At 36.8% G+C, this 42,277-nt stretch carries 39 protein-coding genes; 5 read left to right on the top strand and 34 right to left on the bottom strand.

Features of this window, described 5'->3' with window-relative positions; genetic code table 11:
* Positions 1 to 1,328 (bottom strand): aminotransferase family protein (locus COD11_RS03335; RefSeq protein WP_141549642.1); only part of this gene is annotated, 1,328 nt, incomplete at its 3' end.
* A 211-nt stretch (positions 1,329 to 1,539) separates the two neighbouring features.
* Here COD11_RS03335 and COD11_RS03340 point away from each other — a divergent pair.
* Entirely contained in the window at positions 1,540 to 2,958 is a 1,419-nt protein-coding gene (locus tag COD11_RS03340) for a sigma-54 interaction domain-containing protein (protein WP_098795339.1), read from the top strand.
* 19 nt (positions 2,959 to 2,977) lie between these two features.
* Here the strand turns inward: COD11_RS03340 and rpoN are convergent, their stop codons facing one another.
* The 5 genes from rpoN to COD11_RS03365 form a co-directional block, all read right to left on the bottom strand.
* On the bottom strand, positions 2,978 to 4,324 hold the full coding sequence (gene rpoN, locus COD11_RS03345; protein ID WP_255301524.1) for an RNA polymerase factor sigma-54: 1,347 nt from the start codon (positions 4,322 to 4,324) through the stop codon (positions 2,978 to 2,980).
* A 104-nt stretch (positions 4,325 to 4,428) separates the two neighbouring features.
* A complete protein-coding gene (locus COD11_RS03350; protein ID WP_255301525.1) occupies positions 4,429 to 5,778 on the bottom strand; it encodes an APC family permease in 1,350 nt (449 codons plus the stop codon).
* 109 nt (positions 5,779 to 5,887) lie between these two features.
* Positions 5,888 to 7,357 (bottom strand): aldehyde dehydrogenase family protein, encoded by a 1,470-nt coding sequence (locus tag COD11_RS03355; protein WP_098795340.1) that lies wholly within the window; start codon positions 7,355 to 7,357, stop codon positions 5,888 to 5,890.
* Between the two features lie 20 nt (positions 7,358 to 7,377).
* The gene (locus COD11_RS03360; protein ID WP_098795341.1) at positions 7,378 to 8,766 is read right to left on the bottom strand and encodes an aminotransferase family protein; all 1,389 of its coding nucleotides are present in this window, start codon (positions 8,764 to 8,766) and stop codon (positions 7,378 to 7,380) included.
* A gap of 20 nt (positions 8,767 to 8,786) precedes the next feature.
* Positions 8,787 to 10,025 carry a M20 family metallo-hydrolase gene (locus COD11_RS03365; RefSeq protein WP_098795342.1) on the bottom strand — a complete coding sequence of 413 codons (1,239 nt, stop codon included), beginning with the start codon at positions 10,023 to 10,025 and terminating at the stop codon, positions 8,787 to 8,789.
* A gap of 185 nt (positions 10,026 to 10,210) precedes the next feature.
* Between COD11_RS03365 and COD11_RS03370 the strand changes: the two genes are divergently transcribed.
* Complete coding sequence (locus COD11_RS03370) at positions 10,211 to 11,611, top strand: sigma-54 interaction domain-containing protein (protein ID WP_098795343.1); 1,401 nt, start codon at positions 10,211 to 10,213, stop codon at positions 11,609 to 11,611.
* 112 nt (positions 11,612 to 11,723) lie between these two features.
* The gene (aguA, locus tag COD11_RS03375) at positions 11,724 to 12,821 is read left to right on the top strand and encodes an agmatine deiminase (protein WP_098795344.1); all 1,098 of its coding nucleotides are present in this window, start codon (positions 11,724 to 11,726) and stop codon (positions 12,819 to 12,821) included.
* A gap of 79 nt (positions 12,822 to 12,900) precedes the next feature.
* Here the strand turns inward: aguA and COD11_RS03380 are convergent, their stop codons facing one another.
* From COD11_RS03380 to COD11_RS03390, 3 genes are read right to left on the bottom strand one after another with little or no spacing between them, the layout of a single operon-like run.
* Positions 12,901 to 13,557 (bottom strand): CoA transferase subunit B, encoded by a 657-nt coding sequence (locus COD11_RS03380; protein ID WP_098795345.1) that lies wholly within the window; start codon positions 13,555 to 13,557, stop codon positions 12,901 to 12,903.
* 25 nt (positions 13,558 to 13,582) lie between these two features.
* Positions 13,583 to 14,272 (bottom strand): CoA transferase subunit A, encoded by a 690-nt coding sequence (locus COD11_RS03385; RefSeq protein WP_098795346.1) that lies wholly within the window; start codon positions 14,270 to 14,272, stop codon positions 13,583 to 13,585.
* An 18-nt stretch (positions 14,273 to 14,290) separates the two neighbouring features.
* Entirely contained in the window at positions 14,291 to 15,478 is a 1,188-nt protein-coding gene (locus COD11_RS03390) for an acetyl-CoA C-acetyltransferase (RefSeq protein ID WP_098795347.1), read from the bottom strand.
* A 140-nt stretch (positions 15,479 to 15,618) separates the two neighbouring features.
* Between COD11_RS03390 and COD11_RS03395 the strand changes: the two genes are divergently transcribed.
* Entirely contained in the window at positions 15,619 to 16,506 is an 888-nt protein-coding gene (locus COD11_RS03395; RefSeq protein WP_098795348.1) for a LysR family transcriptional regulator, read from the top strand.
* Positions 16,507 to 16,607: 101 nt separating this feature from the next.
* On the opposite strand, the gene COD11_RS03400 is transcribed toward COD11_RS03395, so the two are convergent.
* From COD11_RS03400 to COD11_RS03470, 15 genes are all read right to left on the bottom strand, one after another.
* Positions 16,608 to 16,805, bottom strand: coding sequence for a cupin domain-containing protein (locus COD11_RS03400; protein ID WP_098795349.1), 198 nt, complete (start codon positions 16,803 to 16,805; stop codon positions 16,608 to 16,610).
* Positions 16,806 to 16,919: 114 nt separating this feature from the next.
* A complete protein-coding gene (locus COD11_RS03405) occupies positions 16,920 to 17,411 on the bottom strand; it encodes a DUF2798 domain-containing protein (RefSeq protein ID WP_098795350.1) in 492 nt (163 codons plus the stop codon).
* Between the two features lie 171 nt (positions 17,412 to 17,582).
* Positions 17,583 to 18,545 carry an ABC transporter ATP-binding protein gene (locus COD11_RS03410; RefSeq protein WP_098795351.1) on the bottom strand — a complete coding sequence of 321 codons (963 nt, stop codon included), beginning with the start codon at positions 18,543 to 18,545 and terminating at the stop codon, positions 17,583 to 17,585.
* Positions 18,545 to 19,531, bottom strand: coding sequence for an ABC transporter ATP-binding protein (locus COD11_RS03415; protein ID WP_098795352.1), 987 nt, complete (start codon positions 19,529 to 19,531; stop codon positions 18,545 to 18,547). The genes COD11_RS03410 and COD11_RS03415 overlap by 1 nt, the downstream gene beginning before the upstream one ends.
* A 5-nt stretch (positions 19,532 to 19,536) precedes the next feature.
* Complete coding sequence (locus tag COD11_RS03420) at positions 19,537 to 20,421, bottom strand: DUF1028 domain-containing protein (RefSeq protein WP_098795375.1); 885 nt, start codon at positions 20,419 to 20,421, stop codon at positions 19,537 to 19,539.
* Between the two features lie 30 nt (positions 20,422 to 20,451).
* Positions 20,452 to 21,363: an ABC transporter permease gene (locus COD11_RS03425; protein WP_098795353.1), complete on the bottom strand. Its 912-nt coding sequence runs from the start codon at positions 21,361 to 21,363 to the stop codon at positions 20,452 to 20,454.
* A 12-nt stretch (positions 21,364 to 21,375) separates the two neighbouring features.
* Positions 21,376 to 22,323 (bottom strand): ABC transporter permease, encoded by a 948-nt coding sequence (locus tag COD11_RS03430; RefSeq protein ID WP_098795354.1) that lies wholly within the window; start codon positions 22,321 to 22,323, stop codon positions 21,376 to 21,378.
* A gap of 82 nt (positions 22,324 to 22,405) precedes the next feature.
* Entirely contained in the window at positions 22,406 to 24,010 is a 1,605-nt protein-coding gene (locus COD11_RS03435; protein ID WP_231309191.1) for an ABC transporter substrate-binding protein, read from the bottom strand.
* Between the two features lie 82 nt (positions 24,011 to 24,092).
* Positions 24,093 to 25,124 (bottom strand): hypothetical protein, encoded by a 1,032-nt coding sequence (locus COD11_RS03440; RefSeq protein WP_098795355.1) that lies wholly within the window; start codon positions 25,122 to 25,124, stop codon positions 24,093 to 24,095.
* Between the two features lie 13 nt (positions 25,125 to 25,137).
* A complete protein-coding gene (locus tag COD11_RS03445) occupies positions 25,138 to 25,854 on the bottom strand; it encodes a response regulator transcription factor (protein WP_098795356.1) in 717 nt (238 codons plus the stop codon).
* A gap of 1 nt (position 25,855) precedes the next feature.
* Entirely contained in the window at positions 25,856 to 26,611 is a 756-nt protein-coding gene (locus tag COD11_RS03450) for a sensor histidine kinase (protein WP_098795357.1), read from the bottom strand.
* A gap of 284 nt (positions 26,612 to 26,895) precedes the next feature.
* Positions 26,896 to 28,008: a cupin domain-containing protein gene (locus COD11_RS03455; protein WP_098795358.1), complete on the bottom strand. Its 1,113-nt coding sequence runs from the start codon at positions 28,006 to 28,008 to the stop codon at positions 26,896 to 26,898.
* Between the two features lie 11 nt (positions 28,009 to 28,019).
* A complete protein-coding gene (locus tag COD11_RS03460) occupies positions 28,020 to 28,520 on the bottom strand; it encodes a DinB family protein (RefSeq protein ID WP_098795359.1) in 501 nt (166 codons plus the stop codon).
* Entirely contained in the window at positions 28,520 to 29,467 is a 948-nt protein-coding gene (locus tag COD11_RS03465; RefSeq protein ID WP_098795360.1) for a fumarylacetoacetate hydrolase family protein, read from the bottom strand. The genes COD11_RS03460 and COD11_RS03465 overlap by 1 nt, the downstream gene beginning before the upstream one ends.
* A 138-nt stretch (positions 29,468 to 29,605) precedes the next feature.
* Positions 29,606 to 30,391, bottom strand: a complete 786-nt coding sequence (locus COD11_RS03470) for an IclR family transcriptional regulator (RefSeq protein ID WP_098795361.1) — start codon at positions 30,389 to 30,391, stop codon at positions 29,606 to 29,608.
* Between the two features lie 151 nt (positions 30,392 to 30,542).
* Here COD11_RS03470 and COD11_RS03475 point away from each other — a divergent pair, with 151 nt between their 5' ends.
* Entirely contained in the window at positions 30,543 to 31,319 is a 777-nt protein-coding gene (locus COD11_RS03475; protein ID WP_098795362.1) for an IclR family transcriptional regulator, read from the top strand.
* 37 nt (positions 31,320 to 31,356) lie between these two features.
* Here COD11_RS03475 and COD11_RS03480 read toward each other — a convergent pair whose 3' ends face one another.
* The 10 genes from COD11_RS03480 to COD11_RS03525 all read right to left on the bottom strand — a co-directional run bounded on the left by COD11_RS03480 (position 31,357) and on the right by COD11_RS03525 (position 42,127).
* Positions 31,357 to 31,908 carry a hypothetical protein gene (locus COD11_RS03480; protein WP_098795363.1) on the bottom strand — a complete coding sequence of 184 codons (552 nt, stop codon included), beginning with the start codon at positions 31,906 to 31,908 and terminating at the stop codon, positions 31,357 to 31,359.
* A 31-nt stretch (positions 31,909 to 31,939) separates the two neighbouring features.
* Positions 31,940 to 33,169, bottom strand: a complete 1,230-nt coding sequence (locus COD11_RS03485; RefSeq protein WP_098795364.1) for an FAD-dependent monooxygenase — start codon at positions 33,167 to 33,169, stop codon at positions 31,940 to 31,942.
* A 211-nt stretch (positions 33,170 to 33,380) separates the two neighbouring features.
* On the bottom strand, positions 33,381 to 34,238 hold the full coding sequence (locus COD11_RS03490; RefSeq protein WP_098795365.1) for a fumarylacetoacetate hydrolase family protein: 858 nt from the start codon (positions 34,236 to 34,238) through the stop codon (positions 33,381 to 33,383).
* A 25-nt stretch (positions 34,239 to 34,263) separates the two neighbouring features.
* Positions 34,264 to 35,376 carry a cupin domain-containing protein gene (locus tag COD11_RS03495; protein ID WP_098795366.1) on the bottom strand — a complete coding sequence of 371 codons (1,113 nt, stop codon included), beginning with the start codon at positions 35,374 to 35,376 and terminating at the stop codon, positions 34,264 to 34,266.
* A 25-nt stretch (positions 35,377 to 35,401) separates the two neighbouring features.
* The gene (locus COD11_RS03500) at positions 35,402 to 37,099 is read right to left on the bottom strand and encodes an acyl-CoA dehydrogenase family protein (RefSeq protein ID WP_098795367.1); all 1,698 of its coding nucleotides are present in this window, start codon (positions 37,097 to 37,099) and stop codon (positions 35,402 to 35,404) included.
* Between the two features lie 3 nt (positions 37,100 to 37,102).
* Positions 37,103 to 37,522, bottom strand: a complete 420-nt coding sequence (locus tag COD11_RS03505) for an acyl-CoA thioesterase (RefSeq protein WP_098795368.1) — start codon at positions 37,520 to 37,522, stop codon at positions 37,103 to 37,105.
* A 20-nt stretch (positions 37,523 to 37,542) separates the two neighbouring features.
* The gene (locus COD11_RS03510) at positions 37,543 to 39,099 is read right to left on the bottom strand and encodes a class I adenylate-forming enzyme family protein (RefSeq protein ID WP_098795369.1); all 1,557 of its coding nucleotides are present in this window, start codon (positions 39,097 to 39,099) and stop codon (positions 37,543 to 37,545) included.
* A 166-nt stretch (positions 39,100 to 39,265) separates the two neighbouring features.
* Positions 39,266 to 40,441 carry an acetyl-CoA C-acetyltransferase gene (locus COD11_RS03515; protein ID WP_098795370.1) on the bottom strand — a complete coding sequence of 392 codons (1,176 nt, stop codon included), beginning with the start codon at positions 40,439 to 40,441 and terminating at the stop codon, positions 39,266 to 39,268.
* A 34-nt stretch (positions 40,442 to 40,475) separates the two neighbouring features.
* Positions 40,476 to 41,255, bottom strand: coding sequence for an enoyl-CoA hydratase-related protein (locus tag COD11_RS03520; protein ID WP_098795371.1), 780 nt, complete (start codon positions 41,253 to 41,255; stop codon positions 40,476 to 40,478).
* A gap of 17 nt (positions 41,256 to 41,272) precedes the next feature.
* The gene (locus COD11_RS03525; protein ID WP_098795372.1) at positions 41,273 to 42,127 is read right to left on the bottom strand and encodes a 3-hydroxyacyl-CoA dehydrogenase family protein; all 855 of its coding nucleotides are present in this window, start codon (positions 42,125 to 42,127) and stop codon (positions 41,273 to 41,275) included.
* Positions 42,128 to 42,277: the final 150 nt, after the last annotated feature.

The following is a 42,277-nucleotide window of genomic DNA, read 5'->3' on the forward strand; positions in this document are numbered from 1 at the left end:
AAATCTTTTGACACTACCCGTTTTACAGCATCCTTTGTCACTGACGTAAACGTTTCGTCTAGGATGGAAATGAGGGATGTAATATCCTCTTTTGTCATGATTAGTGGTGGGGCAAAAACAAGTGTATCTTGACCATCAAACACAACAGATCGAAGTATGAGTCCTCTTTTCGCTGCTTCATTAACAAGTTGAGGTGCTAATGGTGTCTCAAAGCGTTCGTTAGTTTGCTTATCTTTTACAATTTCAATAGCCCCCATTAAGCCTAGCGCTCGAACTTCACCAATCATGCTATGCTTTTCCTGTAACGATTGAAAGCCTTGTAGCATTTCTTGCCCCATTACTGCTGCATTTTCAACCAAATTTTCTCGCTCAATAATCTCGATATTTTTAAGTGCAACAGCACAAGCCATTGCGTGACCACTGTACGTATAGCCATGAAGCAATGTTCCTGTCGATAATTCTTTAAATTCCTTGTGTAATGTCTCGGAAATCATAACCCCACCTAATTGAGCATATCCGCTTGTTACCCCTTTTGCAAAACACATCATATCAGGTGTTACGCCATAATGATCGATACCAAAATATGTTCCAGTACGGCCAAATCCTGTAATAACTTCGTCAGTGATAAAAAGAATATCGTATTCATCACAAATTTCACGAACTTCTTGGAAGTATCCATCTGGAGCAATGTGAACTCCACCAGCTCCCTGAACTGGCTCAGCAATAAATGCTGCAACTGTTTCAGGTCCTTCTTGTTCAATTAAGCTTCGTAATGATTTTGTTGAAAAATGATCAACATAATGAAAATCGGGAGCAATTGATGTTGTAAAATCACGAAACGGTTTTAAACCTGTTGCACTTGTAGCCCCCATTGATACTCCATGGTATGACTTTGTTCGAGAAATTATTTTTTGTTTATTCGGCTTACCTTTTAACACCCAATAATGACGAGCAAGCTTATAAGCCGTATCATTTGATTCCGATCCACCTGATGTGAAGAATGTGGTTGATAAGTTTCCTGGTGCAATCTCAGCCAGTTTAGCTGCTAGACGAATGGCCGGCTCATTACTGAAAGTTGCAAAACAAGAGCTAAAAGCTAATTTTTTCATTTGCTCCTTCGCTACTTCACTAATTTCCTCACGGCCGTGCCCGATATTCACATTCCATAAAGAAGACATTCCATCTATTAGCTTGTTTCCCTTCATATCTGTTAGAAAAACTCCGTTACCTTCTGTAAAAATAAACGATGGACCTTCTTTTTGCTGCTGTCCGATCGGTGAAGTTGGATGTAAAAAATGTTTCTTATCTAATTCCGCTAATTCTTCCATTTTGTTTGTATCAATCACGACTAACAACTCCTTTAATAAAATCTATTATTTCTTTACTATATTGCAAGTTCCGTGCCAACTTCCTCCCTTGATTTAATAAGATAGTTTCAATCATTTTGATTCATTTTTAAATCAAATATGCTAAAATCGATTTACATTCAAATCAACTAAACATTTTAATTCATAAATGAATCAAAATCTTGGAGGATGTATGGAAAAGCACATACTCAATATGGTGTTAGATAAAATTATCGAAACTTCCAACAACAATATTACGATTACAGATCATCAGGGAGTTATTCTACGGTCTAATCCCAATCATTGGTCAATCTATGGAATTAAAGCTGATCAATACCTTGGAAAGTCTGTATATCAGCTTCAAAAAGAAGGCATTTTATCTCCTTCTATTCATGCGATGGTTTTAGAAAATAAGAAAACTTCTCAAATTTTACAACATACCAAAACGGGCAAAGTGGTTATGGCTACAGGTTTTCCCATTTTCAACGAGCAAGGTAACATAATGTGCGTCATTAGCTATAGCCAAGATCAAACAGAAATTATGAATCTACAGGAAGAGTATGAGAGATTACAAAGAAAGCTCGTTAGCTATCAAACCGAGGTCGAGGAGCTTCGTGAAAAAGATGCTGAACAATATGGAATTTTATTTCGCAGTCAATCTATTGAGCAAATTGTTAAAACCATTTATCGTGTATCAAAAACAGATGCAACTGTTCTTCTTTTAGGACCTTCAGGTGTAGGAAAAAGTACGTTTGCCAGGATGTTGCATGCTAACAGTGCTAGAAAAGATGAACCATTTATAGAAGTAAACTGCAGTACAATTCCTGAAACATTGTTCGAATCAGAAATGTTCGGCTATGAGTCCGGCTCTTTTACAGGTGCAAATAAACAAGGAAAACAAGGACTAATTGAGCAAGCAAAAGATGGCACACTTTTCTTAGATGAAATTGGAGAATTGCCTTTAAGTGTCCAAGCAAAGCTACTACGCGTTCTGCAGGAGAAAAAAGTGATGAGAGTTGGAGGAAAAGAGGAGAGACACATCAATTTCCGCTTAATTGCTGCGACAAACCAAGACATTGAGTCCATGGTTGAAAAAGGAGAATTCCGTTTAGACTTATTTTATCGAGTTAATATTATTCCGCTTCATATTCCTCCTTTACGTGAGAGAAAAGAAGATATACCGATTTTACTTCAACATTATGTTAAAAGTATTAATGAAAAATACCAACTATCAAAGAAACTACATTCAACAACGTACGACTTATTTACCCAATATGATTGGCCGGGAAATGTTCGTGAGTTGGAAAATATATTAGAACGGGTTATGCTTACAACTGATGAAGAAATCATTTACCCTGAACATTTACCAGCTACCATTAAAAAAGAACATCTATCCGAATCTGCAATACTACCATTTATTGACCACCATATCGATGAAGGGCATAACTTAAAAGAAGCTGTTGAACAGGTAGAAAAAAGATTGCTATATAAAGCGATGGAACGCTGTAAAACAACTTACGAAATGGCTGAATATCTTGGAATCAGTCAGCCTTCCATTGTTCGGAAACTAAAACAATACTCTATAAATATGAAAGAAGAACGAAGGAAATAGCTCCCTCCGTTCTTCTTAATTATCCAACTCCTTCAGCAAATCTTTTTCGCTTAGATGAAGAAGGAATATTTAGTTCATCTCGATATTTTGCAATCACTCTTCTCGAAAGCTCAATCGAATGTTCTTCTGCAAGGATGTGTACAATCTTTTGATCTGATAATGGCTTTAATTTATTTTCTTGATCAATCACTTGTTTCATCATTTTTTTAATATGTGAAGCAGTTGTACTACCAGCAGTAGAACTACTAGTATAGAGTGAATGAGTAAAGAAATGCTTTAATTCAAAAATTCCTTGTGGTGTTTCCATATATTTATTGGATGTGATCCGGCTTACCGTTGATTCGTGCACTTCCAATTCCTCTGCAATGTCTTTTAAGCTTAGAGGCTTTAGGGATTCTGAGCCTTTATAAAAAAAGTCTCTTTGTTTTTCTACAATTGCTTTAGCAACACGGTACAGTGTTAACTGTCTGTGATTAACACTTTTAATTAGCCATTGCAGCTCATGATATTTTTCTTTTATATATGAATTTATTTCTTTATCTTTTAACAAAGATTTATATTGTGCTTGAAATTGTATCTTTGGAATCAGCTCATCATTTACCGAAACCACCAATTCTCCATCCACCTCAATCACCGAAACATCAGCAGCAATATACTCTGGAACATCATGGCTAAAAGAGCTTCCTGGTCTTGGCTGTAATTGCTGGATAACATCATGAACTTTTTGGATCTCTTCCAAAGAGATTGATCGTTTGTTTGAGATAATCTTCCATCTTTTATTAGCAAAATCCTCCATGTATTCGGCAACAATCATTTCAGCAAGTTCATTTTTTTCTGGACTTCTTTTCAGTTGCAACAATAAACATTCCTGAAGATTACGGGCTCCCACACCAACAGGCTCTAAGCTTTGAAGTAGAGATAATATTTCTCTCCCTTCTGTTGACGTTATCTTTAAGTCTAAACAAAGCTCCTCCACATCTTCCGTTAAATAACCATTTTCATTTACATGATAAATAAAATATTGTACCTGCTTCTTTATATGCTCACTTAGATTCAGAAGCCTTAATTGACGAATGAGATGTTCTCGAAGGCTCTCTCCTTTCCTAGTTAGAAAATCAAGGGGAGATAGTTGTTTATCTTGCTCTTCATAACGAAACGTTGTGTTTCTTGTAAAATCGCGATCCACAATAATATCCTTCGGGTCATGATCTTCCATTTCAAGTAAGGGATTTTCCAATGACTTTTCTTGAATAAAATCTGTTAGTTCTGCCGTCGAGAATTGCAGCAGTGAAATTGCTTGTGCCAGCCCTTGAGTCATCGTTAAACTTGTTACTTGTTGTTGAAAAAGTCCTGCACTCATTTGCATGATACTCACCCGTTTTACTTTAAGATGAGTTCATTGTAACGATCCTCACATGAAAAAACAGGAATGTTGTAAGAAGATCTAACCATGTTTTTTATAATATCTAATTACATATCAAGTTCTTCAAACTTAATTTCAGGTGGCGGACTTTTAAATAAATTTGTTGTAAAGGCTAAATAAATGATGCCAAGTCCTGTCCATATTAATCCTATGATGATGGAGAAAAGATCTAAATTGATCCAAAGATAAATAATAAAAATTAAACCTAAACAAGGTGCAATGATATTACTTATTATGTTACTAGCTGTACGTGCTTGTTTTGTTTTTAAAAACGAGATAATGACACATAAATTAACAAACGAAAAAGCGGTAAAAGCTCCGAAGTTAATTAAAGAGGTTGCTGTTTCTAAATCTAAAAATAATGCAGACAACGCTAGAATACCTACTAGAATAATATTTAGTATAGGTGTGTTTTGTTTTGGAGAAACATATCCAAAGAAAGATTTAGGAATCACCTTGTCTCTTCCCATCGCAAATAATAAACGTGATGCACTTAATTGAGCCGCTAATCCTGATGCAAATACCGAAACTAATGCCCCACTAATGAAAAGTGATAAAAAGAAATTCCCTCCTATTATATAGGCGATTTCAGGTGAAGCACCTTCAATATCTTGAAATACCGAAACATCAGGAAAAAGTGATTGCATAAAGTAAGTAACTGTAAAGAAAAACACCCCGCCTATAGTAGCAACGATTAAGATCGCTTTCGGAATATTTTTTCTTGGATTAACCGTTTCTTCTGAGAGAGTTGTGATTGCATCAAATCCGATAAAAGATAGTGCTAGTAAAGCAGCCCCAGCAAGTAATGGTGACATTTCCATGTTTGCAGGAAATAGGGATTGTAGTGTAATAAATTGATGAGCTCCATCACTATTAATTGTTCTAATATTTAAATAAATAAAAATGGTCCCAACTAAAAATTGAAAAATAACAAGCAATATATTAATAGATGCTGTAATTTTCACTCCAAAAATATTAAAAATCGTAATAACAGCAATTAAACCGATCACCCAAACTGCTTCTGGAATATTTGGAAATCCAGATGACAAATAAATATTTGCTAACAATGCATTAATCATCGGCAATGCGAGATAGGCAATAAATGTCACCCAGCCCACAAGGACTCCAATGTATGGGTTCATAATTTTTCTGGTATAAGTATAAACAGAACCTGATATTGGGAACATTTTTACTAATTTACCATAACTTAGAGCCGTAAATAGAATGGCAGTAAAAACAACTAAATATGAAGCTGGGACATACCCTCCGGATGCATCCGAAGCAATTCCAAATGTATCAAAAACAGCAAATGGAGACATATAGGCAATCCCGATTGCGATCACATGTATTAATTTCAATTGTCTTCGAAGTTGACCACTATTTTCTTTTACATCCAATTTAAAAACACCCTTCCTACTATGTTTTCTTCTCTAGCAAGTTACCGATTCTCTATGTTAAAAGTACACAATTAATAGTTTCCCGCCTAAACGGCGGGAACATTCTTACTTATTCAAGATTAATCCAAACACTCTTAACTTCTGTATAATTAGAAAGAGCATATGAACCCATTTCTCTACCAAATCCAGATTCCTTATAACCTCCGAATGGAACTGCTGCGTTTGTTATATTATAACAATTCACCCATACAGTACCTGCTTTTAATCGATTTGCTACTTTATGAGCATATTTAACATTTTCAGTCCAAATTCCCGCTGCTAAACCGTATGAAGAAGCATTTGCTCTTTTTATTACTTCTTCTATATCATCATAAGGCATCGCGACAACAACTGGTCCAAAAATCTCCTCTTTCGCAATTGCCATATGATCCTCAACCTCAGTAAACACGGTAGGGGTAACATAATAACCAGAATCTAATGTTTGACCTCCTACTAATAAATGTGCTCCTTCTTCCAATCCCTTTTGAATATAAGAAGTGACGATTTCTTGCTGTCTTTTAGAAACTAATGGTCCCATTGTTGTTGATTCATCTAACCCATTTCCTAATGTAACCCCATTTGCATAATCTACTAATTTATCAGTTACCTCTTTGTACATATGCCTCGGAATAAAAACTCTTGATCCTGCACAACAAACCTGACCTTGATTGACCATAATACCCGAAAACACTCCTGGTATCGCTTTATCTAAATCAGCATCAGGTAAGATGATATTTGGGGATTTCCCACCAAGCTCTAACGTAACGCGCTTTAATGTGTCAGCAGCGATCTTCATGATTCTTTGACCAACAGGTGTAGAGCCTGTGAACGCAATTTTATTCACTTTGGGATGACGAACTAACGCCTCACCAGCAATTTTTCCGAAGCCATTAATAATGTTAATAACACCTTTAGGAAAACCAGCCTCCTCTATTAGCTTCCCAAGATAAATAGCCGAAAGCGGGGTTTGCTCAGCAGGTTTAAGAACAATGGTACAACCAGTTGCAAGAGCAGGAGCTATCTTCCATAGTGCCATCATGATCGGAAAATTCCAAGGAATAATTTGCCCTACAACTCCAACTGCTTCGTGTCTAGTATAGTTAAAAAATTCTCCGGAAACAGGAATCGTTTCACCGTAATTTTTATTTGTCCAACCAGCAAAGTACCTTAAATTTTCGATTGCATTTGGTAAATCAGCAGATAACATTTCATTGATTGACTTACCATTATCTAGCGTATCTAATTGAGCTAGTATTTCAATATCACGTTCCATTAGATCAGCTAGCTTATTCATTAATTTTGAACGTTCATAAGAACTAATCTTAGGCCATGCACCATTTTCAAATGCTTCGGCAGCAGCTTCTACAGCCAAGTCAACGTCATATGGCCCCGCTTCATAAACCTCAGCAAGAATTTCTTCTGTAGCAGGATTGATTGTCTCAAAGGTTCTCCCTTCCACTGAATCTTTCCATTCTCCATTAATAAATAATTGTTTAGGTCCTTGTAAAAAGGTAATAACTTCTGGATGAAGTTGAATCACTTCAAAACCTCCTAGTTAGATCATAATTTTTGTGAAAAAGATGCTAGAGCATCATCCAAAATAGAAATGGTCTTTTCAATCTCCAGTTTCGTAATAGTTAGTGGAGGCGCAACCGCGATAATATTCATCCCTGGCTCAAAATCAAAGCATCTTATCAATAGTCCTCGTTTATAACACTCATCAACAACTGAAACGGCTGCTTGTGTGGACTGCTCAAAAGGGATATTGTGATCTGGATTTTTCATTAAATCAAAACCAGCTAATAGTCCAACATTTCTTTGATTTGTGAAAATCTCATGTTTTTCATTTAAATAGTGAAAACCTTTTTCTAGTTCAATGCCCATTTGCTGTGCATTTTCAACCAATCTTTCATTCTCAATAATTTCGATATTCTTAAGTCCTACAGCACAAGCAGTTGGGTGGCCACTATACGTAAATCCATGTGGAAGAACATCATCGTAATCTTTAATCACATTTGCAACTCGATCATTCATTACAACACCACCAAGGTGTGCATATCCACTCGTAATTCCTTTGGCAATACTCATTAGATCAGGAACTACTTCCCAATTATTTACTCCAAATAACTCTCCTGTTCTACCAAAACCACAGATTACTTCATCTGCTATTAGTAAAATATTTAATTCATCACAAAGCTTCCTAACGGCTTTCAAATATCCTTCTGGAGGTAGATGAACGCCACCAGCACCTTGTATAGGCTCAAGGATTACAGCCGCAACATGTTCTGCACCTTCACTCTCAATCAAGCTTCTGATACATCCAGAAAACTCAGGGTGAGATTTGTCTCCAAGTTCACATTCTGTTAAATGAGCTTTAGCATTTAAAATATCAGGATCTAATGAGCCAGAAAAATTTCTAAACGCATCAATGCCCGTTGCCCTTTGTGCTGAAACTGTAACACCGTGATATCCTCGTCTTAATGAAATAATTTTTCTTTTATTTTTAAAACCTTTTTGTTCCCAATAAAAACGTGATAGTTTAAAAGCTGTATCGTTTGATTCAGATCCTCCGGACGTATAAAAAATTGTATTTAAATCACCAGGAGTGATGGAGGCTATTTTCTCTGCTAAACGGATAGCCGGCTCATTTCCATATCCATAAAAAGTTGAGCTATACGCCATTTTCATCATTTGCTCATGTGCTACATCTGCTAATTCTTTTCTTCCGTGACCTACATTGACATTCCATAACATTGAAACTCCATCAATATAGGAACGATTATGAACGTCTTTTACATAAACACCTTTTCCTTCAGAAAAAATAATTTTTGGTCCTACTGACGCATGAACCTTTGGCACAGCCACAGGGTGGATAATATGTTTTTTATCTAAATTACTTAGCTCATCAAAATTTGTTTTTGTTAGTAATTCCTCTTGTTTAAATGTCATGTTCATTCGCTCCCAACTTATTAATTTTCAGTTGATAGATTCAGAATAACTGATAAAAGAAGATTAGCTCCCTTTTCAATATCATCGTCCAATGTTTTCTCTAACACATTATGACTAATTCCATTTATACTCGGTAAAAAGATCATCCCAGTATCACCTAAATAACTCATATATTTAGCATCATGTCCTGGACCGCTGTACAATCTTTTAAATGAGAAGTTCAACTTTTCAGCAGTTTCAGAAATAACATCTGTTATAAGCGGTGAAAACGTAACAGCATTTGAATCCCAAGGAGTTTGAATGGTTAACTCCACTTGATGTAAAAAAGCTATTGTACTTAATTGTTCTTTTAATCTTTCGATTGCGTCATTTCTCGTCTCATCATCTCGGTGTCTGATGTCAACCGTAAATTCAACTTCACCAGGAATAACATTTGCAACATTGGGGCTAACATTCAACTTTCCTACCGTTGTTTTTAAGCCCTCAATCTCACGAGTAAGTTCATTAATACGTGTGATCATTTTAGATGAAATCACTAAAGGATCCTTCCGATTTTCCATAGGAGTTGGTCCTGCATGATTGCTTTCTCCAATCACTTTAACTGTTAACCAACTCATCCCTTGAATTCCCTCAACAATTCCGATCGTTTTATTCTCTCTTTCTAAAATAGGTCCTTGTTCAATATGAAGCTCAATGAAATTTCTCACTGATTTAATCCGATTTTCCTCATCGCCCATATATCCAATTTCCTTAAGAGCTTCTTCGAATGTTTTTCCATTTGTATCTTTTAAGTTATAAATAAAATCTTTTGTAAATACTCCGGCAACCCCACCTGATCCTAGCATCGGTGGCGAAAATCTTGCCCCTTCTTCATTTGTAAAATTAATAATTTCAATTGGATAATCCGTTTCGATTCCATGCTCATTTAGTACACGAATCACTTCTAATGAGCTCAAAACACCGAGTATTCCATCATAACGGCCACCACAAGGTTGTGTATCAAGATGTGACCCTATGGCTATTGCAGGTTCGTTGTTTTTTCTACCGTATCTTCGTCCATATATGTTTCCGAAATCATCCACTCTTACATCAAGATTTTCTGCCTTCAGCCACTCGCAAAATTGATTCCTCATCAATTTATCTTCATGTGTAAGAGCTAGTCGATTCAGGCCTCCATTATCTATCGCCCCAATTTTTGAACTAATATTAATTGTTTCTAGAAGTCTAGTTCTATTAATACTTAGTTTAGTTGTTTCCACTTCTTCCCCTCCTCTCTTTTATTAGGTGCAAGATCTATGCCAAATGAAAAATGATGTTAAATAGAGCTTAAATAGACAAATTTTCTGAATAATGATAATATTGACACGCAAATGAATCGATTCCGCTTCAAAGTTGAATCGATTTCGATTAATCGATTCGATATCGACTCAAAAGGAGATGGCGCATGAGTTTACATACTGAATTTTTCACAGCTGTTCTTAATCATCTTAATGATGGTATTTTTATAGCTGATCATAATGGAATTGCAAAATGGCTTAATAACACAAGCACAAAGCAGCTAGGATTAAGTCGGGAAAACATTATTGGAAAAACCGTCGAAGATTTAGAAGCTATGGGGGTATTTACTCCATCTGTCACAAAAATAGTTTTAAAAACAAGAAAAACAACAACAAAGGTACAAACCTCAAAAGGAAGACAATACCTCGCAACAGGCTATTTAATAAACATAGAAGGAACTGAACACGTAGTTGTTCATGTTAAAGATGTGACAGAAACCGTAAAAGCATCACTAAAACTAGAAAAAACAGAAGCATTAGTAAGACAGTACTGGGAGCAAATTCAGGAAATGAAATTATCTCAATACAAAGAAACAGACAACAAAAAGATCATAGGTAAAAGTAAAAAACATGTTGAGATGATTGAGTTAATTAACAGAGTGGCAAGCTTCGATGCAACGGTTTTGTTAACGGGAGAGTCTGGTGTTGGAAAAAGCTTTTCAGCAGAGGAGCTTCACTTAAAAAGTCAAAGATCTGATAAACCATTTGTAAAAATAAATTGTAGTGCAATACCAGAAACATTAGTTGAATCAGAATTATTCGGCTATACGAAAGGAGCTTTTACAGGAGCTAACGCCAAAGGAAAACAAGGATTAGTTGAAAAAGCGAACGGAGGTACACTGTTTTTAGATGAAATTGGGGAGTTACCTCTTCATCTTCAACCGAAATTATTGCAATTACTACAAAATAAAACATACATTCCGATTGGAAGTACGGAGGAAAAAAGAGCAGATATCAGAATCATAGCAGCAACAAACCAAAATCTACAATTAATGGTGAAACAAAAGAAGTTTAGAGAGGATTTGTTTTACCGCCTAAATGTTATCACAATTGAAATACCTTCTATTAAAGACCGAAAAGACGACATTCTTCCTCTTCTTTACCACTACCTAGAAAAATTCAACCACAAATATAACCGAAATGTCGCTTTTAACAAAGAAACATTAGAACAGTTACAGCATTATGAATGGCCTGGAAATATTAGAGAACTAGAAAATACAGTTGAGAGATTAGTCATTACAGCCTATAACAACCGTATCACGTTAGAAGACCTACCAGAAAATATTCACAAAAAAGCAATAGCGACCAGCGAAACGACCACTAAAAAAACCACAACATTACAGTTAAATCACCTAAGCCTAACAGAGTATATAGAAAACATTGAAAAGGAAATGATTCAACATGCATTAATTGAGCATGGTACTGCGAGAAAAGCTGCTACTGCACTAGGGATTACACAATCATCCATCACAAGAAGAATAAAAAAATATGAAATACATAACTTCTAGTTTGAGAATTGGCACACTTATTGCATAACTAATTATGAATTCAATTTATTAATAGCTAAAATTTTTTCATTAAAATACACTTTTATTTATTCAAAGATTAGGAGGATCATAGATGGTTGTACAGATTACTAGCACACCAAAAAAAGATGGATTTAGAATGCCGGGAGAATTTGAGCCTCATAAAGGAACTTGGATGCTCTGGCCTACACGAACTGATACGTGGAGAGCAGGTGCAAAACCAGCGCAACGAGTATTTGTTGAAGTAGCAAAAGCAATTTCAAGATTTGAACCCGTTACAATGTGCGTATCCTCTGATCAATTTGAAAACGCCCGTGCCAAGCTACCAGAAAACATTAGAGTCATAGAATTGTCCTCTAATGATGCTTGGATGAGAGACATGGGCCCTACATTTGTAAAAAATGATAAAGGTGAAGTCCGCGGGATTGACTGGGGATTCAACGCTTGGGGTGGTCTTGAAGAAGGACTATATTTTCCATGGCATTTAGATTTACATGTTAAGAAGAAAGTGCTTGAAATTGAACAGTTAAAAAGATATGACGCTTCCGAACTAATCCTTGAAGGTGGCGCCATTACAGTTGACGGTGAAGGTACATTAATTACAACAGAACAATGTCTATTAAACTCAAACCGTAACCCCTCACTTTCAAAGGAAGAAATCGAAAAGAAACTAGATGATTACTTAAATATAGAAAAAGTAATTTGGCTTAAAGATGGGTTAGTTGGTGATGAAACTGATGGACACGTAGATGAAATTGTCTTTTTTATCCGACCTGGTGAGGTGGCAATTGGATGGACTGACGACCAAAATCATTCACAGTATAAGGTCTTAAAAGAAGCCTATGACATATTAAGTGCTGCAACAGATGCAAAGGGAAGAAAGTTAAAAATTCATAAAATTCATCTTCCTGACCAAATCCTATTAACACCATCTGAAAGTGAAGAAATTGACTTTGCTCATAACAGCTTCCGTCGCTCAACTGATGTAACATTCATCTCCACTTATATTAATTGTTATTTATGCAATGGTGGTGTGATCCTACCTGTATTTGATGATCCTCAAGATTCGGTTGCCATCGAAGCTTTCAAAAAAATGTTTCCTGATCGAGAAATCGTTCCTGTAAACACTCGAGAAATATCTGTAGCTGGAGGCAATATTCACTGTATAACACAACAACAGCCATTACCTTAAATTTAAAATTCCTGATATGAAAACCCGGATAGAAAGCCTTAACAACAACTTCTACCCGGGTTTTTCTTTCTAGTAAAAATCAAAAAACATCACACAAAACCTTCTCAGAAATCTTTAACTCTGCTTCAGTCGAATCAACAATATCTTGAACACTATATCCTTTAGCCACTTCAACTAAATGTAACCCATCCTCTTTTACATCAATAACAGCCCTGTCTGTGATTATTCGGTCTACAACACCTTGCCCTGTTAACGGCAAGGTACATTGTTTTAATATTTTAGGTTGGCCGGCTTTGTTCACATGCTCCATAATAACGATAATCTTTTTAGCACCATGAACTAAATCCATTGCACCGCCCATGCCTTTAATCATTTTGCCTGGAATCATCCAGTTTGCTAGATCACCATTTTCAGATACTTCCATTCCACCTAAAATAGCAACATCAATATGGCCTCCACGAATCATCGCGAATGACTCTGCATTACTGAAGAAGCTAGCCCCTTTAATGGCTGTAACAGTTTCTTTTCCCGCATTGATTAAATCCGGATCTACCTCTTCTTCAGTTGGGTATGGTCCAATCCCTAATAATCCATTTTCAGATTGAAGGACAACATTTTTATTTTCAGAAAGATAGTTCGCAACCATTGTTGGCATTCCTATTCCTAAATTCACATAAAAACCGTCTTGAATTTCTTTTTCAGCTCTTTGTGCAATTTTCACACGTACATTTGTCATACTATTCCCCTCCTCTATTATTCTATTAAGATCGAACAGTTAAACGCTCAATTCGTTTTTCATGTTTTCCAACAATAAGTCCTTGAACATAAATACTTGGCGTATGGATAGCATCTGGATCAAGCTCACCTACTTCAACAATTTCTTCGACCTCTACAATGGTTACTTTTCCTGCAGCAGCCATAATTGGATTAAAGTTTTGGGCCGTTTTTCGGTAAATAACATTTCCTAATTTATCAGCTTTCCAAGCTTTTATTAAACTAAAGTCAGCAGTAAGAGCCTCTTCTAATAAATATTCTTTCCCATTAAATTCTCTCGTTTCTCTTCCTTCTGCAATCGGTGTTCCTACACCAGCTGGAGTATAGAATGCTGGGATTCCTGCTCCACCTGCACGAATTTTCTCTGCTAACGATCCTTGAGGGGTAAGTTGAACTTCTAATTCTCCGCTTAATACTTGTCTTTCAAACTCTTTATTTTCTCCAACATAAGAAGATACCATCTTTTTAATTTGTTTATTATTTAGTAGTAAACCTAGTCCCCAATCATCTACACCACAGTTATTTGAAATGACCGTTAAATCTTTTACATTTTTATCACGAAGAGCTTTAATAAGATTTTCAGGAATTCCAACTAATCCAAAACCACCGACCATTAATGTCATTCCATCCTTAATTTCTGCAACAGCTTCTTCAAAGCTTGTAAATATTTTCTTCATCTTCCATACCCCTCTCTCTTAATAGGCTTCAATAATCGTTGAAACGCCTTGACCGCCACCAATACATAATGTTGCTAATCCATATCTAGCATTGCGACGCTTCAATTCGTGAATAAGTGTAGTTAATACTCTTGTTCCACTTGCTCCAATTGGATGCCCTAATGCAATGGCTCCTCCATTTACATTTAATATATCTTTTGAAAATTGAAGATCTTTTCCTACTGCTAACGATTGTGCTGCAAAGGCTTCATTTGCTTCAATAAGATCTAAATCTTCAACACTTAATCTAGCTTTCTCCAATGCTTTCTTTGTTGCTGGAACGGGACCAATTCCCATAATACTTGGATCAACAGCAGCGCTCGCATTTGCTTTAATCGCTGCTAAAGGCTTTATACCAAGCTCTTCAGCCTTGCGCGCACTCATCATTAGAACTGCAGCAGCACCATCATTAATTCCTGAAGCATTACCAGCTGTTACTCTGCCATCCTTTTTAAATGCAGGCCTTAACTTCTCCAGCTTTTCAACAGTTGTCCCAGGCTTAACATATTCATCCTTATCAAATAGAAGGGGTTCCCCTTTGCGTTGCGGGATCGTAACCGGCACGATTTCATCTTTAAATTTTCCTTCATTCAAAGCCTTTTCTGCTTTTTCCTGACTCCATGCAGCAAATTCATCTTGTTCCTGACGTGTTAATTCGTATTGATCACAAATATTTTCTGCTGTCATTCCCATATGATAGTCGTTAAATGCACACCATAATCCATCATGAATCATACTATCGATCAGCTTTTGATCACCCATTTTGTATCCTTCTCTTGCTCCCATTGTAAGGTAAGGCGCTTGGCTCATATTTTCCATTCCACCTGCAATGACGATTTCGGCGTCTCCTGTCAAAATTGCCTGTGAGGCCAAGTGAACGGCCTTTAATCCCGAGCCACACACTTTATTAATCGTGAAACTGGAAACATGTTGTGGCAACCCTGCTCCTATCGCAGCTTGCCTAGCTGGATTTTGACCAAGTCCGGCTTGAAGCACATTCCCCATGATCACTTCATCTAACATATCTCCTTTAATTCCTGCTCTTTCCATCACCGCTTTAATAACAATGGAACCTAATTGAACAGCACTTATGTTTTTTAAGCTACCGCCAAACTGCCCAATCGGCGTTCTTAAAGCGCTTACAATCACAACCTCATCTTGACTCATCTTCAAGTTCCTCCCTTAATAAGAGTTTATTCTGAAGCTTTGTTCTATATTTACTTATTAATTTACAGCAATCTCACTTATGAGTAAAATGAATAATAGTTATAAAATTTATTACAAATCAGAATAAAAAGGTGATACGTTTGGAATTAAAAGATCTTCGTTATTTTACAGAAGTCGCAAACTACGGAAGCTTTACCAAAGCAGCGGTAAACACCTATATTTCACAACCTACCTTAAGTAAATCTATCAAAAAACTGGAATCAGAACTAAAGGTAGAATTATTTGAACGGTCAACTCGTAAGCTGATGCTAACTGATGCTGGGGAAATTGTTTATAAACAAGCTCTTAAAATTTTAGGAAGCACAGACGAGCTTTCTAGATTATTAGATGATTTAATGAATCTGCCAACTGGACAAATAAAAATAGGAATTCCTCCATTAATCGGAACTCTCTTCTTTCCTACTATTGCAAAGAAATTCAGAGAGCTCTATCCTGAGGTATCTTTAGAATTAATTGAACTCGGCGCAAAAAGAATTGAACACTTAGTCGATGAAGGACAAGTTGATGTGGGAATGATCGTCCTACCAACAGAAGATCGTAAGTTCAATATCACACCGTTTATTAATGAAGAATTTATGCTCTATACCAACCAATCTCACACATTGGCAAACTCAAATGAAGTTAAACTTCACCAATTAGCCGAAGAAAACTTTATTTTATTTAATAGAGAATTTGCATTACATGAGCTCATTATTAAACATTGCAAGGAAACTGGCTTTCATCCAAATATCGTTTATGAAAGCTCGCAATGGGACTTAATCACAGAACTCGTTGGAGCTGAATTAGGTATTACACTTCTACCAAAATCCATTTATGAAAAAATGGATCAGCAGGCTATTAAGATGATTCCCTTAGCCTCTCCACCAATGTGGGAGCTTGGGATTATTACGAAAATAGATCGGTATCAGTCGTATGCTGTGAGGGCGCTTTTGGAGTTTATCACTGAAGATTTATTAGCTGATTCATAGAAGGGTACCTTTGGGATTTTGGATCTCCCTCTTCCTGTGGCACTCACCAGATTACACATAATTCATTTCAATAAATGTGGCATATGTAAAGGCAGGTCGGCTTATCGATGGTGTTTACTTATTAAAATAGGACCTTTATCAAAAAAATACTTTTCATCCAAACGTGGAATCGATTGACCATCTTTGACCACTAGCTCCTCCCTGCCATCAAAGTCGTTAATGTTTTCATTCGTTAGAATTTGAATTTTTTCAATCTCATCAAGCTTGCGAAGATATTGATCTAACTGGTCATGGTTCATATGATACACCTCTAAAAACACTAATTTTATCACAATAATCATATCAGATCATTTGACCTTAAACATAAAAACAGGAGCTCTTTCATGCGCAACCTGTTTTATGAGCCATTTAATTTACACTGACTCCACTATGTTTCTTGTTTCACCTTTAACAAACTTCATAAACAAAAATCGAACAAGTGGCCCCATTACAATAAGCTGTAGTGGAAATGCTAAAGCAAAGTTTTTAGCTGCTGTAGACAGGTAACTTTGTAAAAAAGAATCTGTTGATAGCCCATTAGATAAGTAAGCAGCAATGACTCCATAAAGTGACATAAAAATGACCATACCTAGCACCATAAAGAATGAAATAGACAGGATCATATAAACTTTCTTAGACTTATCAAATGGTAATGATAGGGCAATCTTTTTCGCATAAGGACCAACTAAAAATAAATCAAGCAATAATGCTACAATAAATGCACTTAAAAGTTGAACAAGTCCTTCAATAAATGTAATTTCTCCAAGCATTCCAGTAAGAATCATATTATAAAACCCCATCACAATGACCATACCGGTACACATCATCAAACCAAAATAAATACCTTCTTTTTTTGTTGTTGGCAAATTACTCATCCTTCCTGTTGTTTGTGCTTTTGTAAGTATATCGATTATAAAATTTCCTCGTAAGTGAACATTTTGTGAATAATAAAATTTATTTTGAGCACAAAAGAAATAAAAAGGCTTCAACCCCTAGTTGGAATTGAAGCCTTTTTACTTAATATTTGAAGAATTTATTTAATAAAGATGACAAGCCACATACCTTCCCTTTGCCACTTCCTTCAGTAGTGGTCGTTCTTCCTTACAAACTTGCATACACTGTGCACATCTTGTATGAAAAGCACAGCCACTCGGCGGATTATCTGGACTAGGAACGTCACCCTTTAAAATAATTCTCTCTCTTGCTCCACCTACTTTAGGGACAGGAACTGCTGATAACAAAGCCTGGGTATAAGGATGCAGAGGTTCTTTATATAAGTTTTCTTTATCGGATAGCTCTACCATTCTGCCAAGATACATGACCCCAACTCTTGTACTAAAATGCTTTACAACACTTAGATCATGAGCAATAAATAAATAGGTCAACTTAAACTCCTCTTGAAGGTCACGCATTAAGTTTAATACCTGTGCCTGAACAGAAACATCTAATGCTGAAACAGGTTCATCTGCAATAATTAGATCCGGCTCTAGCATTAAGGCTCTTGCAATCCCTATCCGCTGACGCTGACCACCACTAAATTCATGTGGATATCGATTGGCAAACAATCGATTTAAGCCAACCTTCTCTAGCATTTCATCTGCCCTTTCTTCACGATCTTTATTTGTATACAATGAATGGATTTGGTATGGTTCCATCAAAATACTTTTGATTGTTTTTCGTGAATTTAAAGAAGAATAAGGATCTTGAAAGATCATTTGCATATCTTTTCTGTATGGTCTTAATTCTTTAAAAGACATGTTTGATATGTTATTACCTTTATAAAGAACCTCTCCCTCGGTAGGCTTAAACAATTGAAGAACAGTTCTACCTAATGTAGACTTGCCGCACCCACTTTCCCCTACAAGACCTAATGTTTCACCCTCAAATAATGAGAAGGTTACATCATCAACAGCCTTTACACTGCCAGCTTCTCTACTAAAAATTCCTTTTTTAATAGGAAAGTATTTTTTTAGATTTTTTACTGTTAATAACTCTTCCATTATCCTACGCCACCATCCTCACTGTAAAGCCAACAACTTGTATATTGATTGTCAGATATTTTTAGTCTTGGTGGAATCAACTGATAACAAGACTCTGTTGCATGTACACATCTTGGCGCAAATCGACAGCCTGCTGGCATTTCTTCAGGCAATGGGACAGAACCTGGAATTGCATGTAAACGGTCTTTTTCATCCGATAAACTAGGAATTGACTCTAATAGTCCTTTCGTATAAGGATGCTTTGGGTTATTAAAGATTTCAGCCACTGTTGCTTCCTCAACAACTCTACCAGCATACATAACAATGACTCTATCACACACTTCTGCTACAACCCCTAAATCATGCGTAATAAGCATGATTGCTGTACTAAATTCCTTTTGAAGTGTTTTCATTAAGTCGAGAATTTGCGCCTGTATAGTTACATCAAGGGCCGTTGTTGGTTCATCTGCGATAAGTAATTTTGGATTACAAGAAAGAGCCATCGCAATCATAACCCGCTGTCTCATCCCACCAGAAAGCTGATGCGGATACTCATTTAAGATTTGATTTGCTCTTGGAATCCCAACCTTTTCAAGCATTTCTGCCGCTCTAGCTTTTGCTTGTTTCTTATTTAAATCTGTATGGTTGCGAATCATTTCGACCATTTGATAGCCAATTGTTAGTACCGGGTTCAAAGAAGACATTGGGTCTTGAAAAATCATCGCGATTTCATTTCCTCTTATTCGTTGATAGTCTAAATCAGAAATCCCATTTATTCTTTTTCCATTAAATTCGATGCTGCTATTTTCACCCAATTGACTATATTCCTTTGGTAATAAACCCATCACTGAAAGAGAAGTAACACTTTTACCGCATCCTGATTCTCCAACAATCCCAACAGTTTCACCCAGCATTACATTGAAGCTGACTCCATTAATCGTTGACACATATTTGCGGTCCTTTTTAAAACGGACTTCTAAATCTTTTACCTCTAAGAGAGCTGTCATTTCTATCAGTCCTCTCGCTCCGCGAATTCATTAATAAACTCAACTACTTTTAAATCGACAAATCCTTTTTCCTGCACTCTTTCATCAAAGTTTTCAATAAGATGGAAGGAATAAAGGGCCTCAAATAGCTCCTCCTCGGTAGCATCATCTGATTTTAAATAGTCAAGTTTACACAATTTTACAGCAAGTTGTTTCTTAAGCTCACCTTCTACAGGTACAACATCCTCAGCTAACGTTCTTTCAAAATATAATTGATGTAACTGTAATTGTCTTTGCAGTTCTACAACAGGCTCCTGATGATCATCAACACGTAAATCTATATAACGATCAGTATAACCACCATATCCGCCATTTTCTTTTACAACTAATAGTGATGCTGATTGTTTACCACGACTGTCACCGCCTGCTTCTTCTCCAGCAAGCAAAGCTTTTACTAGCCTAGTTGCAAGTGTCCCTTCTGTTTTCTGAAATGTTTCACTCATTGCCTTTACTGTATTCTCATCAACTAATATGTTTCCTTGACATGCAAAGTTCTCTCCAGCAATCCCGCCTGCCCAATTAAAGCATTCTTCACCTGTGAATGTTGCACTTTTCCCATTAGCATCAACAAACCCTACCTGTCTAACGCTTAACTTTTCATCACCTTTTGTTACTACATGTAATGCTTCTTCTGCACTTAATCCACTTTCCATTAACTGAAGTCCTTTTATTCCATAATCCACATTTACCCACGATTGAGTGGCAACTGCCCCAACTCCAGCTTTGGCATAAGGAGCTAATGATCCAACAGAAAGAAACTTTGAAGCAACGGCTACGCCATGTTCTTTTGTAGCCGGATCATATCCTACAATAGAAAATGTATTTACAAAATCACGTGGAATTTTATTCATCTTTTTCATGTCATCATCATCCTTTTTTTCTTATTTTGATTTTGGATCAAGTGCATCACGTAATCCATCTCCGACTAAATTAAGTGAAAGAACAACTAAAAATATCGCGAATCCCGGTAGCAAGCTCACATGTGGGGCAACACGAATAAATTTTTGACCCTCACTTAGCATAACTCCCCATTCAGACATAGGCGGCTGTGCACCTAATCCTAAAAAGCTCATACCTGAAGCAGCGAGAATCATCCATCCTATATCTAAGCTAGCTGCAACAATTAATGGTGGCAGACAGTTCGGTAAGATATGATGAAAAATAATATGACCATGCCCTGCTCCTAACGCACGTTCTACTAACACAAATTCCATATTTCGATACATAAGGGCACTCCCTCTAACGATTCGCGCGTAATAAGGAATACCTACGATACTAACGGCAATCATCGTATTTAATAAACCAGGTCCTAAAGCTGCAATAATTGCAATAGCCAATAAAACATAAGGAAATGCCATTAAGATATCCATAAACCTCATAATGACCCCATCAAAAAAACGTTGAAAATATCCTGCAATTAAGCCTAGAATTGTTCCAAAGAACAAAGCAATCGCAACAGCAATAAATCCAATTGCGACCGATACTCTTCCTCCCCAAATTAATCGGCTTAACAAGTCCCTTCCTAAATCATCTGTTCCTAAAATATTTCCTGCCGTCCCTATCGGCTGGAGACGATTACCTAAGTTCACCTCATCAGGATCTTGAATAGGAAGAATCGGGGCTGCAAGTAGAAGTATTGCAATAACAGCTAATATTATTAACCCTGTTACCGCAGCCTTATCTCTTGATAGTTTTTTGATTGCAATCTGCCAAGGCCCCTTAGCCTTTTTTGACTTTTCCTCTTCTATCTTTTGATAAGGAGGAAGTTGTTCGTGATTAACTACTGGTTCCATCTTTCACACCACCTAACGATAAGAAATCCTTGGGTCTAATAATGCATATAAAATATCGACAATTAAGTTAATTAACACATAAGTTGATGCCACAAAAAGGATAATCCCCTGAACTAAAGGAAAGTCTCGTGCTAAAATTCCATTAATCATTAATGTCCCTATTCCCGGCCACGAGAAAACCATCTCGACCAATACAGCTCCAGCTAATAAATAGCCGATTTGCATACCTAAGACTGTTAACACTGGAATAAAAGCATTTTTCAAGGCATGAACATACACGACTTTTCTTTCTGTAATTCCTTTTGAACGGGCAGTTCGGATATAGTCCTGCTCAAACACCTCTAACATGCTTGAACGAGTCATCCTAGCTATGACTGCACCTGCCCCCGCTGATAACGCTAAAGATGGTAGGATAATATGCATGAAAAGATCAGCAAATCCTGTTGTACCCGGAGAGTACATGCCGGACATTGGAAGGATATTTAATTTGAGGCCAAAGATAATTTGTAAGATAAGTCCAAGCCAAAACACAGGTAAACAGAACCCGAATAAAACAAACAACATAAGACCTCTGTCAATCCACGAATATTTTCTGTAAGCAGATACAATACCTACACCAATTCCAATGACAGCTGCTAAAATGGCACTAAAAAATGTGAGAATCAACGTAGCATTGAAGCGATCCATGACAAGTGGTAGTACTTCCATCTTCATTTGCAATGATCTTCCCCAATCACCAGTTAACACATTTCCGATCCAAGAAAAGTATTGAACATATAAAGGCTGATCGAGACCTAATTGAGCATTTAGTGCTTTAATTGATTCCTCCGTTGCTTTTGGACCTAACATGATTTTCGCTGGATCCCCTGGTGATAGATGCATGATCGAAAATACTAAAATCGTCACACCAATCAGAACCGGCACTAAACTAACCAACCTTTTAATGATATATGAAGCCATGTTAACCACCTCTTTCAAAACACTTCTTTATTCATCCATTCAAAAACCAAAGAGGAGACAAGCTCCCCTTTAGACGTACTATCTACTCCACCTTTACTCCTGAAAAGCGGAACACACCTGTTGGGTGAAGAGCAAAGTCTTTTACTCTGTTGTTCGCAACAATGATTTGTTTTTCATGATCTAACACAACTAATGGAGCATCTTCCATAATCAGTTTTTGTGCTTCTTCATACATTGTTGTACGTTCACCTTTATCCTTCGTTACACGTGCTTTTGCCAACAATTCATCTACTTTATCATTTTTGTAGTAGGAATCGTTAAAGCCGGCTGTTGGCCATTGTTCACTACTTAAAAGAATGTATAAGAAGTTATCAGGATCTCCATTATCTCCAACCCATGACATTTGATGCATATCCATATCATTTTGATCAGGTGGAAGGAAAACCTTATCTAAATAAGCTCCCCACTCTAATGTTTGAATTTCAACATTAATGCCTACTTCTTTAAGGTCCGCTTGGATAGCAGCTGCCATCGCTTGAGGTTGTTGCATACCAGAACCAGATTCAGGAACCCAGTATGTTACGTCAAATCCATCTGCATAGCCAGCTTCAGCTAATAGTTCTTTTGCTTTCTCAGGATCGTATTCATAATTTTCTACATTCGGATTATGACCCCAGATTGTCGGTGGTAACGGTGTATTAGCTAATTCACCTGTTCCTTGAAGAATTCCATCCACAATCGCTTCTTTGTTAATTGCATAGTTAACAGCTTGACGAACTTTCACATTATTAAATGGTTCTTTTTGTGTATTAAACGCTGTCCACCAAGTATGCATGCCTGCTTGCTCGATAACTTGTAAGTTTTCATCACTCTTAAGACGCTCTAAATCATCCGGCGGAACGTTCACAATCATATCAATGTTTCCTGCTTCAAGCTCTGCCAAACGAGTTTGTGCTTCAGTTATCGGTTTAAAAATTAACTGATCTACATTTGGTTCACCTTTAAAATAATCCGTATTTTTCTCTAAAACTACTTCAATACCTGGATCCCAGCTTACAAATTTAAATGGACCTGTACCAACCGGATTTTTTGTGAAATCAGCACCATATTTCTCAACAGCTGTTGGACTTACAATACTAGCTGCATGCATAGCTAAGTTGCTTAAAAATGGAGCAAATGGTTCTTTTAATGTAAGTTTTACTGTAAATTCATCTACCACTTCAATTTTATCAACTGTTCCAAACGTAAATTCTGCATACGCATATTGCCCTGTATTATGGAACGGATGGTTTGGATCAATTTGTCTTTCAAAACTGAACTTAACAGCTTCAGCATTAAATGGTGTGCCATCATGGAATTTTACGTCTTGTTTTAGGTAAAACGTATATTCCAATCCATCATCTGACACATCCCATTTCTCAGCTAGATCTGGTTCAAGCTCAGTGCTTTCATCTTTAAATTGAACAAGTTGGTCATAAATTTCCATCGCAGTTCTACTAGAGTTATAGTCTGACATTTGATGGGCATCCAGTGTTGTTGGCTCTGCCTCTAATCCAACAACAATCGACTTACTTCCACCCTCATTTGTTGCTTCGCCTTCCTCGTTTGTTGTTTGTGAAGAACATGCACTAATCATAAGCACACATACTAACAACAAAGCGAGAATACTATTTCTTTTGTTTATCAATATTTTAACCCCCTTTAATATTGGTACAATTTCATTATAAAAAAAGTCAGAAAAATATTTTTTCAATATTTTTCTGACTTTTTTAAATATTGTTACTTATTTTAAAAATAATTGAAGTACAACCTTTTAACAGGATAAGAACAAAGATAAACAATGAAGAGTAGACATAAAACAATAGAAAACTTATTTGGTACTGAAATAATAAATAGACTACTAAGATAGTTGCAACTCCCAAAATAATAAAAGTTAATTTCTTAGCTTCTCCATACTTTTCTTTATACTCGTTATACTTTATTGCATTCGATATGAGTGAAAGCATATAAAATGTCAACATAATAGTTAGAAAAATAAATGAATCAGATTTTTCTTCAATTAAAAGGATAAGAAGCTCGTTTACATTCTCTGAGGGCAAATTTTGGGTGATTGCGACAATTGTCATTGTAGAAAAGGATAAAATAAGAGTCACATAAATAATTGCGCCAACAAATAAACGACTTATCCCATTCCCAACTATTGACTTTGAAAACTGTTCAAAGGTTGGTAATTGAATATATAATTTCGTAAAAATGACAAGTAAAGTTAACCAATAAACAAGACTTTGATTATCATAATAGATATGTAAAACCTCTGGATGATAATGAAGTAAATTATGATAGACCGTCTCTAGACCTTCTTGTAGATAAATATAATTTGTTAAGAAGATGGCTAAACTGAATAAAAAAGTTAAATTAATGATCATGAAAATAGACGGCATGTACGAAGAATACCTTGTTAAAATGACTAACAATGTAGTTAACAGAAGACTAGTGATAATGGCTATAAGAACATGAAAATGAAATACAGAAACTAGAATAGTAGAAGCAATAAAAATATGCAATAACAAAATTTCAATAAAATGGAAAGAGTGAATAACTCTTCTTAACCAAGACTCTCTTATTTCTTGCTTTTTTAAAAATGGAATAAATAACGTGCAAATAATAATAAATGCTGATACTAAACTTAAACCGACTAAAGCTCCATAGCTTATTACCATTTCTCCTGTTAGAAAAATAAGACTAACCGAGGCCCCACCACCAATTAAAAACGTAATGCTTTTTGGTTTATGATGTTCCATAAAGTTTCTCCTATTATCCAGCTGAATTTCGGAATTTTAAAGGTGTTGTACTCATTATTTTTTTAAATGAAGTACTAAAATAATGCTGGCTATTAAATCCACATTCCTCTGCAACACGTTGAATACTCCAATGACGTTGCTTCCTTAGTAAATTTTTTGCCTGTTCGATTCTAAAATGAAGTAAATAATCAGAAAATGCCATGCCAACCTCTTCGTTAAAAATACGACTTAAATAATTTGCATTAATATGCAGCCCCTTTGACAGCTCTGCAAGCTTTAAAGGCTGATGGTATTGTTCTTTTACAATCGTCATAACTTTTTGCACAATTTCTGAAGAAATTCCATACTCGGGATTTTCCTCGACAAGGCTGGTAAGGATTTTAACAAATTCACTTTCTATGACTGGTTTTACTAAATAATCAATTGCTTTTAAGGAAAGTGATTTTCTTGCATACTCGAATTCTTGAAAAGCTGAGATAACTACAACATTTAGGTCAGGCATTCTCTCCTTTATACTCTCAGCAATATCTAGACCATTTTTCCCTGATATTTTAATATCTACTAAAGCCAATTCTAGGGTTGCCCCATGTTTTTCAAGCTTTTCAATAATTTTCATGGCTTGTGTGCCATTATAAGCTTTTTCTATTTGCCAGTTTGGAAAATGACGCTGAATTAGTAATTCTAATTGTTCTATTTCTAAAGGCTCATCATCCAGTAATAAACATCTCACCCTAACCAACCCCTTCTTCTGTTTTCTCTATGTATGGCCATTCTACGGAAATATGTCCATAATTTTCATAAGTTATATGTATTTGTCCCTCATTTCCAAAAAGTAGGCTCAGTCGTTTCTCTATGTTGCTTAACCCAATTCCTGAAACAGGTGCTGATTCCTTTCTGAAACCTGGTCCATTATCTTTTACATGAAGTAAAATTGATTGAGCATTTGTTTTCTCAATTAAAATGGTTAACACCAATTCACCTTCTATCACTTCAAGTCCATGCTTAAATGCGTTTTCTACTAATGTTTGCAGGAGGTAAGGAATAATTAAAGCCCTTTCACTTGCAGAATCTATTTCCCAATTTATAGAAAGTCTATCTCCGAATCGGATTTTTTGAATTTCTAGATAATGTTCTGTGTAAGAAATCTCTTCCTGCAAAGGATACAAAGAATCTTTTTCCTGATATTTTGAACGTAGAAACAGGACCATATGCTCAAATGACTTTGAAAGTTTGTCATACTTTTGTAATCGAAGTAAACTGTAGAGGGAATTTAATGAATTGAATAAAAAATGAGGTTGAATTTGTTGATTTAATTGCATATAGCGACTAGTTTCTAACTCTTTTTCCAAGGTAATCTGCCTGTTCTCAACCTGTAGGAGACTAACTTGTTTTTCATATAAATTATAAAAAATCAATGCAAGAAACCCAAAAACAGGGCCAATTATACTAAAGAGAATAATAAGAAAGAAACTTTCATAAGTAATCATCACTTTCACCAATTATCTGAATTTTATTTATTATCATACTATATTTTCCTAGCATAATGCTAGTATTGGAAAATATGATAAATATTTCAATGAAGTTGGAAGAAAATATGCCATTGTAATTTTTATGTGTATAAAAAACACTTTCAATAAAGATGTATACCTTTGTCTTCGGACTTCCAATATAATGAAGTAGTAAATACTTTTCCTTTTCAAGCAGGCTATAATAAAAGGCTTACATTTTTAATGTAAGCCTCAATTCTCTTCTATATTCCAACAATATAAACCTACCCTAAAACCGGAGTAAACTCACCAGTTATCGTCTGATATCCATTATTTTTATCATACTCTTGTTTACGCTCCAACCCGAATTTCTCTAAGATTGGTAAATCGTTTGTTGAAAATAAATAACTATCACTTGAAGCAACGTGCTCGTGTAACGCCCAGTTTGGTACAACAAAGAAATCTCCTTTTGACCAATCAAATCGAACGCCGTTGATAATAGTATACCCTTCCCCTTCATGTACATGATAGATGGATGCATGAGTATGACGATGTGCTTTCCCTCTAAATCCAGCAGGGAGCTTTTGCATCCAGGCTGCAATGGTAGGACAAGCTGTGTCTCCATTTGAAGGATTAATGTATTCAACTGCATAGCCATCATACGGATCTGGCTCAAATCGGCTTAAGCCGTTGATTGCTGCCTCTGTTCCTTGCCATTTATAAGACCCAAGAGGAGCTTTTTTTGAATAGCGGTCCGAAATCGGACGAACCATTCCACCTTGGTAGCGTTGTGAACTATAGTTATCTGGAAGACTAGGCTGCTCGATACGATCTGGATATGGTTCAAAGAATGTTCCACCAAGATAATAAATTGTTGGAATATCAAGACAGTCCATCCAGATCATCGGTTTATCACCTTCATGTCCGTGACCGTGCCAAAGGCCGTTTGGTGTTGTTAAGAAGTCTCCTCTTTCCATAAAGATTCTTTCACCTTGAACAATGGAGTATGCCCCTTCTCCTTCCATGACAAAACGAAGTGCGTTTTGCACATGTCGATGAGATGGTGCTGTTTCACCAGGCTGTATTAATTGAACAGCTGCGTATAATGTTTGAGTCGTTGATGCCCAGCCCCAAGGCTTTCTATAATTTAGACCTGGATTTTGTAAGTAAATCGCTCTTCTTTCTCCCCCACGATCTGGAGTGAAAATTTGTGTAGCTTCCTGTAGCTTTTTCATTAACAATTCACTTTTCCATAAGTATGCCTGTGCATGTGGTTCAGGTGTATGCTTCATTAAATCCGGAATCGCATTCCATAAAGGACCAAGATGGTATTGCTCTATGTCTCGATTAAAATCCTGAACAATCGTACTGTTAAAAAATTCATTTTTTTCAGCCATGTCTTCTCCCCCTATTCTTGATTATACTTTGATAAATTACGTTGAATTTGATGATAGTGCTTTTCAACATGCTCCACGATCAAATGGTTTACGATAAACTCAACTGGTTTCCCATCAAAGCGTGGGTTACGGCTTGGAGCAATTATTTCTAAATCTTCACTTGAAAGAGCTTGAAGCGTTTCTTTAACAAAAGATGGTACTGAGGCAAGTTGGTCTAATACATCTTCAACCAGCAAACTGTTCACATTTTCTTCCGACACTGTTTTCAGTCTTGTTTCATCTGTTAAGCCTCGACCCCAAGTTTGCTCAGGATTTTCTTTTATCTGTTGAATCTCCTTCACCCAATAAGGAATGGCTTCGGTAACATGTGTGATAATTTGCATGATAGACCATTCTTCCTCAGATGGATTCCACCTAATTTCCTTCTCTGAAAGACCCTTTACTACGTAAATAATGTTCTGAATTGATTGTTGAACAGATTCAATGGCGCTCGTTTGTAATGTTTTGGTCATTATACCGGCACCTCCGCTGTTTGTTTCACTTTATTTTCAAGGACTCCGACCTGATCGACCTCAATACGTACAACGTCTCCATCCTTTAAAAACACTTGTGGATCCCGTGCGACCCCTACTCCTCCTGGTGTACCAGTTAGAATAATATCACCAGGCTCAAGCGTCATGATATTAGATAAAAATTCAACAAGATAAGGAACCGAGAAAACAAGATTCGCTGTATTTGAGTGTTGGCGTTCTTCTCCATTCACCGTTAAAACAATCTCTAAGCCAGATGGATTTGTTAATTCGTCTGCTGTTACTAACCAAGGCCCCATTGGAGCGCTTCCATCTACTGCCTTACCTTGAAGCCACTGTAATGTTCGACGTTGCAAATCACGATACGTTACATCATTTACAATGGTATATCCCGCCACATATTTCAGAGCATCATCTTGTGAAACATTACGTGCGCGTTGTCCAATAACAAAAGCAAATTCTGCTTCATAATCTAACTGCTCTGAAATTGGATGAAATGGAATATCATCCTGCGGTCCAACAACTGTATTAGCAAATTTAGCAAAAACAACAGGATGTGGAGGTAGTTCACGTTTCATTTCTAAAATATGTTCACGGTAGTTATGACCAACGCAAATCATTTTGCCAGGTGCAGGTACTGGTGCTTCAATTTTCACATCAGAAACGGAATAAACAAGCTTACGTCCCTTTACTTCAACTTTATTTATCGCATAGGCAGCGGCCTTTTTTGCCTCCTCAATGCTTTCAGGCCCACCTTGTAGAAATTCCGTCATTTCACCTGGAACAAACGCTTCAGCAATTTTTTCAGCACGTACCTTACCTTCTGACTCAAGTAAGGAACAATAGGCTGCATTTAAATCAATCACGTTTTCATTCTCTATTGCTCCAATTCGAGTTATCCCATCTTTCGTAAACGATACTAGTTTCAAGTTCATTCCCTCCAATTCGAAAAATTGTTATGATCTTGCTCATATTATATCGAGATGAAGATTGAGCTCACATTCTATCGTTCCTCTATATGGAACAAATAAGAAAAAATCAAAAAAATAAAGCTGAGCATGTACTACTCAGCTTTTGTAACGATTTTTTAATTTTCGCACCCTTACTAATTCCGTCATTTTCTCTCCTGACCGAATAACTTCTTCAATTAATCTATGACTTTTCAACTTACTTTTCATCCGATTTGCCGGCCCGACAATATTAATGGCTGCCAACACATTTCCCTTCTCATTAAAGATTGGTGCCGCAATCGCCATCACGTCTTCCTGTAGTTCTCGGTCACATATAACATATTTTTCTGCTTTAATTAGATCCATCTTTTCAGATAATCTCTTATGGGAGGTTATTGTGTGGTTTGCATAGGATTCCAACGTTTCCGGTAAAAGTTGGTGTCTTTCATCCTGCTCCTGAAAGGCTAGAATAGCTTGACCAATACTTGTTGCATGGATAGGATGTCTTTTTCCAATATGTGTAAACAGTGAAGTTGGGTTATCACACTCAACCTTTTGAAGATAAATCATATGTTGATCCTCAAGAATTCCAAGATGTGAGGTTTCACCTGTTCTTTCTGTTAACATATTTAAAACAGGAACTGATTCATTTAAAATTGGTAGCTGTGAACTCACAAGATTCGTTAATGTTAAAACAGAGGTTCCTAAGCTGTAACGATTTGTACGGGGATTTTTATAAACAAAGCCTTCACTTGCCATAGATGCAAGCAGCCTGTGAACGGTGCTCTTGCTTAACCCTAAATGTTTCGCAACATCTGTTACACCTTGTTCAGGATGATCCATTGTAAAGCCTTTCAAAATACTCAAAGCATTTGCTAGAGATGAGTCTCTTTTCTCCTTCAATACACTCACTCCACTCTTTTAGACTCTTACATTTTTACTCTTATCAAACAATTCACTAAAGGCATAACATCTCCTTTGTTAAATAGAGGAAACACACTTCTTTTAGTATAATAGAAGAAGAATTTCTTAAAAAGAGGTGAAATGAAGCTCAATGAATAATGATCCCCCTGCAAAAGCGATCTTATCTTCTGTTAAGAATGCTATGAGAATATTACGTTTGTTCAAAATGGGACAGGAAGAATTAAGTGTCACAGAGATTACCAGACTCATTGATTTGCCTAAAAGCACCACACATCGATTAATTTCGGGGCTAGTTGATGAAGGGTTTTTATCTAAAAATCCGAAAACAAATCACTATCGCTTAGGACTATCTCTTCTAACATTAGGTGGTGTTGTGTTTAGTCATAGAGATCTCTTTCTCGAAGCACAACCTATTGTAGACAACCTTGTAGATGAGTTAGGAGAAACCGCTCATATATGCCTTCTCGAGGATCATGAAGTTGTTTATTTGTTTCGAAAAGAATGTGATCAGCCTGAAAGACTCCTAACCTATATGGGCAGGAAAAATCCTATCCATTGTACAAGTGAAGGGTTAGCTATTATGGCGTTTCAAAAACAAAAGAGGATCAACAGCTTTTTAAAGAATACTTTTTACTCTTACACTGAGTTCACACTAACAGATCCAAAAGAATTAAGAGATGAAATGAGTACAATTCGAAAAAAAGGCTATGCCATTACACCCGACCATTTTTACAAAGGCTTTGTCGGGATCGCTGCCCCTATCTATGATTATACAGAAAACGTAGTTGCTTCTGTATCAATTATTAGTTCAACATCACGAATAACAGAGGATAGGTACCCACTTTTCATTGATAAAATAAAAGCAGCAGGCAGTCAGATTTCTGAAATGTTGGGATACTTTAAATAAACCATCCAGCAACAGAACACTGGATGGTTTTTCAATACTATATTAGATAAAACGTATTTCCCTCAGGTCCTATCGGTAAGTGACCAGCCTCAATTAAATCAACTATTGATATAAAAATATTTTTCCCCTCGGCTAGCTCCGCTGTGCATGACATCACACTCACGTACATGGCTAAACCAACTAGGTATTCTACGGTTTTCTTTTCTTCAAATTGCTGAAACAGATGCGAGTAAGCACCATGAAAGATGCGTTCCGGCACGCGATCACCTAAATCCAAAAGGTACTTTTCATGACCAGCCTCCTTGATTTTGCGGCTTAACTCTTCTGGAATTTCTTTTAAAGATTCCCACATTTCACTTCCCTCAAAAGTAAGACGGCTAATCGTTTCAGGTACTTCTTCTTTTGATAACCACTTTATTTCATATGAATTCACATTAAGATTATCCATAAATTCAATGACTTTTTCCTCTGCCTCTAGGTTTTGCTGTCCAGCCTTCTTCCCCCAATGAATAGCTTGTATTCTATTCACCATTGCGTCAATAGATTTTGTCTGCCAATCAACTTCTGCAACATTAATATTCTCAGACATGTATCTTCCGCTCCCTTCGATTGGTTTTATGTTAATATTTTGTTGTTAATTCAGGTGGTCCAAATTTAGGACCATAAGGACCTTCATCTAACCAACGTCCTAATCTAGGAACAATAGATACAAGTGATGCAGCTAGTTCACGCTTCATATTCATATCAGGAGCATTTCCTTGTAAATGATGTAGGGCTGTGCTAGAGCCGTCACGGTTCCACAGCGCTGCAATTCTTCGTTCATTTGCCACCGCTTCAATGGCTTCTGTTCGCTCTTCTTCTGAATTAGCTTTTAGGGCTTTTTCGATTCCACGAACAGCTAACAGTGCATCAGGAACTCCAGAGTTTAGACCGCGAGCACCAAATGGAGCGAATAAATGAGCTGCTTCCCCCGCAAGAAGAACTCTGTGTTTTTCATCTGTAAACGAGTTAGCAACAACCTGATGAAAACGATATGTTGATACCCATGTAATTCTTTCTGCGTATTTTGAATCCATTACTTTCGGTAGCCATTTTTTCACTCCTTCAAGATCAGAAAACTCTTCTGGATTATCGTTTTCTAACAGTTGAAGGTCCACACGCCATCCGCCTTTAAAAGGAACAAACATCACATTTCGTCCTCCCATTGCAGGGTGTTGATAATGGAATGTTCTCTCAAGAGGAAGAGGATTTTCCGCGTCTTCTTTAACATCGACTACAAGGAAAGTATCATTTGTTCTTGGACCTTCAAACTTTAAGCCTGCCTGCTCTCTGACAACAGAACGAGCCCCGTCACTACCAATAATGTATTTAGCTTCCCATTCTTCACCTGATTTTGTTGTTAAAATTACACGTTCTTCCCCAATTTCCAATGTATCTACAGGTGAATCCCAACAAAATTCAACACCAGCATCCAAGCATTCTTCATAAATATGTTTTTCAATTTCATCTTGATGAAGTGCAGTAAAATGCGGAAGTTTATGAGGATCTTTGTTATTTGTTACTCCATAATTACGCACATACACTTCTTTACCTTTGTACAAGGTTCTTTTTACCGGCCATATAATCCCGTTTCTTACTAGTGTAAAACCAAGTCCTTTTGATGTTTCTTCTAAAAGCTTTAACGTGGCACTATGCAAATAAATGGCACGACTCCCAGGTCGGGCACGTCCATATGGCTCTGCTTCCATAACAACTGAAGAAATACCTTTTTTTTGCAAAGCAAGACCTGCTACAAGTCCAACCGGACCAGCACCTACAACGATCACATCACATTTCTTTCTATTTGACATCTCCTTCTCCCCTTTAATTAAAATGTTTTCTTCTTGTCTTGATTATAAGAAATTGAAGTGAATATTCTTATCCTTTTGTTCTTCTATACGGAACAAGAAAATAGTTTTTTTCTAAAACTCTATTAAATAATTCTTCTAACCAAATTCACTTTATTATCGCCCATAAAAAAAGACTCATAGCAGAAAATCTATCTACCATGAGCCCTCAAAACTAGCATTCTATTTTCTCAACTGCGTGACAAACATTTACTTCAAATCCACCAATTTGTTCTATTTCGATCTTTACCTTATCTCCATGCTCAATTGGACCAACGCCTTCTGGAGTACCTGTTGCGATAATATCTCCAGCATTTAGTGTCATATTGTTACAAGCCACCTCAAAGCACTTATAGCAATCATAAATTAAATGCTTTGTACTGCCATCCTGACGTATTTCATCATTTACCCACAAAGTCATGTTTAAATCATTAGGATCTTCAATTTCATCAGCAGTGACAATCCACGGACCAATTGGTGTAAACGTATCAAACGACTTTCTCCATGTTCTCTCTTCATTTCCTCTAATTGATATATCTAGCAGAGCAAAATAACCAAAAATATAGTTTTTCGCATCTTCTGCTTTTACATTTTTCGCTCTTTTACCAACAATATAGCCAAGCTCTGCTTCATGATCTGTTCGACGGTCTTTAAAAGGAAGAATAATCGGGTCGGTCGGTCCTGATAGTGATTCAGGAGATTTTAGAAATAATGCCAAATCTTCAATTGTTCTCGGGGCATTATTAAACATTTTATTCATTTCAATTTGATGGTTTTTATAGTTAACTGGTGCAGCCCAAATTTTCTTTGTAGAAGGTACAGGTGATTGAAGTTTTACACTAGATAAAGGATATGATGTACTCGTTGCTAAAGCATCTTCTATTCTTCCTTTCAACACATCAAAGTTTTCAATAAGATGTTGAAAAGATTCACCTGGATTAGACGGCTTCCATTCCACTGCATTTGATACGTCAATGATTTGATTTCCTTGAACAATTCCAAGTAAATTCTCATTAAAAATTGCGATTTTCATCCAAGGCTACCTCCTTATCTTAACGCTAGTTTTCCGGTACAAACACTTTTTCTACAATTTGATGACCAGCGTTATCTTCGTATACTTCACTGTACTCAAGATCTAATTTTTCCATAACAGGTTTATCATTAAACGAAAACAGAAACACATCACTCTCTCCAGTGTTCACATGTTCATGCAAACTCCAAGGCGGTAAGATAAAAAAGTCACCTTTTTCCCACTCAAACTTCTCCCCATTAATGACCGTATATCCTGAGCCCTCAAGAACGTGGAAGATGGCACTATGCACATGTCGATGTGCTTTTGTTTGTTGACCAGATTTTAGCTTTTGCATCATCGTTCCAATTCGCGAATCTGCAGAGCCTCCTGTTGTTGGGTTAATATACTCAATCGCATAGCCATCATAAGGATCGTTATCTGCTTCTGTCATTTCATCTAATAAATACTTCACTCGATCAAACTTATATCCAAAGATTGGTGAAGGATAACCAGGCTCCTTTGATTCATTAAGCTTCTTAAAAGCTCCCATTGAAAATTGCTTTGTTGAATAATTTTCAGGCGCTTCCATCGGATAGGTTTCTTCTTCATATGGTTCAAAAAACGAGGCAGCCATTGTTTTCACTAGTCCAACATCTAGTCCATCAAGCCAAAACATCGGCTCCGTTCCTTCGTGTTTATGTTCATGCCACGTCCATGCTGGAGTTAAAATCATATCTCCGCGCTCCATATATGTTTTCTCACCATTAACGGCTGTATATGCTCCGTCTCCTTCAATAACAAAGCGAATTGCTGACTGTGAATGGTGGTGTGATGGTGCACTTTCACCTGGTAAAAGCAATTGAATACCAGCGTAAAGAGTATGAGTACCGTAACCCACAAGACCTCGTTTTAATAAACTTGGATTTTGTAAATAAACAACGCGTCGCTCAGCATCTTTACCTGGTTCAAGTAATTCGCCGGCTTTTAACACATATTCTCGGATTGTTTTCCATTTCCACAAATATGGTTCAACATCATGAACGGGCTCCTTTGTAACCATATGTCCAAGGTCATACCAAAGTGGTCCTAAATGTTGCTTCTTCATGCCATCGTAATACTGATCCATTTCTTCTTTAACAAACACATCGTTTTTTGCCATCTTCACTCACTCTCCCTATTTAGGATCACGATCTATATTTTTCTTCTTTTATAATGATGTCAGCAATCCTGCGTTTTATCTTTACAAAGTCCTTCTGACTACTCCTCACGAGTCGGCATGCAAGTTGGGATAACGATTCTTCATCACCTAAATGCGGCAGAAGGTTTAATGCTCTTATCGCTACTTGCTGTGATTGTTCATGTGTGTACAATATCGTGTAATCGAGCTTTTGTTGGTTTCTATCGAAGCCAGATAATTTAATCACCTTTTCTGTTCTTAATATCGCACTCTCAATTGCATAGATACTTGAAACAAGGTCAGCAAGGAATGCTGCAACTTCTTGTTCTTCGTTTAACTTAACCAAATCATATTTTTGTATGGAAAAAATCATAGCATGATACAAATTTTTTAATAGATGAAGAGTTTGCCTTTCTTCTATAAGAATTCCATCTTGTGCTCTTGTTTTCTCAAATGGTTTTTCATACGTTTTTAGTAATGTTAAGGCTATATTTAATCGATTAATTTCGTTTGTCCCTTCAAAAATACGAGTGATTCTGGAATCACGATATAATGTTTCAATTTCGTATTCGGCCATGTATCCGTAGCCTCCATGCATTTGAAGGGCTTCATCTACAACAAAATCTAGTGTTTCTGTAGACATCACCTTATTGATAGAGCATTCAACTGCCAAATTGCTGATTGCTGATGCAACATCGTCTTGATCGGCTATTTGGTTAAATGACTTTTCTAACAATCCTGCTGTTCGATAAATAGAACTTTCATTTACATATGTTTTGATCGCCATATCGGCAATTTTATCTTTAATTAAATGAAAGCTAGAGAGTGGCTGGCCAAATTGTTTTCGCTGATTGGCATAACCGACCGCTAGCTCAATCGCATGCTTGGCTGTTCCAAGTGATGTGGCAGCTATTTTATGTCGTCCTAGATTTAAGACATTAAGTGCGATGATATGTCCTCTTCCAATTTCACCAATGATATTTTCCTTAGGAACCTTCACATTGTCTAAAAGTATCGAACAAGTAGAAGATCCCTTTAGCCCCATCTTCTTTTCCTCTGGACCAATCGATACTCCATCGAAGTTTTTTTCTATAATAAAGGCAGTAAACCTATCTCCCTCCACTTTTGCAAACACGATAAAAAGACCAGCAAAACCAGCGTTTGAAATCCACTGCTTTTCACCATTCAAAATATAAAAACGACTACATTCGGAAGGAACTGCTGTTGTTTTTATATTCATAGCATCTGTTCCAGCTCCAGGCTCTGTTAATGCATAAGCTGTAATAAGATCACCCGTTAAAATTTCTGGTAAGTACTTTTCTTTTTGCTTCTCTGTTCCAAAATAGGCAATCGGAAGAGCACCAATCCCAGTTTGCCCGCCAAATGTTATCGCAAAAGAACGAGCAAGTGCCATCTTTTCTGAAAGTATCGTTGCGGAGACTTTACCAAGACCTAGACCTCCAACAGCCTCTGGGATATCTGCACTGATTAATCCGAGCTCACCAGCCTCTTTCATCAGTCGTACCGTTTCATCAAATTGCTGATTTTCTATTTTATCTAGTGATGGTCTTACATCTTTCACAACAAACTTCTCAACTAAGTTTTTAATCATTTCATGTTCCTGATTAAAATCCTCCGGGATAAATACTTCATCAAGTTCAACATCATTCGTTAGATAATGCTGTTTCTTTTTTTCCCTGAGCATGTTTTAAACCTCCACATGCTGATTAGGCTGTAACATTTTTGCTCGAACTTCTTCGGGAATTGGCTGTGCTTTTGGCTCTTCTTTAAAAGAAGTCCAAGCACGAACTTCATATCCTTTTGCTATTTCTTTTTCTCCTCTTAAAAACACATGACTAATTTTAAACACTTTATTTTGAATTTCCTGAACTATGCTTTGAACTCTAACAGAATCTTCAAATAAAAGTGGTTGCTTGAATTGACAATTTGCCTCAAGTATCGGACAGCCTATTTGCTGTTCTTGAAATAACTTGGAAGATGGATAGCCAATAGCTGATAAATATTCATGTGTTGCTTCATCCATCCATTTATAAAAATTGGGATAAAATACGATACCTGCAGCATCTGTATCTCCCCATCTCACCTTAAAATCATAGTTGTTTTTCATATAAAGGCCCCTCTTTCACTTTAGACAGGGCGACTTATTTCCCCTGCCAATTGATCTCGCAGCTTTAGCTTTTGAATTTTCCCACTAGCTGTTACTGGAAAGTTCTTTGTGAAAATTACTTTCCCAGGCAATTTATAGATAGCAAGCTGTTCCTTTAGATAGTCTTTCAGTTCCTCTTCCGTGCTTGTTCTTCCATCTTTTAACCGAATGACAGCACAAACAATTTCACCTAGTGTTTCGTCTGGAAGTCCAACTACAGCTGCTTCAGCAATTTTCGGATGCTTCATTAAAACACCTTCAATTTCTTGAGGGTAAATATTAAAGCCTCCTCGAATAATCATTTCTTTTTTTCTACCAACAAACGTTAAGTAACCTTGTTCATTTAATTTTCCTAAATCACCTGTATAAAACCATCCTTCATCATCCAATACATGAGCCGTTTGCTCAGGCAGCTTGTAATAGCCCTTCATCATCCCAAAACTTTTAATAGAAATCTCACCAATATCACCAGGTGGGACTTCTTCTCTTTGATCATCTACAATTTTTAATTGCACACCAGGAATTGGCTTGCCGACTGTTTCACAAATATTTTTTTCATCATCATCGTATGGCGTCATTGTCACTGATACTGTTTCTGTAATTCCGTAGGACTGGCAAAGGTTAATTCCCATTCGCTCTCTAATTTCCTTCATTTTTGCTGGTGAAATTGCAGATGCTCCTACGATTCCTGCTCTTAAGGAAGACAGATCATACTGATCAAAATTTTCCGTTTCCAACACTTTAATAAACATCGTTGGAACACCTTGTTTGATCGTCACCTTTTCTTGTTGTATCAACTCTAACATTTGCTGTGGATGGAATTTTTCTTGCAGCACCATCCGCGCTCCTGAGGATATTGCACAATAGAGATTAATCGCCATACCAAAAATATGAAAAAACGGAGCAGCAATCACAAATACATCTTGATCTGTACAATATAGTTGTCTTTTAATTGTGTTTGCTGATTGCACAACACTTCGATGTGTGATCATGACTCCTTTTGGTATTCCTGTCGTTCCAGAGGTATATAGAATACAATTAATATCGTTAGTTGTATCAATTTCTGCTTCTTCTACTTCATTTTCATGATTTACAAGTAATTCATCATACGATGGAAGACCATCCAGCTTGCATTTGACCGTGATCGCTTCAGGTACAACATAAAGAACTTCTTTGAATCCAATGTTTTCTTCAAATTCTTTCGTAGCGAAAAGAATTTTAGGTTCAGAGTTATTTAGAATAAAATTCACTTCATGTTTTTTATACTTTGGGTTAAAAGGAACAAGAACACCCCCAAGTTTAGCGACAGCAAAGAAGATAATAGCCGTTTCATAAAAATTAGGTAATGCTACAGCAATTCGATCACCTTTCTTTATCCCCTTAGCCCTTAACCCTGCTGCAATACGATTCACATCTTTAAAAAACTCAGAGTATGAAACACGTTTCGATAAGTCGTATATGGCTTCTTTTTCTCCATACTTGGTAGCTGTCCTTTTCAGTAAACCATACAAGGTCATTTGATCTTCTTTATGATTCATACCTAGCATCCCTCTCCCTTGTTTCTATTCTTAACAAGTGATAGATATTGAAATTAGTATATTTATAAGGGTATATTTCCTAAAATCGATCTGATTTCATATTAATAACATTCGATACAACGCTTTCATTTCCTTGAAAATTCTAAATATTTATTCCGGAAAACAATTATAATGCTTCCCAAACAGCTGCAATTCCTTGACCGCCTCCGATACATACTGCGGAAGCCCCGTATTTTTTGTTTCTTCTTCTTAATTCATAAATAAGGGACGTTGAAATTCTTGTTCCACTTGCAGCTAATGGGTGTCCAATTGCAACAGCTCCACCATTTACATTGCCGATTTCTAAGTCAAATCCTAACACCTTTTGGCAAGCAAGATATTGTGCCGAAAAGGCCTCGTTAATTTCAATTAAATCTAGATCTTCTATTGTCATATTTGCTTTTTTCAATGCACCTTGAATAGCTGGAACCGGTCCAATTCCCATATACTTAGGCTCAACACCGACTACTTCCCAAGATACTAAACGTGCAATTGGTTTTAAGCCACGCTCAGCCGCATAGTCACCCGATGCAACAACTATTGCAGCAGCTCCATCCACCATTCCACTTGCATTCCCAGGTGTAACCACACCATTTTCAACAAATCGTGCCTTTAATTTAGCAAGCTGTTCCAAACTTGTGTGTCGAACATGTTCATCCTCTGAAATCACTTTATCGCCTTTTCGTCCCTTGACTGTCACCGGAACAATTTCTTCCTGTAAATAGCCCTTTTCTCTTGCTGCCAATGCACGTTCATGACTTGAGAGTGCATGTTGATCTACTTCTTCTCTTGTTACATTGTATTTTGCCGCAAGATTTTCGGCTGTTTCTCCCATTGTGCAATCTCCATAAGTATCATAAAGACCATCCCATACCCAATCCTCAACAACTGGTGCACCAAGCTGACTACCCCATCTCATTCCACGAATAACGTGAGGCACCTGACTCATGCTTTCTGTTCCACCAGCTAATACTACATTTGCTTCATTTGTTAAAATATAGCGTGCTGCCGTTAAAACTGATTCCAGACCAGTGCCACATAAGCGATTAATGGTTAGAGCAGGAACATCAATCGGTGTCCCTGCCTTTAACCCAACATGTCTTGCTAGAAGATGAGCGTCTTTACTTGATTGCTGAACATTTCCAAATACAACCTGATCAACATCCTCACCAGTAATTTTCGCTCTATGCAGGGCTTCTTTCGCTGCAATTGCGCCTAAGTCAGTTGCGGTAATCTCACGAAATGATCCGGAAATCTCGGCAAATGGTGTTCTTGCTCCTTCTAAAATCACAATATCTTTCATGGTATTTCACCTCATTTTTTAGTGATGGTGCTTCTTATCTCCCTGTATAAACAGGTTTTCTTTTCTCCACAAAAGCTTGAAGTCCCTCGACTCTGTCTTGAGTTGAAAAAGCATTCCCAAAGCAAGTACTTTCAATGATAAGTCCTGATTCTAAGTCCGTATTTCCACCAACGTTTACTGCTGTTTTTACCATTTGAAGTGCAACTGGTGGTTTTTGAGCCAATTTCTTTGCCCATTCCTTTGCTGCACCAAGAACCTCTTCAGCAGGAACTACTTTGTTAACAATCCTTAATTCTAGTGCTCTATTCGCATCAAACATATCACCGAAGTAAAGAAGTTCCTTAGCTATTCCTTGACCAACAATTTTTTGTAATCGCTGTGTTCCCCCACCACCAGGGATGATTCCTAAACCTACCTCTGGAAAAGCAAATTTTGCTCGATCTGAGCTAATTCGCAGATCACATGCTAGAGCAAGCTCTAAGCCTCCACCAAGTGCTAAACCATTAAGTGCCGCAATAACAGGCTTTGTCGTTTGTTCAATTTTAGAAAAGACGGTTCTAGATACTTTGTTCATCTTATTAACACCAACAAGATCAAGACTGGCCATTTCATTGATGTCAGCTCCTGCCACGAATGCTTTCTCACCGCTACCAGTAAGAATGATGGCACGGACTTCATCGTCTGCATCTAATACATCAAATAAGGTTGAAAGTTCTTGAAAAACAACGGTGTTCAACGGGTTAACCGGTGGTCTATTAATCGTTACCACCGCTACATTTTCTTCAATTTCACATAATAAAAATTCATAAGTCATTATTAAGTCCCCCTTCATTATTCGTAATCGTAAAATCCTGCACCTGTTTTCTTACCGTGACGTCCTGCTCTCACTAGCTGCTTTAATAATTGTGGTGGTGCAAAATGGTTATCATTAAATTCTTCTTTAAAATACTCCATCACATGGTAACCAATCTCAACTCCTGCATAATCTTGAAGAGTGAAAGGTCCCATTGGATAGTTCAATCCAAGCGTTACAGCCTTATCGATATCTTCAGCTGAAGCAACGCCTTCCTCTAATAGCTTAATCGCTTCAATAAATTGTGGAATCATAATTCTATTTACGATAAATCCAGGAGAATCTTTCTTTACTTCTACTGGCTCTTTCGAAAGTTGTTTGGATAGCGCTTTCAATTCTTCGATGGTTTCATCACTTGTTTTATAGCCACGAACTACTTCAACAAGCTTCATGAGTTGTGCTGGATTAAAGAAATGCATCCCTGCCACACGTTCTGGACGTTTCGTTGCAGAAGCAATTTCTGTAATAGACATGGACGAAGTATTTGTAGCTAAAATACAATTTTCGTTCACAATGCTATCAAGCTTTGAAAATACTTCTTTCTTTAATGAGAGATCCTCTAAAACTGCCTCAATCACAACATCTGCTCCACTCATTTCTTCTAAGCTAGTAGTTGTTTGAATTCGGGCAAATGCTTCTTGCTTTTGCTCTTCAGTCATTTTTCCTCTTTCCACACTTTTGCTCATAAACTTATCAATACGTTTAAGAGCACCATCTAAAAAACGCTCCTCAATATCATTTAAAATAACGTTAAACTTATTCATAGCTGCTAGATTCGCAATACCTGCTCCCATCGATCCAGCACCAACCACACCAATTGTTGAAATCGCCATCTCATCTCATCCCCAATCTCTTTATCAACTTCTATACGTTCATTATAGCCGTCACTCGAAGGGGATTGTACCTACACAATGTAGGAAAAAAAATATATAACTTCCTATGTTTTGTAGGAAGGGCAGTGCACTGGTGTATTAGATAATAAT

Origin of the sequence: Bacillus sp. AFS040349 (assembly GCF_002577655.1) — a bacterium.
In the GTDB taxonomy this organism is placed as follows: domain Bacteria; phylum Bacillota; class Bacilli; order Bacillales; family Bacillaceae; genus Metabacillus.

Coding starts and splice junctions, on each gene's coding strand:
- COD11_RS03510 (WP_098795369.1), bottom strand. CDS start 39,099: ATGAATCATAAAGAAGATCAAATGACCTTGTATGGTTTACTGAAAAGG.
- aguA (WP_098795344.1), top strand. CDS start 11,724: ATGGTTGTACAGATTACTAGCACACCAAAAAAAGATGGATTTAGAATG.
- COD11_RS03390 (WP_098795347.1), bottom strand. CDS start 15,478: ATGAGTCAAGATGAGGTTGTGATTGTAAGCGCTTTAAGAACGCCGATT.
- COD11_RS03420 (WP_098795375.1), bottom strand. CDS start 20,421: ATGAATAAAATTCCACGTGATTTTGTAAATACATTTTCTATTGTAGGA.
- COD11_RS03525 (WP_098795372.1), bottom strand. CDS start 42,127: ATGGCGATTTCAACAATTGGTGTGGTTGGTGCTGGATCGATGGGAGCA.
- COD11_RS03495 (WP_098795366.1), bottom strand. CDS start 35,376: ATGGCAAAAAACGATGTGTTTGTTAAAGAAGAAATGGATCAGTATTAC.
- COD11_RS03340 (WP_098795339.1), top strand. CDS start 1,540: ATGGAAAAGCACATACTCAATATGGTGTTAGATAAAATTATCGAAACT.
- COD11_RS03380 (WP_098795345.1), bottom strand. CDS start 13,557: ATGACAAATGTACGTGTGAAAATTGCACAAAGAGCTGAAAAAGAAATT.
- COD11_RS03515 (WP_098795370.1), bottom strand. CDS start 40,441: ATGAAAGATATTGTGATTTTAGAAGGAGCAAGAACACCATTTGCCGAG.
- COD11_RS03455 (WP_098795358.1), bottom strand. CDS start 28,008: ATGGCTGAAAAAAATGAATTTTTTAACAGTACGATTGTTCAGGATTTT.
- COD11_RS03460 (WP_098795359.1), bottom strand. CDS start 28,520: ATGACCAAAACATTACAAACGAGCGCCATTGAATCTGTTCAACAATCA.
- COD11_RS03385 (WP_098795346.1), bottom strand. CDS start 14,272: ATGAAGAAAATATTTACAAGCTTTGAAGAAGCTGTTGCAGAAATTAAG.
- COD11_RS03370 (WP_098795343.1), top strand. CDS start 10,211: ATGAGTTTACATACTGAATTTTTCACAGCTGTTCTTAATCATCTTAAT.
- COD11_RS03490 (WP_098795365.1), bottom strand. CDS start 34,238: ATGAAAATCGCAATTTTTAATGAGAATTTACTTGGAATTGTTCAAGGA.
- COD11_RS03480 (WP_098795363.1), bottom strand. CDS start 31,908: ATGTCTGAGAATATTAATGTTGCAGAAGTTGATTGGCAGACAAAATCT.
- COD11_RS03430 (WP_098795354.1), bottom strand. CDS start 22,323: ATGGCTTCATATATCATTAAAAGGTTGGTTAGTTTAGTGCCGGTTCTG.
- rpoN (WP_255301524.1), bottom strand. CDS start 4,324: ATGCAAATGAGTGCAGGACTTTTTCAACAACAAGTAACAAGTTTAACG.
- COD11_RS03425 (WP_098795353.1), bottom strand. CDS start 21,363: ATGGAACCAGTAGTTAATCACGAACAACTTCCTCCTTATCAAAAGATA.
- COD11_RS03485 (WP_098795364.1), bottom strand. CDS start 33,169: ATGTCAAATAGAAAGAAATGTGATGTGATCGTTGTAGGTGCTGGTCCG.
- COD11_RS03475 (WP_098795362.1), top strand. CDS start 30,543: ATGAATAATGATCCCCCTGCAAAAGCGATCTTATCTTCTGTTAAGAAT.
- COD11_RS03520 (WP_098795371.1), bottom strand. CDS start 41,255: ATGACTTATGAATTTTTATTATGTGAAATTGAAGAAAATGTAGCGGTG.
- COD11_RS03360 (WP_098795341.1), bottom strand. CDS start 8,766: ATGACATTTAAACAAGAGGAATTACTAACAAAAACAAATTTTGATGAG.
- COD11_RS03500 (WP_098795367.1), bottom strand. CDS start 37,099: ATGCTCAGGGAAAAAAAGAAACAGCATTATCTAACGAATGATGTTGAA.
- COD11_RS03400 (WP_098795349.1), bottom strand. CDS start 16,805: ATGAACCATGACCAGTTAGATCAATATCTTCGCAAGCTTGATGAGATT.
- COD11_RS03440 (WP_098795355.1), bottom strand. CDS start 25,124: ATGGAACATCATAAACCAAAAAGCATTACGTTTTTAATTGGTGGTGGG.
- COD11_RS03415 (WP_098795352.1), bottom strand. CDS start 19,531: ATGACAGCTCTCTTAGAGGTAAAAGATTTAGAAGTCCGTTTTAAAAAG.
- COD11_RS03450 (WP_098795357.1), bottom strand. CDS start 26,611: ATGATTACTTATGAAAGTTTCTTTCTTATTATTCTCTTTAGTATAATT.
- COD11_RS03505 (WP_098795368.1), bottom strand. CDS start 37,522: ATGAAAAACAACTATGATTTTAAGGTGAGATGGGGAGATACAGATGCT.
- COD11_RS03410 (WP_098795351.1), bottom strand. CDS start 18,545: ATGGAAGAGTTATTAACAGTAAAAAATCTAAAAAAATACTTTCCTATT.